Source organism: Pasteurella sp. XG20 (assembly GCF_018968665.1).
Classification (GTDB): Bacteria; Pseudomonadota; Gammaproteobacteria; order Enterobacterales; family Pasteurellaceae; genus Pasteurella; species Pasteurella multocida.
Window position 1 is genome coordinate 2191517 of sequence record NZ_CP076656.1, and the last position, 57671, is coordinate 2249187.

Genomic DNA, 57671 nt, shown 5'->3' on the forward strand with positions numbered 1-57671 from the left:
GAAATTAATATTTTTATATTGCGATGTTAGAGATAAATTTTTTACTTCTAAAACTGTAGGTTGATTTGAAAAGTTTATTTCAGCGAGCTTTTTAGGAGTAATTTCTAATCCTGTCATTAGAAAACCTAGTTTTTTTTCATCAACCTCAGTGATAGGATATTTCCCTACTATATTACCGTCTTTAAGAACAAGTATATTATCTGAAACTTTCATTACTTCCGCTAACTTATGACTAACAAAGATAATACTAATTCCTTTATTTTTAAGTTTGATGACGACATTGAGCAGATCTTTAACTTCTTTTGCTGTGAGAGAAGCTGTGGGTTCATCCATAATAAGTAATTTGGCATTTTGAGCGAGGGCTCGGCAGATAGCAACAAGTTGTTGTTGAGCAATAGGCAGAGTTTCTACTACAGCATCAAGATCTAAGTTTGCATTAATACTTTTAATAGCTAATTTTGCTTCTTCTTTTAACTTATGACGATTGATAAAGCCTAATTTCCGGTAAGCATTGATAGTGATATTTTCACTTACAGTTAAGTTGGGGAATAGAGCCAGATCCTGATAAATTACTTGTATTCCTTTACTTATTGATTGTTCTGGAGTAAGTTCATTGTATTGGCTTGCTCCAATCTGAATTTGAGCACCATCATCAGGTTGATAAACACCAGATAATATTTTAATTAATGTAGATTTTCCACATCCATTTTGTCCAGCTAAACAAAGCGCTTCACCATAATTTAGATCGAGAGTTACATTATTTAATGCTTTCACTCCATGGAAAGTTTTGCTAATACTATTCATTCTAATAAAAACCATACTGCCTCCTAAAAATAAAAGAGCTCACTACATGAGTAGTGAACTCTCCAACCTTTTATTAATAAAGACTATCAATGTTTTCTTTTGTTACTCTTAACACGTCATGAAATTGAAGTAATTTTTTCTCAGTATTTACTTTAGCTTTACCTACAGTTGGAATTTCTATTCCATCTTCAATTTTTTCTCCTTTTAGGAGTTTGGCTGCAACAGTGACGAGTGCATAGCCTGCACTGGCAGGATCATATGTAATTCCCATAGTGATATTGCCAGATTTGATTAAGGATGCTGCCTGTGATGGTATCATCATACCAAATACGTTTAATTTACCTTTTAAACGTTTTTCTTTTACAGCTAAGCCCGCTCCAATTGGACCTTGAGAACCAAATGAAATTACAGCTTTTAGATCAGGGTGAGCTTTGATGAGATCAATTGTTGTTCTGCGTGCATCATCAATATTTTCAGCAACAGGCATACGGCTTGTTACTTCATACATATCAGGGTAGTGTTTCTTTTGATATTGAATAAATAAATCTGACCATAGATTATGTTGAGGTACAGTCAAACCACCAACATAGATAACGTATCCTCCTTTACCATTGATGGCTTTTGCTACTTCTTCAACATAGTCAGCAGCAAATTGGGCATTATCAATAATTTCAATATCCCAATCTGCACTTGGTTGACCTACAGACTCATTGGTTAAAATTAAGATGCCGTTTTGTTTTGCTTTTTTGAGTACTGGCTCTAACGCATTCGCGTCATTTGGCACGATAGAAATTGCATCAACTTTTTTAGCAATTAAATCTTCAATAAGCTTGACCTGTTGTGGAGCATCAGTATTAGAAGGTCCCACTTGATAGGCATTCACATTATTATCTTTTCCGGCCTGAACAACACCTTCTCCCATTCGGTTAAACCAAGGCATTCCATCAATTTTAGAAATATTGACAATGTTTGTTGCTAATACGACAGAGGAACAGCTTAAAGCGAGAATTGTAGATAGGAGTAATCGTCTGAAAATTTGTGTTTTCATAATCTAATCCTTAGTTAAAGAGGTTATAATGTAAGGGCGTAAGCAGTTAATAGTACCTTACCTTAATAAGGTGTTTTTATCTTATTAACTGAATTTAAAAAAGAAAAGGTAGATTTTGGCTATTAAATATGGATAATTCTGCTATCGAATTAAAACTGAGAGATATATCACATTATACTAATTTGATATTTTTGCACTGTTGTCTAAATTTAGATGGGGATAAGCCAGTATGTTTTTTGAATACTTTAGAAAAATATAGAGGATCATTATAACCGAAACTCTTTGCTAAGGCAGTAATTGATCTATCAGAAAAATATAATAATCTCTTAATTTCTAATACACGTTGACGTTCTATCCACTGAATGATACTCATCCCTGTTGAATGAAAAAATAAATGAGATAATCTCGAAGCAGACAAATAAACCTGTTGAGCTAATTCAGTAATCGTCCAATTTTTAGATAAGTCCTGAGTAATGAGATTTTGAATAGCGATAATTCTGCTATCTATAGAAAATGTGTTTTGTTGTTTTTCAGCAGATATGCACTTAATTAGTAGGAATTCTAATAAGCTAAGAGCCATTTCCTCTTTGAATGTGTTAGCTGATTGAGATTCAGCTTCAATTTGAGAGAATAATTTGCTAATTTCATTAAAATATTTTTGGTCTTGAATCTTAATTTTTCCAATATGATGTCGAGTATCTGACCAGGTTAACCATTTCCCCCATCTAGAGTTAGGATAAAAATAAACCCACTTGTGAGTCCAAAATTTACTTTCTTTACTTCTGTGGTAGTGATGAATGGCTTGAGGGGAGAAAAGTAAGAGTTGCCCCTTAGTTGCATAAAAAAAGTCTTGACCATCAAATATCGTTCCTTTTCCTAAAGTAGTCAAATGAAGAATGTATCCGTTCATACCATGTGGTCGATTGATAGTAAAATCTAAATAATTTCCTTCTTCAATTTGCGTAATCCCTGCGACCAACTCAAGATTAAATGGATAATTTGGAAGAAGAGGATTTGTATTCTCTGACATTCTTTGTTAATTCTCTTTTTAGCCTATATAAACAATAGCACAATTTTTGTGCCTACCAATCCAATAAGGCATAGCAAATGCTTATGTATAATCACAATTGTTCTAGAACAGTTGTAATCCGTAGATATGATATAGTCTAATTTTGTCTTGGTCAAAATAAAGCTAATGATGGGGGATATGATGTCACTAAAGTGCGGTAATTTTTTAGAAAAAAAGTTTTATTAATTTTTGCCGCAGATTGGAATCTTGGTACGAGTAAACAGTTTTGGAGTAATGAGTTATAGTTGTATAAACCCCATTTCCTAAAAGTTGCACCCAAAAGAATGGCTCTTATAGTTGATTTTTAATATTGAGTTTGATAGACTCCGTCAGCTATTTACATCAAAGTGAATAGATTCGTCCCGAAAGGGTTTTATTAATTTTAGCGGAGTACTAAGATGATCCAAGAACAGACTATGCTGGACGTTGCTGATAACTCAGGCGCTCGCAGTGTAATGTGTATCAAGGTTCTAGGTGGATCGCACCGTCGTTACGCTGCTATTGGTGATATCATCAAAATTACTGTGAAAGAAGCAATTCCACGCGGTAAAGTGAAAAAAGGTGATGTATTAAAAGCAGTTGTTGTGCGCACCAAGAAGGGTGTTCGTCGCCCAGATGGATCAGTCATTCGCTTCGATGGTAATGCATGTGTCATTTTAAACAATAACACAGAGCAACCAATCGGTACTCGTATTTTTGGACCGGTGACTCGTGAACTTCGTTCAGAGAAGTTTATGAAAATCATCTCTTTGGCGCCAGAAGTACTGTAAGGGAGAAGTGACAAATGGCTGCAAAAATTCGTCAAAACGATGAAGTAATCGTGCTTGCTGGCAAAAGCAAAGGCAAGCGTGGTAAGGTAACTCAAGTGTTACCAAATGGTAAAGTGATTGTTGAAGGTGTAAATATCATCACTAAACATGAAAAACCGGTTCCTGCGTTAGGCAAAGAAGGTGGTTTAGTGAAGAAAGAAGCGGCAATTGATGTATCAAATGTTGCTATTTTTAACCCAAAAACAAATAAAGCTGACCGTGTAGGTTTTAGATTTGAAGACGGCAAAAAAGTCCGTTTCTTTAAATCTAACAATGAAATCATTTAACAAACTGGAGTAATGCGATGGCGAAACTGCATGATTACTACAGAGATCAAGTAGTTAATGAATTGAAAGATAAATTCAACTACAAATCTGTCATGCAAGTCCCACGAATCGAAAAGATAACCCTAAATATGGGTGTGGGTGAAGCATTGACCGATAAGAAATTGCTAGATAATGCAGTAGCAGATTTAGCAGCGATTAGCGGTCAGAAACCTTTGATTACAAAAGCACGCAAATCTGTTGCAGGCTTTAAAATCCGTCAGGGATATCCAATCGGTTGTAAAGTAACACTACGCGGTGAGCGTATGTGGGAGTTCTTTGAACGTTTAATTACAATTGCTGTTCCACGTATCCGTGACTTCCGCGGTTTAAGCGCGAAATCATTCGATGGTCGTGGCAATTACAGCATGGGTGTGCGTGAGCAAATCATCTTCCCTGAAATCGATTATGATAAAGTGGATCGTGTACGTGGTTTAGATATTACTATCACCACGACTGCGAAAAGTGATGAAGAAGGTCAAGCACTACTTGCTGCCTTTAATTTCCCATTCCGTAAATAAGGCAGGTTATCATGGCTAAACAATCAATGAAAGCACGTGATGTAAAACGTGTGAAACTCGCTGAAAAATTCTACGCAAAACGCGCTGAATTAAAACAGATCATTTCTGATGTAAATGCCTCTGACGAAGACCGTTGGAATGCTGTGTTAAAGCTACAAACTTTACCACGTGATTCTAGCCCAAGCCGTCAGCGTAACCGTTGCCGCCAAACTGGACGCCCACATGGTGTGCTTCGTAAGTTTGGTTTAAGCCGTATTAAGGTGCGTGAAGCTGCGATGCGCGGTGAAATCCCAGGCCTTAAGAAAGCTAGTTGGTAATTTACCACTTTATTTTGGAATCGGAGTAAAAATACAATGAGTATGCAAGATCCAATCGCAGATATGTTGACTCGCATTCGCAACGGTCAAGCTGCGAACAAAGTTGCGATCAGTATGCCTTCATCCAAGCTAAAAGTGGCGATTGCCAATGTATTAGCTGAAGAAGGTTATATTGAAAGCGTTAAAGTTTTAGATGGTGTTAAACCAGAGTTGGAAATTACATTAAAATATTTCCAAGGCAAACCAGTTGTAGAAAGCATCCAACGTGTTAGCCGCCCAGGTCTACGTATTTATAAACGTAAAGACGAGTTACCAAAAGTAATGGGTGGTTTAGGTGTTGCAGTAGTATCTACATCTAAAGGTGTGATGACTGACCGTGCAGCTCGCCAAGCGGGTTTAGGCGGTGAGATTATCTGTTACGTAGCTTAATAGAGAGGTAGGAAAATGTCTCGTGTTGCAAAAGCACCTGTTAGTATTCCTGCCGGCGTTGAGGTAAAACTTGACGGACAGCTACTAACAGTTAAAGGAAAAAATGGCGAGTTATCTCGTACCATTCATAACGCAGTCGAAGTTAAACAAGATAATAACGAATTAACTTTTTCTCCACGTGAAGGTATTGTTGGAGCAGATGCGCAAGCAGGAACTGCACGTGCATTAGTTAACGCAATGGTTATCGGTGTTACTGAAGGCTTCACTAAGAAGTTACAATTGGTGGGTGTAGGTTACAGAGCACAAATTAAAGGCAATGCAGTTGCTTTAAGCTTAGGCTTCTCTCACCCTGTGGAGCACGCTTTACCAGCAGGTATTACAGCTGAATGTCCATCTCAAACCGAAATCGTGTTGAAAGGTGCAGACAAGCAGTTAATCGGTCAAGTTGCTGCAGATATTCGTGCTTATCGCCGTCCTGAGCCTTATAAAGGTAAAGGGGTACGTTACGCTGATGAAGTGGTACGTATCAAAGAGGCTAAGAAAAAATAATTAAGGTAACACTATGGATAAGAAATCAGCTCGTATCCGTCGTGCAGCTCGTGCACGTCATATGATGAGAGAGCAAGGTGTAACGCGTTTAGTTATTCACCGTACTCCACGTCATATCTACGCACAAGTGATTGCACCGAACGGTTCAGAAGTTCTTGCCGCTGCTTCAACTGTTGAAAAAGTAATTAGTGAGCAAGTGAAATATACCGGAAATAAAGATGCAGCAGCAGTAGTTGGTAAAGTTGTTGCAGAAAGAGCATTAGCAAAAGGCGTTAAAGACGTTGCTTTTGATCGTTCTGGTTTTAAATATCATGGTCGTGTCCAAACGTTAGCGGACGCTGCCCGTGAAGCTGGTCTACAGTTCTAATAGAGGTAATTTGAGATGGCAAACATCGAAAAACAAGCTGGTGAACTGCAAGAGAAGCTAATCGCGGTAAACCGTGTATCAAAAACTGTTAAAGGTGGTCGTATTATGAGCTTTACTGCATTAACTGTAGTAGGTGATGGTAACGGTCGCGTAGGTTTTGGTTATGGTAAAGCGCGCGAAGTTCCGGCAGCGATCCAAAAGGCGATGGAAAAAGCACGTCGCAATATGATCAATGTAGCTTTAAATGAAGGTACATTACAACATCCAATTAAAGGGGCTCATACGGGTTCTCGCGTATTTATGCAACCAGCTAGTGAAGGTACAGGTATCATCGCGGGTGGTGCAATGCGTGCAGTATTAGAAGTCGCGGGTGTTCGTAACGTTCTTTCTAAAGCTTATGGTTCAACCAACCCAATTAACGTTGTTCGTGCAACTATTGATGCACTAGCAAATATGAAATCACCAGAAATGGTTGCTGCAAAACGTGGCAAAACCGTTGATGAAATCTTGGGGTAATTGATAATGGCTAAAACTATTAAAGTAACTCAAGTTCGTAGTTCTATTGCTCGTTTACCGAAGCATAAGGCTACATTGCGTGGTCTTGGTCTTCGCCATATGCATCATACTGTTGAGTTAATCGATACTCCAGCAGTACGTGGTATGATTAACCAAGTTTCATACATGGTTAAAGTGGAGGAGTAATCGAATGCGTTTAAATACTCTATCACCAGCTGAAGGCGCTAAGCATAGTGCTAAACGTTTAGGTCGCGGTATTGGTTCTGGTTTAGGTAAAACAGGTGGTCGTGGTCACAAAGGTCAAAAATCTCGTACTGGCGGTGGTGTTCGTCGTGGTTTCGAGGGTGGTCAGATGCCTTTATATCGTCGTTTACCAAAATTTGGTTTTACTTCAATGAAAGCTGCAGTAACTGCAGAAGTTCGTTTGAATGATTTGGCCAAAGTAGAAGGTGGCGTAGTAACTTTAGAATCATTAAAAGCAGCGAATGTCATCACCAAAGATATTCAATTTGTTAAAATCATTTTAGCAGGTGAAGTGAAAGGTGCAGTGGTTGTTCGTGGTTTACGCGTAACTAAAGGTGCGAAAGCAGCAATTGAAGCTGCTGGCGGTTCAGTTGAGGAATAATAAATAAATGGCTAAGCAACCAGGTTATCAAAGTAGAAGTACTCAAAGCGGTACAGGTGAACTTAAAAGCAGATTGTTATTTGTATTAGGCGCACTTATTGTGTTCCGCATTGGTTCTTTCATTCCGGTTCCTGGTATTGATGCGGCCGTGTTAGCTCAATTAATTGAACAACAAAAAGGCACCATCATTGATATGTTTAACATGTTCTCTGGTGGTGCATTGAGTCGTGCGTCAATTTTTGCGTTAGGTATTATGCCATATATCTCGGCATCGATTATCATCCAACTATTGACTACGGTTCATCCTGCACTTGCAGAATTAAAAAAAGAGGGTGAGGCTGGTCGTCGTAAAATCAGCAAATACACGCGTTATTCAACGTTAGTCCTTGCGACATTACAGGCGGTTGGTATTTCAACAGGCTTACCTAATATGCTACCTGGACTTGTCCCTAACGTAGGATTTAGTTTTTATCTTGCTGCAGTTATTAGCTTGGTCACAGGAACAATGTTCTTAATGTGGTTAGGTGAGCAAATAACAGAACGTGGTATTGGTAATGGTATCTCTTTAATTATTTTTGCGGGTATTGTTGCAGGGTTACCATCCGCGATTGGTCAAACGATTGAGCAAACTCGCCAAGGTCAAATGCATCTATTAGTTCTCTTATTGATCGCCGTTATTGTATTTGCTGTAACCTACTTTGTTGTCTTTGTTGAAAGAGGACAAAGAAGAATTAAAGTTGAATATGCTAAGCGTCAGCAAGGTCGTCAGATTCTAGGTGGACACTCAACGCACTTACCATTAAAAGTCAATATGGCAGGCGTTATTCCAGCAATTTTCGCATCAAGTATTATTTTATTCCCTGCGACATTAGCGCAGTGGCTTGGTGAGGGATCGAGCTTAGAATGGTTAACAGATTTATCAATGTTATTGCATCCAGGTCAACCACTCTATTTGCTTGTTTATGCCGTAGCGATCATCTTCTTTAGTTTTTTCTATACCGCAATGCAATATAATCCTCGTGATACAGCGGATAATTTGAAAAAATCTGGTGCATTTATACCAGGAATTAGACCAGGTGAACAAACATCACGTTATATTGACAAAATTATGACTCGCTTAACCTTAATTGGTGGCTTGTATATTACGTTCGTATGTTTGGTTCCTTACGTGATGACATCAGCATGGAATGTACAGTTCTACTTTGGTGGAACCTCTCTTCTGATTGTTGTCGTAGTAATTATGGATTTCATCGCTCAGGTTCAAAGTCATTTGATGTCGACGAAATATGAATCTGCGCTGAAGAAAGCAAACCTTAAAGGTTTCGGACAGTAATCTGTCCATTAAATAAAAGGGATAAGCAATGAAAGTTCGTGCTTCCGTGAAGAAATTATGTCGTAACTGTAAAATTGTTAAACGTGAAGGTGTCGTTCGTGTACTTTGTAGCGACCCTAAACATAAACAACGTCAAGGTTAATTGATATTTTTTCTTGCAAAGAACCAGTTGAGCAGTTATACTGCTCAGCTCATTTATGTCCTTGACACTTTGTTTGAGTATCCTGAAAACGGGCTTTTCAAGATCAAAGTGTCAACTTAGTTAAATAATAGGAGTGCATAGTGGCCCGTATTGCAGGCATTAACATTCCTGATCATAAACACACTGTAATCGCTTTAACTGCAATTTATGGTATCGGTAAGACTCGTGCACAAGAGATTTGTGCTGCAACAGGGATTGCCGAAGATGTTAAGATCAGCGAATTGTCTGAAGAGCAGATTGATAAACTGCGTGACGAAGTTGGTAAATTTACCGTTGAAGGTGACTTACGTCGTGAAGTAACACTAAACATCAAACGTCTATTAGACTTAGGTTGTTATCGTGGTTTACGTCATCGTCGTGGTTTACCGGTACGTGGTCAACGTACTAAAACTAATGCGCGTACCCGTAAGGGTCCTCGTAAGCCGATCAAGAAATAAGTCGGGGTAAGGTAAAATGGCTAAAACACCAGTTCGTGCACGTAAACGTGTAAAAAAACAAGTTGTAGATGGCGTAGCACATATCCACGCATCTTTCAATAATACAATCGTTACTATTACTGACCGCCAAGGCAATGCTCTCGCGTGGGCAACAGCAGGTGGTTCAGGTTTCCGTGGTTCTCGTAAATCTACCCCGTTTGCGGCGCAGGTTGCTGCTGAACGTTGTGCTGAAGTTGTTAAAGAATTCGGCTTAAAGAACTTGGAAGTTATGGTGAAAGGACCTGGTCCTGGTCGTGAGTCTACTATTCGTGCGTTAAACGCAGCGGGTTTCCGTATTACGAATATTACTGATGTGACTCCGATTCCTCATAACGGTTGTCGTCCACCGAAAAAACGTCGTGTTTAATGGCGTCATAGGATAGTTGGAGAAAGAAAATGGCAAGATATTTGGGTCCTAAGCTCAAGCTAAGCCGTCGTGAAGGCACTGACTTATTCCTTAAGTCAGGTGTGCGCGCGATTGAATCAAAATGTAAAATTGATACCGCCCCAGGTCAACACGGTGCTCGTAAGCCGCGTTTATCTGACTATGGTAGTCAATTACGTGAAAAACAAAAAGTTCGTCGTATTTACGGTATCTTAGAACGTCAATTCCGTAATTATTATAAAGAAGCAAACCGCTTAAAAGGTAATACTGGTGAAAACTTACTAGTATTATTGGAAGGTAGATTGGATAACGTTGTTTATCGCATGGGCTTTGCTGCAACTCGTGCTGAAGCTCGCCAATTGGTGAGTCACAAAGCGATTGTTGTAAATGGTCGTGTTGTTAATATCCCATCATTCCAAGTTTCAGTTAATGATGTAGTTGCTGTTCGTGAGAAATCTAAAAAACAAGCACGTATTAAAGCATCATTAGAATTAGCAGAACAAAGAGAAAAACCAACTTGGTTAGAAGTTGATGCTGCTAAAATGGAAGGTGTGTTCAAACGTGTTCCTGAACGTTCTGATTTATCAGCAGACATTAACGAACATCTGATCGTTGAGCTTTACTCTAAATAATAGTTAAAGCTTAGAAGCAAAGAGAGGATAAAATGCAGGGTTCTGTTACAGAATTTTTAAAGCCACGCTTAGTTGATATTGAGCAAATTAGCTCAACTCATGCTAAAGTGATCTTAGAACCGTTAGAGCGTGGATTCGGCCACACTTTAGGTAATGCATTGCGTCGTATTCTTCTATCTTCAATGCCAGGTTGTGCTGTAACTGAAGTAGAAATTGATGGCGTATTGCACGAATACAGCAGTAAAGAAGGGGTTCAGGAAGATATTCTTGAAGTACTTCTAAACTTAAAAGGCCTAGCGGTTAAAGTTCAGAATAAAGATGATGTATTTCTGACATTAAACAAATCTGGAATTGGCCCTGTTGTTGCAGCTGACATCACCCATGATGGAGATGTTGAGATCGTAAATCCTGAGCACGTTATCTGTCATTTGACTGACGAAAGCGCATCAATTAATATGCGCATTCGCGTTCAACGTGGTAGAGGTTATGTACCCGCATCAGCGCGTGTGCATGCTCAAGATGAAGAAAGACCAATTGGTCGTCTATTAGTAGATGCTTGTTACAGTCCAGTAGACCGTATTGCTTACAATGTGGAAGCAGCACGTGTTGAACAACGTACTGACTTAGATAAATTAGTTATTGAGTTGGAAACTAACGGCACTATTGATCCAGAAGAAGCAATTCGTCGTGCAGCAACAATTTTAGCAGAGCAACTAGATGCGTTCGTTGATTTGCGTGATGTTCGTCAACCAGAAGTTAAGGAAGAAAAACCAGAATTCGATCCAATTCTGTTGCGTCCTGTTGATGACTTAGAGTTGACAGTTCGTTCTGCTAACTGTTTGAAAGCAGAAACAATTCACTATATCGGTGATTTAGTACAGCGTACTGAAGTTGAATTATTAAAAACACCTAATCTTGGTAAGAAATCACTTACTGAAATTAAGGACGTTCTTGCTTCACGCGGCTTATCACTAGGTATGCGCCTTGAAAATTGGCCACCAGCAAGTATTGCTGAAGACTAGTTTGGTCATAGGTTAAAGATTTTTCTGAGAAGGATAAGGTCATGCGCCATCGTAAGAGTGGTCGTCAACTAAACCGTAATAGCAGCCATCGCCAAGCGATGTTCCGTAATATGGCAAGCTCTTTAGTTAGTCACGAAATTATCAAGACTACGTTGCCAAAAGCTAAAGAATTACGTCGTGTAGTTGAGCCGTTAATTACATTAGCAAAAGTAGATAGCGTTGCAAATCGTCGTTTAGCTTTTGCTCGTACTCGCAACATTGAAACTGTTGCTAAATTATTCAATGAATTAGGTCCACGTTTTGCTCAACGTGCAGGTGGTTACACTCGCATCTTGAAATGTGGTTTCCGTACTGGTGATAACGCGCCAATGGCATACATTGAGTTAGTTGATCGCCCAGAAGTTGCAGCTGAAGAAGCAACTGCGGAGTAATAACTTAAATTAAGTTAGATTGTTCTAACTTATACTCGAGATAAAACCCACTGATATGTATCAGTGGGTTTTCTTTTTTCTCCTCTTTTTATGAAACAGGGGTTTTACTTTTCCTTGAAGATAATCCTAATACTGGAATACTGCTGAGTTAGCTAGAAAAGAGAAAAAAGAAACCGCACTTTTCTCTTTTAATTCTCAGAGGCATAAGTGCGGTCTGTTTCTTTGATGTTTAATAGGGGAATGCAGCTCTTGTCATTTTACCGATCATCAACACCTAGCAGTAAATATTCTCCCTCAATGTTACATAAGCTACGAAAGCCAACATTCGTAATTTTAAACGCCTCTTCACTTAGCGTGTCATAATCAAAATTTTCATGATGATGGCCATGGAAAATATGTTTAACTTGCATTTTTTGTGCCAATGTATTGATCACAGCAAAACCACTAGGATGGGGTTTTGGTGCTTCATGGCAAATCAAAATATCGGCTTTTTGTTGTTCTAATGCTTCAATATCAGAGGGAAAAATAGAGGTCCTGTGGCGTAATGGTACACCACCTCGCCATATTTTTTCTTGTGAACAGTATTGGCAATAGTGAATAGGATCAAAAAATAAAGGTTTGTTTGGTGGCATCCAAATTTGTCCACGGAAAACGCCCCCTAGCCCTGCAATTTTTTTTCCTTGGATTTCTGTCACTTTGCCATGCAAGTTACGCGATTGCCATTCACTTTCCCAAATGGATTCAAAGGCATCGATTGTTTTACTGTCGTGGTTGCCATGAATAAACCAGAGATCGCAATATTGAGCGAGTTTTTCTAATTCACTGGCGGTAGTAAGTTGTAAGTCCCCTAAAATAATTAAAGCAACATCCTGTTTATCTTTGATGAAAGGATAAAGGTGATCAAAACTTCCATGCGGATCACCAGCAAATAAAATCATTCTTCTTCCTCAAAAATGGATGTTGTCCCATGATCATGCATTAAATTAGGAATTTCTTCTTCATTTAGGATTTTCTCGACAATCTGTTTGACCTGATTATAACGCTCTAAATAACTTGGCGATTCAATTTCAATATAAGGTACATTGTATTTATCGAGTAATTTTTTTAGTAAGAGTTGAAAACGTTGGCGTTGTTTATGATTACCTAAACTACGTAAACCATCATCCACCCATTTAGTGTTGTTATTTAATAAAATTGTGACATCGAATGGATATTCTTTGATCATGGAATCTAAGAAAGGATGTGCTTTTCCTTCGTATTGAATACAAAAAGCTTGTGTGGTGATGAAGTCTGTATCAATAATCGCCACTTTATGTGCATGACGTACTGCATAATCAATATAGCGTTGGTGCCCCAGTGCCATTTGTGGGTAATCAGAATATTGCATCGCTTGTTCATCTCCCCCTAATTTCTCGAAAACAAACTCGCGTCCATATTCCCAGGCGGAAGTAGTATTGAATACCGTAGCTAATTTATTGACCAGTACAGTTTTACCACTGCTTTCCCCACCTAAAATAGCGATAGTTTTGGCAAAGAACGGGCGTACTTCTTTTGGGATAAATTTCCAATAGTGAAATGGGTTATTGCGGATTTTTGTCGCAGAGACATTAAAAAATTGTCGCTCAGGATCGACTAAGGAAACTTCTAAACCAAGGTATTTTTCATAAGGTGCTTTATCTTGCACTTCGCTACTGAAAACCACGGTTGGATTGAAATGTTTTTCTTTAAAGAGGTTCTTGACTTGCAACGCCCACGCTTCCCAACCATTTGGGTAACTTGGAATTCCGTCTTCAACAAGATGATGAATAAAAATCTGGTTTTTTTGGTATTTAAAAATCTGTTGCATCCAACGTAAGCGATCTTGCACTGTCGGCATACGTTTCATTTTGCTGTCATAAAAGAGTTTTAAGTCACGTTCTGTATCACTACAGACAATGACGTGTATTTCATCCACTTTACTAAAGGCTTCATAGATCATATTAATATGACCGGTATGGACAGGATAAAATTTGCCAAAAATCACACCGACTTTCTTATTATTCGGTTCGGTGATCTGCAACACTTTATGTAATGCACTGAGCTTTGTTGCGCTTGGATTTTTGATTTTTCCACTCACGAGTTGATTAAAATACGCACGTGTAATATTGGCTTGTGCACAGATCTCATTAACTTTTAAATTCAGTTGTTTACGCTTTTGTTGTAAGTAGGCAAACGTGGACATGATGCTTTCCTTTTATTCAGAAATAGTAAAGTGAAGACCGCACTTTTCAGCGAGTGGCGCAAGGTTATGCTTGGTTTTGTTGTGCAAGTAATTCATCAACCCGTTTTTCTAACGCCACTAATTTTTCCCGAGTACGCATTAATACTTGTGTTTGTACATCAAACTCTTCACGCGTCACCAAATCAAGTTTTGCTAATTGCGCTTGCAATGTTTGTTTGAGTTTGGCTTCAGCATCTTGTCCCAAGTCTTTAATCCCTTGTGGAAGAGAGTCTTGGATTTGTTGTATAACTTGCTCTATTTTTTTCGGATTTAGCATAATCGCCTCATATTTTTTGAAATTTTATCTATTGTATGTAATCTTGCTACAAATAAAAACATTTTTTCGAGATTAAGTTTGCGTTATACTATTTGCGCATTCTCAGGGCAGGGTGAAATTCCCTACCGGTGGTAAATGTATAACATAAGCCCACGAGCGTTTACTATTTCATGTCACAAGAGATAGTAAAGTCAGCAGATTTGGTGAGAATCCAAAGCCGACAGTATAGTCTGGATGAAAGAGAATAAGCAGGTTTTGTGTGCAAAACCTGTATTTTTTGTTTGTTTAAGATTTTCTTAGCCACATACTTTTCTCATCAGCCCTGATTCTGGTATCTAAATATCTTTATATTTCAAGGAATTTACTATGAATCAGTCTATTTTATCTCCTTTCGGTCAGTCAGAAGAACGTGCTATTGCTGCAATTAGTGCGTTTAAACAGGGAAATGGTGTTTTAGTTCTTGATGATGAAGACCGTGAAAACGAAGGTGATCTCATTTTTCCTGCCGAAACCATTACGGTAGAACAAATGACAATGTTAATTCGTTATGGCAGCGGTATCGTTTGTTTATGTTTAAGCGATGAAATTTGCCAACAACTTGATCTGCCACCGATGGTCACTGAAAATACCAGTGTGAATAAGACGGCCTTTACGGTGACGATTGAGGCAGCCAAAGGCGTATTGACAGGCGTATCTGCCACTGATCGTGTGACAACCATTCGTGCTGCTGTTGCCGATAATGCCAAACCAAGCGATTTAAGCCGTCCGGGACATATTTTTCCATTACGTGCGATGACAGGTGGCGTGTTAAAACGCCGTGGGCATACTGAAGCTTCGGTTGATCTTGCTCGTTTAGCTGGTTATAAAGCCGCTGGTGTGATTTGTGAAATTACCAATGATGATGGTTCAATGGCTCGTGCGCCAGAAATTGTTACGTTTGCTCAGAAATTTGGTTTTCCAGTCGTCACGATTGAAGATTTAGTGGCGTATCGTCAAAAGTATGATGTGTAATATTTAGTGTGTATAAAAAAGTGCGGTCAAAATTTTATCTGACCGCACTTTTTGTATTAGGATAATTAATTCGTTTTCAGCTTGTTCCAATATTTTTCATAAATATCGACCGCTTTACCGACATCGCCTTGCATGATGCCTTTTTCTACTTCCTCTGCCGGTGGGAAAAGAACAGGATTGTTGACCATTTCAGGTGTGAGTAAGTGTTTTACACCTTCGTTTGGCATTGAAAATCCCATTCTTTCGATCACAATTTTGGCATTTTCAGGACGTAATAAAAAGTCGATAAATTGATATGCGCCCTCAACATTTTTTGCTTTTTTCGGGATAGCATAGTTATCCATCCAGAAAATCGCCCCTTCTTTTGGGTAAATAAACTGAATGTTGGAATTTTCTTTATTACCTAAGTAGGCGGAACCATTCCAAATCATGCCTAAAGCGACCTCACCTTGTACATAAGGGACCTCTGGTGAATCAGAATTAAATACCAAAACGTTTGGCATGAGTTTAACCAGTTTTTCATAAGCTTGTTTAATTTCAAGCTCTTTAGTGGTGTTGGGTGATTTGCCATTTAACAGTAAAGCAATATGAAATACTTCGCGTGCATCGCTAGTTAGTAACACTTTACCTTTATATTCTGGTTTCCATAAATCTGCCCAACTAGTAATTTTGCTAGGATCAATCTCTTCTGCATTAATACCAATACCAGTGAGTCCATAAATATAAGGCAGGGAATATTGGTTTTGTGGATCAAATTCTTTATTCAGCAAATGGGTTGGGATTTGATGTAAATTGGTTAATTTTGCGTGATCGAGTTTTTGTAGCATACCATCTTTGACCATTTTATTGATGTAATAACTCGATGGAAAAACCAGGTCATAACCGCTATTTTTAGAAAGTAATTTGAGTTTCGCGTACATCTCTTCATTACTCTCAAAGGTAGAATAGATGACCTCAATGCCCGTTTCTTTCGTAAAATCAGCAATTAAACTTGAAGGAATGTAATCCGTCCAGTTGTAAACGTAAAGCTTTTTGTTCGCCAAGGCGGAATGTGTGAAAAAGAAAAGGGAGGTGAAGACAAGTGATTTGATGACGTTAGCAAAAAGTCTTTTCAATTTTGAGTCCCTCAATGTCTAAAGACAATAAAGTGCGGTTAAAAATGAACGGATTTTGGTGAAGTAATCCGCATGAACGTTAAGTTTAAGAACTTCGGGCTGAGTATAGCAAACTTTATAAACTGATTGAATTAAATTGACATATTTACTCGTCGGGGTAAACTGCCAACTAGTGTTATTAGCGAGCGATTTTATGTTAACGTTTTCTCATCAAGAACATATCAAAACTTATTACTCCGACTCCCGTCATCTTCATTTCACTCTTCCGCCTTTACAACAACGAAAATCTGCTGATGTGTGTATCATCGGTGCGGGATTTTTTGGTCTATCGACCGCACTTGAATTAGCGGAACAAGGCAAAAAAGTGATTGTATTAGAAGGCGCTCGTGTAGGCTTTGGCGCCTCGGGGCGAAATGGTGGGCAGGCGATAAACGGTTTTGAAGAAGACATTGGTGATTATATTGAGGCCGTGGGATTTGATACTGCGCAGAAATTATGGCAAATGTCACTAGAAGCGTTAGCGATTATCGAAGAGCGGATTAAAAAATATCATATTCAATGTGATTGGCGTAGAGGTTACGCGACGTTAGCATTAAATTCACGTCGTATGGATGATTTAATTGCGATTGAGAAATCTTGTCGCGAATTTTTTGCTTATCCCCATATGCAATTATGGGATAAAGCCAAATTAGCTGAGAATCTAGGCAGTGAGATTTATACGGGCGCACTCTTTGATGCCAATTCTGGTCATTTACACCCTCTGAATTATTGTTTAGGTTTAGCGAAAGCCTGTTTAGCGTTAGGGGTGGAAATTTATGAACAGTCGCCAGCGGTTGATTTACGTATCGGTAAAGCAAAAGTCAAAGTGAAAACCGATCAAAGTTCGGTGATTGCAAAAGACTTGGTATTGGCCACCAATGCGTATATTCGGGTACTCCCTAAAAAGCTACATCGTGGCATTGCTCGCAAAATTTTGCCAGTAGAAAGTTTTATGATTGCCACTGAGCCGTTAAGTGATGCAATGGCGGAGAGTTTGATTCGCAACCGTATGTCAGTGTGTGACAATAATTATTTCTTAGATTATTACCGTTTAAGTGCCGACAATCGCTTGTTATTTGGCAGTGATTCGAGTCCGGGCTTGGATATGATGACGGTTATGCGCTGCAATATGTTGCACGTGTTTCCTCAGTTAGAAGATGTCAACATTGACTATGGTTGGGGCGGACCTATTGATATGACCTTGAATTCCAATCCACATTTTGGTCGAATTGCGCCGAATATTTATTTTGCGCAAGGGTATTCTGGGCATGGGGTGGCGTTAACTGGATTAGCGGGGCGTATTGTGGCTGAAGCTATTTTAGGTAACGATGAACGTTTACGCGTATTTGAGCAACTGAAAGTGCCGAGTGTGCATGGCGGTAAGTTACTGCAAAAAGCCACCTTATTTGTGGGCACTAAATACTATCGCTTTTTAGATAAATATCGTTGATATTCTAAGAGGAAAAGTCGTAAGAAAAAACTAGTTATTCCCCTTGTTTTGCTTTATTCTTGCAAACGTTTTTCTGTAATTGCGATGGGACAGAAAAAATAAAATATGGCGCGTTGGCGCTTGAATTTTTGACTCCTTTTAAGAGGTAAACTAAGACATTGGAACAGGTTACTTTAACGTCTGATGGCACTTCATCCGTGTTTGCTGAAAATACCGTACGTGAAGTGTGTAACATCAATTACTGGGGGATGCGTTATTATAACGTAGATGAAAAAGGGGACATTTTTGTTTGTCCTGATCCTGACAAACCACAAAATCGTGTGTCTTTGGCGGCGTTAGCAGAAAAAGTACAGCGAGAACAAGGCGCCCATTTACCGACGCTCTTCTGCTTTCCGCAAATTATTCAACACCGGTTACGCTCGATTAATCAAGCGTTTAAACGTGCCCGTGAAGATTTTGGTTATGAAGGGAATTATTTCCTCGTTTATCCAATCAAAGTGAATCAACATCGACGTATTGTCGAGTCATTAATTAGCTCAGGTCAGCCGCTTGGTTTAGAAGCTGGGTCAAAGGCGGAATTGATGGCGGTACTAGCACATGCAGGGATCACGCAAACGGTAATCGTCTGTAATGGCTATAAAGATCGGGAATATGTTCGTTTTGCCCTGATGGGTGAAAAACTCGGACATAAAGTGTATTTAGTGATTGAAAAGCTCTCTGAAATCCAGCTTGTTTTAGAGGAAGCAGCAAAACTGAATGTGAAGCCACGCTTAGGGGTACGTGCACGTTTAGCCTCACAGGGATCTGGTAAATGGCAATCTTCAGGTGGCGAAAAATCAAAATTTGGTTTATCTGCCTCACAAGTCTTGTCTTTAGTTCAGATGTTAAAAGAACATGACTGTCTCGATTGTTTACAGCTACTACATTTCCACTTGGGATCACAGCTTGGCAACATTCGTGATGTGGCGACAGGTGTGCGAGAAAGTGCTCGTTTTTATGTCGAATTGCATAAATTAGGCGTCAATATTCAGTGCTTTGATGTGGGTGGTGGCTTAGGTGTGGATTACGAAGGTAACCGCACACAATCCGATTGCTCAGTGAACTATGGTCTAAATGAATATGCCGATACGGTTGTGTGGGGCATTGGTCAAGCCTGCCGTGAGCATGGTTTACCACATCCTACCATTATCACCGAATCGGGTCGTGGTGTGACTGCACACCATGCCGTTTTAGTTTCTAATGTGATTGGTGTAGAACGTTATAAATTTGAAACCTTAGCGGCGCCAGCAAAAGACGCACCAAGTGTGTTGCATAGTATGTGGGAAACTTGGGTGGATATTCAGTCTTCACGTGAAAAACGGTCGTTACGCAGTTGGATTCATGAAAGCCAATTTGATTTATCAGATGTACATAATCAATACAATGTTGGGTTGCTGAATTTAGAACAGCGTGCATGGGCTGAGCAACTTTATCTGAATATTTGTCATGAAGTGGGGCAATTATTTAATGAAAAGCACCGTTCTCATCGTACAATTATTGATGAACTGCAAGAACGCTTTGCGGATAAATTGTATGTGAACTTTTCTTTGTTCCAATCCTTGCCTGATGCATGGGGCATTGATCAGCTTTTCCCGGTCTGTCCAATTTCGAATTTAAATCAACCGGTGAGCCGTCGTGCAGTATTATTAGATATTACCTGTGATTCAGATGGCACGATTGATCATTATATTGATGGGGATGGTATTACGACTACCATGCCGATGCCACATTATGAAGAAGACAATCCACCGTTATTAGGCTTTTTTATGGTGGGGGCATATCAAGAAATTTTAGGTAACATGCATAACCTATTTGGTGATACCAGTACAGTGGATGTGTTAGTTCATGAGCAGGATAAGGCTGATATTGTGGACTACGACGAAGGTAATACCGTAGCAGATATGTTGGAATATGTTTATCTCGATCCGAAAAAATTATTGGATCGCTATCGTGAACAAATTGAGCATTCAAACTTACCTGCGTCAGAAGCCATTCAGTTCTTAAATGAACTTGAGGTGGGCTTGAATGGTTATACCTATTTAGAAGATGAATAATCAGCAAAAGTGCGGTATGTTTTTCAGAAAATTGACCGCACTTTAAAATAACGGGATTCACTATGTACAATACCTTAAACAATAAAGAAGATATTTCATTAGTTTCAAATAATTTTGGTTTTCTACGCTTACCTGTTCACTTTAATCCCATCGAAACAGATGCGGAGTGGGTGATTACTGGCGTACCGTTTGATGCGTCGGTATCAGGTCGCGCAGGAACGCGTTTTGGTGCGGAAGCTATTCGTCGTGCGTCGGTGAATTTGGCGTGGGAACACTGCCGCTTTCCATGGGATTTTGATGTGCGTGAGCGTTTGAAGATCGTGGATTGTGGCGATTTGGTTTATTCCTTCGGTGATAACCAAAATTTCGTAGAAGAATTAGAAGCGCACGCAACCGCTTTATTAAAAGCGGGTAAGCGTTGCTTAACTTTTGGTGGTGATCATTTCATTACCTTGCCTTTATTACGTGCCCATGCAAAACATTTTGGTAAGTTGGCGATGATTCACTTTGATGCCCATACGGATACTTATGAAAATGGTAGTCGTTATGATCACGGTACCATGTTTTACCATGCGCCAAACGAAGGATTAATTGATGCAGCCCATTCGGTACAAATTGGTATTCGTACTGAATTTGATCGCAACTTACCATTTACGGTACTTTCTGCGCCACAAGTCAATGATGACTGCGTGGAAACTACGGTTGCAAAAATCAAAGAGGTGATCGGTGATTTACCGGTCTATTTAACCTTTGATATTGACTGTTTAGATCCCGCGTATGCACCGGGTACCGGTACGCCAGTCTGTGGTGGATTAAGTACAGACAAAGCATTGAAAATTTTACGTGCCTTGAAAGAGGTGAATATTGTGGGTATGGATTTGGTTGAAGTGTCTCCTGCCTATGATCAATCAGACATCACTGCCTTAGCAGGGGCAACCTTGGCACTAGAAATGCTGTATATGCAAGGGGCGAAAAAAGGCTAATATTCCTTTTTCTTGAGCAAGAAAAATCCACTTTTGTTAAGAAAGTGGATTTTTTTATGCTTGATAACTCAAAGTGCAGTGAGTTTCTGCTGCAATTCTACTTGTTTAAAGGGTTTGACAAGGACAGGGAATTGTTCTGCTTTTTCTCTTTGCTCAGTATGCCCTGTCATCAACAGGATCTTCACTTGCGGTAAGTGTGTTTTTACCCATTTTGCGACATCTACTCCGGTTAATTTGCCGGATAACATAATATCAGAGAGTAAATAATCAATCGTTAGTCCTTGTTCTAATAAGGCAAGGGCTTGTTCACCTGATTCACATAAAACGGGTTGGTAGCCCATTTCATGTAATTGTTCTGACAGAGTTTCGCGTACACTGGCTTTATCTTCCACTACCAGAATCTGGTATGTTGTATCACAGCTCAGACGAGGTTGGGATGTCAACGCTGATACATCTTGTATTTGTTGTGCGATTGGCAATTGCAAATGAATAGCGGTACCTTGATCAGGTTGGGACTCAATCAGTACACGTCCTTTTGACTGGCGGATAAACCCATAGACCATGGATAAGCCCAAGCCACTTCCGCGCCCATTTTGTTTGGTGGTGAAGAATGGTTCAAATACCCGTTTTTGTGTTTGCTCATCCATCCCACAACCGTCATCAATGATTGAGAGTTGCACCATCTCCTCTTGGCAATGAGTGCGTTGTACTGTTAATTGTGTGCTGCGAATGATGATATTACCTTCGTGATTGAGTGCATCTTTCGCATTGACAATTAAATTCGCTAAAGCGGTTTCGAGCTGGTTTTTATCAATATAGACTAAAGGCAAATATTCGCCCAATTCGAGTTGCACATTAATCGTTGGGGGAATGGTGTGTTTAATCAAATCATTAAACTCAATCACCAGTTGATTAATATCTAAAACTGTAGGGTGTAACGGTTGTTTTCGTGCATAGGCTAACAAGCGTTGTGTCAGCGTTGCACTCTTTTCTGCCGCTTTCAAGGCACGCTGTAGACGTTTGACTTGGCGTTCATCAAGCCCATGCGGATCAATTAAATCCAAATTACCAATAATCACAGCTAAGAAGTTATTGAAATCATGAGCAATTCCACCGGTGAGGTGACCGATGGCTCGCATTTTTTGACTGTGTGCAATTTCGTTTTCTAATTTTTTGCGTTGTGTACGATCAATTAAAAAGATGACTAGTCCATCTTTTAATGGACTAACCCGCCATTCCAGTACTTGCTGTGAATATTCAATTTCAAGGAAATCTTCCGCTTGCCGAATTTGTTTCAGTAAGGCGAGATCAATTGGTTGTTCCCAGCCGCTTACCTTAGCGTGTTTATGATTAAAGTAATCCACCAGTGTGTGTAAGCTTAATGGGGAGGTGTGCGTAAAAAAGTCACCTAGTAGTGTGTTAAATTGTGCGTTGTAAGACACTAAGTTAAGTTGTTGGTCAAAAATGGCGAGACCATCGCGCATGGCTAAAAACGTGTGTTCTAATAATTCACTCTTTTCTTTTAATAATGAGTCAGTTTGCTCTAAGGTCAGCACATTTTGGTGAAAAATATCAAAGGTCCGTGCTAAATCGCCAATTTCATCTTGGGTTTGTTGTTGCGGTACCGTCACGTTTTTATCGCCTTGTGATAAGCGTTTTAACGCATCAGTAATAGAATATAAGCGTTTGCCGATCAAGGAATAAATGTATTGTCCTAGGATAATAATCAATAAAATCGTAAATAACGAAAAGAGCAAAATAGACAAAGTAAGTGTGGATAATCGTTGTTGAATTTGTTCTGAATCAATATCCACGCTGTCCACTTTTTCTTTCGCCAATTGTGTATATTGTTGGCTAATTTGTTGCACCAAAGCATCAATCTGGAAGGTGAGGAATTGCACGCGTAAATTGATCTTTTCAAGGGCTTTAGCATTGTCAATCAACTGTGGGAAAATGGCTTTGAGCTTATCCAGTTCTTGGTTAATGTCGGTTAAGTAATCAACTGCAGGAAAGAGTAAAAAATTGGACTCAATGCTGATAAAAATCCCCGTCGAAAAATTACTTTTGGTGGCATCTTCAATTAATTTTTCCATACGGTTCAGCTGCGATAAAAAAGTGGCAGGGATCTGTTCTGGCAGTGCGGTATTTTTTTCCAGTCTTTTAATATGCTGAATGTGGAGCAACCCTTGGTTTAATTCACTAATGATTGTGGTGTTAAGGATATGACGTTGGTGGGTTTGTAATAATAAGTCCTGTACACTCTTTCCAAGTAAATCAATGTGATAGATGATATTGGCAAAGCGTTGGTCCTCTGGTGTAGACCGCTTCGCTTGAGTTAAGAGCATTTGTAATTGCTCAGCATGATGTGCCAAGGTCTTGGATTCTTCCTGATACTCTAACGCGCGTGTTGTTTGAGTAAGGCGTTTTGCATAAGTAGAAATTTGTGCGGTTTTTACCCCTAGGGTCATCGAGGAAAACATCTGATTTAATGAACTATCACGCAGATTGGATAAGGCGTTATAGGTGCTATTTAAGCCAATAATGGCGGTGCCACTAATAAAAATAATCAGGAAAATGGCGGTGATTAAAAAGATCACGAGCCGAAAGCGAACACTGTAGGGTTTTGGCAAGAAGGCGCTGGTAAAAAAACGTTTCATAAATGGACCGCACTTTATTTGTCATCTTGAATGGTACATCAAACATTGTACGGAGAATCAAGAAAAAATACAGGATAATTATGAAAAGGTTGTTCGAAAAGAAAACGACCTACACGGAGGTAGGTCGTTGGCATGTGATTAAACAGTAACCACACTCATTTTGGGACCAAAGGGTTCGAAAAGAAGATCACTCTCTGACCAACCTTGCTGTTTTAAGAGCGCAATGATGCCTTCCATAAAACCAATGGAACCACAGACATAGATGCTCGCCTCTTTTGGCAGATGCTGAGTGATAAATGTGGCATCAATACGGGGTTGCTCAGCAGTATAAATGAGGTGTTGCTGTGCATTTCCTGCTTGTTTGATTAAGCTCTCTACTTCATCTTTGAAAGCATGGTTATCGGCATGCCGGCAAGAATGTATCCAATGGATTTCACGTTGATGGTCAACATTGATTTGTTGTTCTAACATTGCGAGTAAGGGGGTAATCCCAATGCCACCGCTAATTAAAACTAATGGCTTATCGTCCTGTTTTAGTACAAAATCCCCTGCTGGGGCAGTTAAATCAAGGGTATCGCCAATCTGGATATGGTCATGCAAGTAGTGAGAAACCAAGCCTTTACACTCCCCCACGCCTTCGCGTTTTACAGCAAATTTTAACCCTTCTGTCGTGTTGATTGAGCAGAGGGAATAGTGACGCCAGGCGGTATTTTCTTCCCCTTCTGGTTTTACGCGTACGGTAATGTACTGTCCTGCTTGTAAGTCGGGTAATGAGAAATCAGGTTTGACGGTAAATTCGACGACTTGATCAGAAACAACACGTTTATTGACTACTTTGAACGGTTGGTAGCCCTCCCATGCTGCTTTATCATACATGGTTTGTTCTACCTGAATAAACACATCCGCAATCACACCATAGGCTTTACCCCATGCGTCTATAATCTCTGGTGTTGCGGCATCGCCTAAGACTTCTTTAATCGCTTTTAACAGATTTTCCCCCACAATTGGATAATGTTCCGGCTTGATTTCTAATGCACGGTGTTTATGTCCAATTTGAGTGATATGAGGGAGAATAGCCTCTAGATTATCAATATGTTTGGCAGCGGCCAGGACAGTACTGGCAAGTGCCATCGGTTGGCGACCTTGTTTTTGGTTGGTTTTATTGAACACGTCGAGAAGCTCTGGATGAGCAGTAAACATATTGTGATAAAAGGTTTGTGTAATCGTCGTTCCGTATTGTTCTAAAACGGGAATTGTTGCTTTGATAATATCGCGGGTATGTTGATCTAACATTTTTTCTTCCTTGATTTAGTAATAATAGTTGAGTGTTATACTCGGGTTTGTTCGCGTTTAATTTAGTGAAAACAAAGCAAGCTTTCTATACCTTATTCGAAGTAGAACGAGGAAAATTTTGATTTAAATCAAAGAGTAAAAATAAGTTTTGTGATCAATTTCACAGATTGAGAAAATCTTATCAATTATGACAATTATGAACGGGATTCAACATTTTCCATTCATATTGTTATGGTTAAATGCGATTATGTTTATTTTATCAAGGGATTTTTTCGGATGGAGCACGTTAATTCAACACCACCTGCTCGCCCTCTGTTAGAAATGAAAGGTATTGCCAAGCGCTTTGGTACCTTTTATGCGCTACAAGATGTGGACTTATCCATTTATCGTGGTGAAATCCATGCCTTAATGGGGGAAAATGGGGCGGGTAAAAGTACCTTAATGAAAATTCTCGCTGGAGCATATACCGCCTCTGCAGGTGAAATTTTAATTGATGGAGAACCCTTTTCTATTTCTTCGCCAAAAGATGCGATTAAAGCTGGTATTACCTTGATTTATCAAGAAATCCACCTTTCACCTAATTTAACTGTGGCAGAAAATATTTTTCTCGGTTGTGAGATTAAAACCTTGTTTGGTCTCGATCGTAAAACTATGGCAGAAGAGTCACAGAAAGTACTTGATCGTTTAGGCGCACAGTTTTTAGCCACGCAAAAAGTCTCATCTTTAACGATCGCAGAACAGCAACAAGTAGAAATTGCCCGTGCCTTATACCGAAAAAGTCGCATTCTTGTGATGGATGAGCCGACTGCGGCGTTGTCTTCTCGTGAAACGGAACGACTGTTTGCCTTAGTGAAAAAATTACGTGATGAAGGCATGGCGATCATTTATATCAGCCACCGTATGGCAGAAATTTATGAGCTTGCTGACCGTGTTAGCGTGCTACGCGATGGTAAATATGTCGGTTCTCTAACCCGTGATAATTTGGATTCCGCTACTCTCGTACAGATGATGGTAGGACGCCCGTTAACTGACTTATTTAATAAAGAGAAAGTGCCTGTTGGGGAAGAGGTTCTACGGGTAGAAAACTTATCTGATGGACACAAACTCAAAGATGCCTCTTTGGTTGTGCGTGCTGGTGAGATTGTCGGATTGTCCGGATTAGTGGGCGCGGGACGCTCTGAGCTCGCACATTTACTCTTCGGCGTGAAACGCGCAACGAAAGGCAAAATCTATTTGAGTGGCGGTGAAATCAGTTTTTCTTCACCACGAGAGGCGATCGCTCATCATGTAGCATTATTGCCAGAAAACCGTAAAGAAGAAGGCTTGTTTTTAGATCTCAATATTCTCAAAAATGTCACGATGGCGACTTTAGAGCGTGATGCCACGATGTTGGTGATCGATCAAGGTAAAGGCAAACAAACCACGCAAGCGGCGATTGAAGGATTGAAAATGCGTGTGCCGAGTGCGAATGTCAATGTCAGTGGCTTATCCGGTGGGAATCAACAAAAAGTCTTGTTATCACGCTGGGCGGCAATTGAACCGAAGCTATTCATCATGGACGAGCCAACGCGCGGTGTGGATGTCGGGGCGAAAAGTGAAATTTATCGCATGATGATTGAAATGGCGAAAAAAGGGGTCGCGATTTTAATGATTTCCAGTGAGTTGCCTGAAATTGTGGGTATGAGCGATCGCGTTTATGTCATGCGCGAGGGCTATACTGTGGGTGAATTAGAAGGCGATAACATTAATCAAGAGCGTATCATGGCATTGGCTTGTGGCGCACAATCATAATGAAAATATAAAAAGAACTCAGTTAGGAGAAGTAACCATGGGAACAACACAACCGGTTAAACCGGGTTTTAAAAAACTGGCAATTGCAGATGCGATGCAGGCAATGGGGATTTTGCCCATCTTGATTTTAATTGTGATCGTATTTTCGTTTGTGGCACCAAACTTTATGACCGAAGCCAATATGATGAATATTACGCGTCAGGCATCAATTAATATTGTGTTAGCCGCAGGGATGACATTTGTGATTTTAACGGGTGGGATTGACCTTTCCGTTGGTTCGATTTTAGGGGTGACGGCGGTGATTGGACTGGTTACCTCGCTCAATCCCGCATTGGCAGAATTTGCGGTCCCGTTAGCGTTACTCGCGGGTTTAGGTATGGGGGTATTTAATGGTTTATTGGTTGCGTATGCAGGTCTACCTCCATTTATTGTCACGCTAGGTACATATACTGCATTACGTGGCGCAGCCTATTTAGTAGCCGATGGGACAACGGTGATCAACTCTAAAATCTCATTCAGTTGGATAGGAAATGGTTATCTTGGCTCGGTACCTTGGCTAGTGATTATCGCCTTTGCCGTGATTGCCGTGTGCTGGTTTATTTTACGTCGCACGACGTTAGGCACCCATATTTATGCGGTTGGGGGTAACTTGCAAGCCGCACGTTTAACAGGTATCAAAGTCTCTTTAGTCTTAATCTTCGTTTACGCTGCCAGCGGATTATTATCTGGCTTAGGCGGCGTAATGAGTGCATCGCGTTTGTATAGCGCCAATGGTAATCTTGGTGTAGGCTATGAACTTGATGCAATCGCAGCCGTTATTTTAGGTGGCACGAGTTTCGTGGGCGGTATCGGAACCATTACGGGGACGCTCATCGGTGCATTAATTATTGCGACTTTAAATAATGGTATGACTTTAATGGGAGTGTCATATTTCTGGCAGCTCGTTATTAAAGGTGGGGTAATCATCGTGGCAGTATTGATCGACAAATACCGTACCCGTTCAGCTTAAACAACATCCAATATAGGAGAGGTTATAATGAAATTAAAAACATTAGCAGTATCTTTAATGTTAGCCATGGCACCTTTTGCACAAGCGAAAGAATTAAAATCGATCGGTGTGACCGTTGGTGATCTCGCTAACCCATTCTTCGTACAAATTGCGAAAGGGGCAGAGTTAAAAGCAAAAGAGCTTGCTGGCGACAAAGTAAACGTTGTTTCTGTATCCAGTGGTTACGATTTAGGTCAACAAGTGGCACAAATCGATAACTTCATCGCGGCAAAAACCGACATGATTATCCTTAACGCAGCGGATTCTAAAGGGATTGGACCTGCCGTAGAGCGTGCACGTAAAGCCGGTATTGTGGTGGTGGCAGTGGACGTTGCAGCGGATGGCGCGGACGCAACAGTCACTTCAAATAACTACCAAGCGGGTGAAATTGCCTGTCAAACTATCGTTGAAAAACTCAACGGTAAAGGTAATGTGGTGATCATCAATGGACCACCAGTATCTGCGGTACAAGATCGTGTACAAGGTTGCCAAGATGTATTTGCTAAACACGCTGACATCAAAGTGTTATCACATAACCAAAACGCGAAAGGTAGCCGTGAAGGTGGTTTAGAAGTGATGACTTCATTATTAATTGCACATCCGAAAATTGATGCGGTGTTCGCCATCAATGACCCAACGGCGATTGGTGCAGATTTAGCTGCAAAACAAGCACAACGTAATGAGTTTTTCATTATGGGTGTGGACGGCTCGCCAGATGGTGAAGAAGCCTTGAAATTATCAGATAGCTTATTCCGTGGTACACCAGCACAAGATCCACAAGTGATGGCAGCGGAAGTGGTGAAAATTGGTTACGATATTTTACAAGGCAAACCAGCACCGAAAGACCCCGTGTTAATTCCTGTACATTTAATTACACGTGATAACATTAAAGATTATAAAGGTTGGACTGTGAAGTAATTACCTGATTCCCCCTCCTGAGTTTGGGAGGGGGCTTATTATTTGTGGTTAAACATGCGACATTAACAGCGCTCAACCGCGACGGCAAATAAATAACCCATGCCGCGAACAGTTTGAATATAAGTTGGTGCCTTGGGGTTAGGCTCAATTTTTTTACGTAACCGCATAATGAGCACATCGACAGTGCGGTCAAAAATTTCTAAGCTTTCCGTGTGTGTCAGTTCAAGTAACTTTTCACGAGAAAGAACTTTTTGTGCATGAGAAACTAAGGCGTGTAATAAGGTGTATTCTCCTTGCGTCAGCTCAATATCCACTTTTTGTGGCGAATATAATTTCCGATTTTGTGTATCTAGCACCCAATGATGAAAAGTAAAACCTTGATGTGAGGCGCTAGTTGAAAAAGGTTGTGGCTGATGGCGACGTAACGCGACTTTCGCTCTTGCAACGACCACGCGAGGATAAAAGGGTTTGGAGATGTAGTCATCAGCACCCATTTCTAAGCCAACAACAATATCGGATTCAGAATCTAGCCCACTTAACATAATCACAGGGGCAGTGGTCAGGCTTTTTAAACGCTGTAAGAGAATTAATCCATTTACATCAGGCAGAATTAAATCAAGAAAAATTAATGAAAAGTGCGGAGTCGATTGCAACAAAGCTAACGCTTGCTGACCGGTTTGAGCCGTCATAACAGTATAGCCATGTTCCTCAAAAATATCGGTAAGCAATTCACAAACTTGAACATCATCATCAATGACAAGAAGAGAAGTATTTTGTTGCATTTGTATATCCATGCCTTAAATAGATTATTTTTTAAGTATATATAATTTCTAACAGAAAGAGTATTCATCAATAAACAAAATCTAAAACGATGAGGTAGTTATGCGTATTGGTATCGATCTGGGTGGCACGAAAATTGAAGTGATCGCCCTTTCTAATGAAGGCAAAGAGTTATTCAGAAAACGAGTACCTACACCAAGAGGGTCTTATGAAGCAACATTAGCTGCAATTAAAGGGCTGGTAGATGATGCGGAACAAGCAACGGGACAAACAGGTACGGTGGGTATTGGTATTCCGGGGACGATTTCGCCGTTTAGCCATAAAGTGAAAAATGCTAATTCCGTGTGGTTAAATGGTCAACCATTAGACAAAGATCTTTGTCGCTTATTGGGTCGCGAAGTCCGTATTGCCAATGACGCAAATTGCATGACAGTATCTGAAGCCACAGACGGTGCAGGGGCAGGAAGTGCGGTCGTGTTGGCGTTAATTTTAGGAACAGGATGCGGTTCAGGCATTGTGATTCATGGTAAACCACATCATGGTGGTAACGGTATCGGGGGAGAATGGGGACACAATCCTTTGCCTTGGATGGATGATGAAGAAAAAGCCGTTGCGCAACAAACACCATGTTATTGTGGTAAACACGGTTGTATTGAACAATTTGTGTCAGGCACAGGGCTGTGTGATGATTATGAGCGTCGTTCGGGAAAACGTTTGAAAGGAGATGAGATTCTTGCTTTAGCTGAGCAAGGCGATGCGCTAGCCGAACAATCCTTCCAAGCTTATGAACGTCGCTTGGCGAAAGCGTTGTCCTCTTATGTCAATATGCTCGATCCTGATGTGATTGTCTTCGCAGGCGGTGTATGTAATGTTGATAGACTTTACACCAATGTGCCTAAGCTGATGCCACAGTATATTTTTGGTCATGAGTTCCATACTCCTATTCGCAAAGCATTACATGGTGATTCCAGTGGCGTGCGTGGTGCGGCATGGCTATGGCCACTGGAAAAATAAAATTTCGTTAAATTGACCGCACTTTGATGGGGTTTCTTTAAGGGGGATAAGCGATGAAACGTTCTGAAATTAACCAAGTATTAGGCGAATTTAAGGCATTGATGCAACGTCATTGTTTTTATTTGCCCGAATTTGCAGATTACCGTTTGGCAGATTGGAAGCTCGCCGATTTAGTAAGCCAACAAGAAGTATTAGATGCGCGTCTTGGTTGGGATGTCACGGATTTCAATTTGAATGATTTTGCGAAATATGGTTTAACGTTATTTACCATTCGTAATCAATCCTCCACTAATCAGAAACCCTATGCGGAAAAAATTATGATGGTAAAAGAGGGGCAAGTCACTCCGATGCATTATCATTGGAAAAAAATGGAAGATATTATTAATCGAGGTGGTGGTACCTTGGTGATTCGTTTGTATCGACGTGATGAGCAAACGGATTTGTTAGATGAAAAATCGACTATTCAAGTGGCGGTGGATGGCAAACAGGTCACGGTCAATGCAGGTGGTTTAGTCAAACTTAAACCAGGACAAAGTATTTGTTTAACCCCTTTCTTGTATCATAGCTTTTGGGCTGAGGATGGTGTGGTATTAGCAGGGGAAGTGTCTATGGCAAATGACGATTTAACCGATAATCGTTTTTTAGCACCGTTGGGTCGTTTTTCACACATTGAGGAAGATGAACCCCCTCTTCATTTACTTTGTAGTGATTACCCTCAGTATTTAGCAGGAGCATAACATGGGATTATTGAACTTAAAGTCAATGCTTTCCGTCGCAAATCAACATCAATTTGCGGTCGGGGCATTTAATGCGATTGACTCAAATTTTATTGATGCAGTGTTTACTGCAGCACAACAAAATCAGTCACCGGTAATTATTAATGTGGCTGAAGTGCATTTAACGTATATTGATTTAGAATCCACCGCTGAATATATCAAGAAAAAAGCTATGTTAGCAGGCGTTCCCGTGTGCTTAAATTTAGATCATGGATTGACGTTTTCCACCGTTGAGCGTGCAATTAAATGTGGTTTTTCTTCCATTATGTTTGATGGCTCCTCACTTACTTACGCAGAAAATATTGCGCAAACTCGTAAAGTTGTCGAACTTTGTCAAAATTATGGCATTTCTGTTGAAGGTGAACTTGGTGCAGTGGGGGGAGATGAACATGGCGCGTTAGAAAGTTGTGCTGATGTGGCGCTTTATACCAATGTTGAACAGGCTGTGGAGTTTGTGCGCGAAACAGGCATTGATGCCCTCGCTGTTGTGATTGGGAATACCCATGGTAAATATAAAGGTGTGCCTAAGTTAGATTTTGAACGTCTGGCGCAAATTCACCAAGCGGTTTCTGTCCCGTTAGTATTACACGGAGGTTCGGGATTAAGCGCTGACGATTTCCGCAAAACGATTCAACGTGGCATTTGCAAAATTAATTTCTTTACAGGCATGTCACAAGCGGCGTTACAGTCACTTGAAAAAGATATGCAACACGCCGATCTCGAAACAAAATATCATTATTACCTCATTATGATGAACCGTATGCAACAGGCGATTTCTGACACGGTTGCAGAACAGATGAATATCTTTAACAGCATTAATAAGGCGCATTTATATGCAACAACGTAATGGCATTCTCGCCATCGGTAATTTATTAGTGGATCGTGCCCTACTGATTTCGGATTATCCACAAGAGTCCATGTTAGCCACGATTTCTAACATGGAGCTCCATTGTGGCGGCGGTTGTACCAATGTGTTATTTAATTTGGCAAAACTTGATCCACATTTACCGCTTTTTCTTGCCGGTGCCATTGGTCAAGATGGCGAAGGACAGTTGATTTTACAACAAGCTAAGCAGCATCATATTAATGTTGACAATGTAGTCCAGTTAGCTCTACCAACCTCATTTACTGATGTGATGATCAATTCACAGACTGGTGATCGTACGTTTTTCCATTACGTTGGCGCAATGGCGGAATATCAAGCTGCACATATTTTGCAAATTGATCATCCCGCGAAAATTGCCCACATCGCTTATTTACCGCTATTGCCTAAATTGCTTGATGTAGAGGTGTTAAAACACACGCTGACCAGTCTGCAACAAAAAGGCTTTCTCATTTCCATTGATTTAGTTTCCGTAGCGAATAAACAGATCTTTACTCAACAAATCCTACCAATTTTGCCTTATGTGGATTATGTGATTATTAATGATATTGAAGCCAAATGGTTGACCAATTCAGAGGCATTCGCATCGAGCAAAACTATGTTACAGCGCATGGCGGAGCAAATGATGGTATTGGGCGTGCGTGATACGGTGATCATTCATGAGCCTAAATGGGCTGTTGCAATGAATCAACAAGGTGAACAGGTTGCGATACCTTCGTACTGGGTAGAAAAACAAAATATCGTGAGTACCTTAGGGGCAGGTGATGCTTTCTGTACAGGGGTGCTTTATGGTTTACATCATGGCTTACCTTTAGTTGAGGTACTTAAACTCGGTCACGGGTTAGCGTACTTCAATTTATTCTCCATGTCCGCAACGGGCGGTGCAGTGAGTTATGGCGAACTGCAAACGTTTATCAAACAACAGCAATAAGCACTGAGGAGCAAGCAATGTATATTGGCATTGATTGTGGTACACAAGGTACTAAAGTCATCGTGGTAGATAGCCAGCAGAGACAGGTGATTGGTGTGGGCTATGCGTCGCATACGATCATTGAAAATAGTGAAGGTCGCCGTGAACAACAGCCTCAATGGTGGACGGACGCCTTAGTCAGCGCATATCAACAAGCGATAAAACTCGCCCAAATCGAACCGCACTTGATTAAAGGGATTGGGGTATCGGGGCAACAGCATGGTTTGGTGCTGTTAGATGACAATGATCAACCGTTATACAATGCAAAACTTTGGTGTGATACCGAAACTACGGCTGAAAATGCGGAATTTATCCGATTGTTGGGCGGTCAAGAAAAAGCGTTCTCACAGTTAGGTATCATGCCCCAAACAGGCTATACCGCCTCAAAAATTTTATGGTTTAGAAAGCAGTATCCTGAACAATATCGTCGTATAGCCAAAATCATGCTCCCACATGATTATTTGAATTATTGGCTAACGGGACATTTTTGTATGGAATATGGTGATGCCTCAGGGACAGGTTATTTTGATGTGGTGCAACGTCAGTGGCATCTCGAGGCGTTTAAATTACTGGCGCCAGAATTAGACCCACATCAAGTTTTACCGCCATTACGTTCTGCCCAACAAAAGATTGGTCAGGTACGTGCTGAAATTGCCGCCCTATTAGGCTTATCAGAAAATGTTATTGTGTCCACGGGTGGTGGCGATAATATGATGGGGGCGATTGGGACGGGCAATATTCAGCAAGGTATTGTAACGATGAGTTTAGGCACCTCTGGCACACTCTATTCTTATACCGATAAACCACTCACGGATTTACCGATGGAAATTGCCAATTTCTGTTCAAGTACAGACGGTTGGTTACCCTTGGTTTGTGTGATGAACATGACCTCTGCCAATAAAAATCTGATGGATTTATTACAGATTGATGTGGCTAAATTTAACGAACTCATTCAACAAAGCCCAATTGGCGCAGAAGGTATAACGATTCTGCCTTTCTTCAACGGTGAGCGTGTGCCTCCACTACCCCAAGCGAAAGCCAGTATCTTAGGTTTAGATGCTGCTAATTTTACCCAACCGAATTTATGCCGAGCGATGATGGAAGCTGCCAGTTTTACTTTACGTTACGGCTTAGATTTATTCCGTCAAGCCGGCTTATCGACTTCACAAATCCGTTTAATTGGCGGGGGAGCGAAAAGTGCGGTATGGCGTCAAATGATTGCGGATATCATGAATACTGAAGTGGTTTGTTTGAAAGAAGACGAAGCCGCTGCACTCGGTGGCGCAATCCAAGCCATGTGGGCGAATGGTGAAGGGGATTTAGCTGATTTATGTCACGCCTTTGTGCATCTTGATACGACATCTCTTGTACAACCTAATCCAAAAAGTGCGGTAGAATATGAGCGAGTTTATCAGCGTTATTTAGTACTTTTACAACAACATTATTAATTGTCTCGTAAAATCAAGTAATAGGTTAAGTGATACCTCTCATTTAACCTATTTTTATTGCCTTCTTTTTATCTGTTGAAAACAGAGTTATCCAAGGAGAAAAAAGTCGTATTCACAGGCGATTTCATTCTACATTTTTATGTGCAAATTTGCGTATAACTCTTTGTGCAAACCCCACACAGTGATAAACTAACGCACAATTTTTTCGATTTATAAACCGTTTTTCATTTATAGGTATCTCAATGCGTACAAGTCAATATTTATTCTCAACCTTAAAAGAAACGCCTGCTGAGGCGAGTATTGTTAGCCATCAATTAATGTTACGTGCGGGTATGATTCGTCCGTTAGCATCGGGGCTCTATACTTGGTTGCCGACCGGGTTGCGTGTCTTAAATAAAGTAGAAAAGATTATCCGTGAAGAAATGGATAAAAGCGGTGCGTTAGAAGTGAAAATGGCGGTCACGCAACCAGCAGAATTATGGCAAGAGTCTGGTCGTTGGGAAGAATATGGTCCTGAGTTATTGCGCTTTAAAGATCGTGGCGAGCGTGATTTTGTGATTGGACCAACCAATGAAGAAGTGATTACCGATTTAGTGCGCCGTGAATTGAGTTCTTATAAGCAGTTACCATTGAATTTATATCATATTCAAACCAAATTCCGTGATGAAGTTCGTCCACGTTTCGGCGTAATGCGTTCGCGTGAGTTTGTGATGAAAGATGCATACTCTTTCCATACTACTCATGAGTGTTTGCAAAAAACCTATGATGTGATGTATGAAACCTATTCGAATATTTTTAACCGCTTAGGGTTAGATTTTCGCGCAGTGCAAGCGGATACAGGTTCAATTGGTGGGAGTGCATCTCATGAATTCCAAGTGTTAGCACAAAGTGGTGAAGATGATGTAGTGTTTTCCACCGAGTCAGATTTTGCCGCAAACATTGAACTTGCCGAAGCGGTGGCATTAGGTGAACGTGGTGCGGCAACAGAAGAATTACGTGTCGTGGATACGCCTAATGCAAAAACCATTGCGGAATTGGTAGAACAATTCAATCAACCGATTGAAAAAACCGTCAAAACCTTAGTCGTCCACGCGACGGAAGAAAGTGGTCACAAGTTAGTGGCCTTGTTAGTACGTGGTGATCACGAACTGAATGAAATTAAAGCGGAAAAAGTCGATATTGTGGCAAGCCCATTACAATTCGCCACAGACGAAGAAATTCGTGCAGTAGTTGGCGCGGGGACGGGGTCATTAGGTCCAATCAATTTACCAATGCCGATTGTGATTGATCGCACGGTGGCAAATATGGATAACTTCTCAGCCGGTGCGAATCAAGATGGCAAACATTATTTTGGTATTAACTGGGAACGTGATTTACCTGTGCCACACATTGCCGATTTGCGTAATGTAGTGGAAGGCGATCCAAGTCCAGATGGTAAAGGTGTGCTACAAATCAAACGTGGTATCGAGGTTGGGCATATTTTCCAATTAGGCACCAAATATTCTGCGGCAATGAACGCCACTGTACAGGGTGAAGATGGTCGCCCGCAAACCATGATTATGGGCTGTTATGGGATTGGTGTCACCCGTGTGATTGCGGCTGCGATTGAACAGCATCATGATGAGCGTGGCATTATTTGGCCAGACAATATTGCCCCATTCAAAGTGGCGATTGTGCCGATGAATATGCATAAATCCGAAAGCGTGCAACAATTTGCGGAAGAATTATACCGCACGTTAACTGCCCAAGGCGTGGAAGTGATTTTTGATGATCGTAAAGAGCGTCCCGGAGTGATGTTTGCGGATATGGAATTGATCGGCGTGCCACATATGATCGTGATTGGTGAGAAAAATCTCGAGAAAGGCGAAATTGAATATAAATATCGTCGTTCTGGTGAAAAAGAAATGATTGCCAAAGATCAATTATTAGACGTCTTAAAGGCGAAATTCGCTAGCTAAGTCGAATAACAGACAACAAAAAATGCGAGTTAATTACTCGCATTTTTATTTGATAGGGTCATTACTTAATTTTGTCTAAAACTTCACGAACTAAACGTCCAATTTCTTCCCAATTTTTCTCTTGAATTAATTTTTTCTCTACAAACCAAGAACCACCACAAGCGACAACATTTGGGATTGCTAAATACTCTTGAATGTTATGTAAACCAATTCCCCCTGTTGGCATGATTTGTAATTGTGCATAAGGACCCAGTAAGGCTTTAATCATTCTTACGCCACCAGAAGCTTCGGCTGGAAAGAATTTTACTGCTGTAATGCCCATTTCAAGCGCTGCTTCAATCGACATTGGATTGTTTATACCTGGCGTAATAGGAAGTTGTAATGCTTGACAAAGTTTGACAATGTTAGGATTAAAACCTGGTGTAACAATAAAATCAGCACCTGCATTTTTAGCTTGGATGACTTGTTCTGATGTGAGTACCGTACCTGCCGCAATTAATATATCTGGGTAATGTTGACGAACTAAACGGATCGCTTGTTCTGCTGCTGCAGAGCGAAAAGTGATCTCTGCAACAGGTAAGCCATTTTTTGCTAAAGTCTCTACTAAGGGTAAAATTGCCTCTGCTTCTTCTACTGCAATAACTGGCACAATTTTAATCGTTCTTAACTTTTCAATAATTTGAGCAGTCTTATATTTCATAGAAATCCTTAAATATGATTAGTTGAATTTGTTTATTAGATGAGATGTCACAGATTTGTCGATAATTGCACCTCGGTGCTGGATGACGAGCCTTGCTAATTGATGACCTTGTTCACAGCAAGTATATAATGGTTTACCTTGTAAATAGCCATTAAGGAAACCTGCATTAAACGCATCGCCAGCGGAAGTTGTATCAACAATATTTTTGACTTCTTGTGTAGGCACTACGCATTGATTGCCATGGTGATCACTGAAAATTGCCCCAGATTTTCCTTGTTTGACGACGACGTCTTTGACTCCCATTTGTTTTAAACGATGGATAGTATCAATAGCATTTTTATCTTGCCAAATTGCGTGTTCGTCCTCGAATGTGACTAATGCTAGATCAACGATAGGTAAAAGTGCGGTATAAATTTCTTGTGTTTTTTCTCGTGATTCCCAAAGTGCAGGACGGTAATTACTATCAAAAGCAATTTTTACGCCTTGTTTTGCAAGTACAGTTAATTCTGCAAGCAATGATATTCTGTCATTATCAGGTAAAATGGCTAACGAAATGCCACTTAAGTAAATCATATCTACAGTTATTAGTGCTTCAAATACTTTTTTAATATCAATATGTTGTAACAAATAACGGGCAGCAGATTGATTACGCCAATATAAAAACGTTCGCTCACCTTGTGTATCTAGTTGAATTAAATAGAGACCTGCGTGCCGTTTCGGGTCACGCAGTACCCAATTGGTATTGATACCATCAGTTTGCCAATGCTCAATCATTTGTTGGCTAAGTTTATCTGTTCCCATTACTGAGATATACTGTACTTCAAGTGCTGTTGATGGTGTAATACGCGTTAAATAAGTTGCTGTATTTAGTGTATCTCCACCATAGGTTTGGTACATGTGACCAAATGCATCACCATTTAGCTCAATCATACATTCACCAATAATTGCTATTTTTTTCATGGATGTTCCTTATTTAAAATAGCGTTTTGCATTATTGAAGCAAATATTTTGAACCATATTACCTAACAATGTTAGGTCATTTGGCGCCTCTCCATTTTCAACCCAACATCCTAATTTTTCACATAAGATACGACGGAAATATTCATGGCGAGTATAAGAAAGAAAACTACGAGAATCCGTCAACATACCAACAAATTGACTTAATAATCCCAGTTGAGATAGTTGTTCTAATTGACGCTCCATGCCATCTTTTTGATCGTTAAACCACCAACCTGAGCCAAATTGAATTTTGCCGGCAATGCCATCACCTTGGAAATTACCTATCATACTACCAATTACTTCATTATCACGAGGATTTAAACAATATAAAATTGTTTTAGGTAATTGATTGGTTTTATCCATTGCATCTAATAGTTTTGAAAGTGGTTCTGCAAACATACGATCACCAATAGAATCAAAACCACTATCAGCACCTAATAGTCTAAACATTCTGCTGTTATTATTACGAATCGCACCAATATGAAATTGCATCACCCACTGACGTTTATGATATTCTTGTCCTAACCAAACTAAGATTGCGGTACTAAATTGCGCAATTTGTAGTTCTGTCAATGGTTGGTGTTGGCGACGGTGATGTAGGATTTTGTCTAGTTCTTGTTCTGTGGGGATGTCAGCAAAACGGACAATTTCAATACCATGATCGGCAGATTTACAACCATGTTGTTCAAAATGATCAAGCCTTTTTAAAATAGCTTGTTGTAATGTTGAAAAATTAGTAATTTCAATATCAGCGACTTCAGCAAGTTGTTGTATATAATCATTAAATGTTGGGAGTTCGATTTTAAAAATTTTGTCTGGTCGCCAACTTGGTACCACATCAATATCAAATGTTTTATCTTCAGCAATTACTTTATGGTAGTGTAAAGAATCAATGGGATCATCCGTCGTTCCTGCGAGTTTGACATTCATCTGCTGCATAATACCTCGTGCAGAAAACGCGGGTTGTTGCAACATTTCATTACATTCATGCCAAATTGTTACCGCATTTTCAGGATTAAAGAGCTTATTATGAATGCCAAACGGACGACGTAGTTCTAAATGTGTCCAGTGATAAATGGGGTTACCAATACAAAGGGGGACCGTTTTTGCCCAAGCTAAATATTTTTCATAATGAGTAGCTGAACCTGTAATGAAGTGTTCTTCAATGCCTGCAGTTCGCATTGCACGCCATTTATAGTGATCGCCTTCTAACCAAATTTCTGATAAATCTTTAAATTGTCGATTTTCAGCAATTTCTTTGGGATTGAGATGGCAATGATAATCAAAAATAGGCATATTTTCTGCATAGTCATGATACAGTTTTTCTGCAGTTCTTGTTGAAAGTAAGAAGTTTTCGCATAGAAAGGATTTCATCTTATTTCCTCCTTAAAATAACTTATTACACACCGCTATAAGCTGAGAAACCACCATCAATAGGCAAGACAACGCCGTTCACAAAGCTTGAATAGCGTTCATCAATTAAGAATAAAATGCCTCCCACTAACTCTTCTGCTTCTCCAAAACGCCCCATTGGCGTGTTGGTTAAAATTTTATGTGCTCGTGCTGTTGGACTGCCATCAGTATTAAATAACAAAGTACGATTTTGATTGCTTACTAAAAAACCTGGTGCGATCGCATTGCAACGAATACCAACATGAGAGAAATGTACAGCAAGCCATTGTGTAAAATTACTGATAGCAGCTTTCGCTCCTGAATAGGCAGGAATTTTAGTGAGTGGGGTAAATGCATTCATGCTAGAAATATTGATAATGCAACAGCCTTGTTTTCCTATCATTTCCTTCACAAAAACTTGAGTCGGAAGAAGTGTGCCAAGGTAATTGAGGTTGAAAACAAACTCGACACCACTTTTGTCTAAGTCAAAAAAAGATTTGGTTTTTTCAGGTAATTCAAATTCATGAAATTCATTATCTGTTGTGGCTTTAGGATTATTACCGCCAGCACCATTAATGAGGATATCGCAGGAACCAAAGTCCTGTTTAATTTGCTCATTTGTTGCTTGAATGCTACTGAGTTCTAACACATTAGTTTGATAACCTTTAGCAATACCTCCCGATTGATTGATCTCTTCTGCAAAATAGTTTGCCATTTCCAGGTTAATATCTAATAAGGCGATTTTAGCACCTGTTTTGGCGAGTTGCTTAGATAAGAAACCACATAATACGCCGCCAGCGCCAGTAATGACGATAACTTTGTCTTTAAATTGATGATTAAATGGAATTTGCATAATTTTTCCTTATTAATAATAGTATTCGATGTTTACCTAAACGATTTAATTACATTGGTGAATAATTAAGGAATAATTTAGGTAGCAATAAGCTGATATCAGGGATAAATGTCACCATTAATAAAGTAACAATGAGCGCAATGAAAAATGGCAGCATCGGTTTTAATACGCGATCAATGCTCACATGCCCTACTGAACAGCCAATAAATAAAGCGCTACCAACAGGTGGTGTACAGATACCAATACAGAGGTTAAATGTCATGATGATCCCGAAATGGACGGGATCGATACCTAATTCCATAGCAATAGGTAAGAAAATAGGTGTAAAAATCAACACCGCTGGCGTCATATCCATAAACGTACCCACGATTAGTAGGAGTACTGTGATAAATAACATAATAACGATTGGATTAGCAGAAACAGCGAGTAAAGCATCTTGAATCAAATAAGGAATATCCGCATTTGCCATTGCCCAAGACATACCAGATGAAGCGCCTATGAGTAATAGAACAATTGCCGTTGTTACACTTGATTCCAAGATTATCGCAGGGAGTTCTTTAATTTTTACTTCTTTATAGAATCCAACAGCAAGCACTAAAGTATAGATTACAGCAATCGCAGAAGCCTCTGTTGCAGTAAATATTCCAGCGATAATACCGCCAATGACAATGAAAATAAGTAATAAAGAAGGTAGCGCATCAATAGTTTTTAACATGACGTCTTTGCAACTTGGTCTTGGTTCAAGTGGATATTTTTTCTTTTTGGCAATAAAACCAGCTACAAGCATAATGCCTAATCCCATCAATATTCCTGGTAAATAGCCAGCTAGAAAGAGTGCTGAAATGGATGTACCACCTGAAACGAGAGAATAAACAATTAATGTGTTACTTGGTGGGATAAGTAATCCCGTTGGGCAAGATGCAATATTGACTGCGGCTGAAATTTCAGGATCATAACCTTCTTTCTTTTGTAAAGGTGACATAATCCCACCCATTGCAGCAGCTGAAGCAACAGCGGAGCCAGAAATTGAGCCAAATAACATATTCGCAAGTACATTACTGTGGAATAATGATCCCGGTAATCTAGCACCTAATGCTTTTGCTAATGCAATTAAACGGATGGCAATGCCACCACGATTCATGATATTGCCTGCTAAAATAAAAAAAGGAATTGCTAACAACGCAAAATTATCCAAACCAGATGCCATTTTTTGAGTGACAACAGTTAGGGCACTATCTAATGGTAAACTAATCATAATTGTAATTAATGTTGAAATCGCAATCGCAAAAGAAATTGGTACGGAAAGCACTAACATTAAAATGAAAGAACCAAAAAGGGCGAGAATACTTGTCCATTCCATAAGTAAATTGCTCCTTAATTAAGTTGTTGACCCGTTTTATCAAATTTTGAAACGAGGTCTATAAGAATATAGAACACCATAATTGCTCCAGAAACAGGTAAACAAAGGTAAATAATTCCCATGTCTATACCAAGTGATGGCGAAATTTGTCCAGATATATGCGTATCCCATGCAAGATTAGCGCCACCATAAACGAGAATAAATCCTGCAAAAAAGAGCATCACACAAGAAATGAAGATTTCAAGAATAGTCTTATTTTTCCCTTTACTTTTCATGAGTAATAAGTCAATCGCAAGGTGTCTTTTTAGCCCCGTTGCATAAGCTGCCCCGATAAGACCTACCCACATAAAGAGAAAACGAGCTAGTTCATCAGTCACAATACTTGCTGCATTGAGAATATAGCGAGAGATAACTTGCCAAATGACACAGGCTACGAGAACGGAGGAAAGCGATACTAAGAAATAGATTAATATTTGGTTCACCAATTTTAAAAATCTTTCCATAAAAAACCCCTTGAGTCTATAACATGAAACGAATTCTATAATGATTTTCTCATTTTAAATGAGATCATTGTCACATTTTTATAATTGGAATTCCAATTTTGTGTTTTTTTGTGATCTTTATCTCATTTTTTAATAAATTGTTTTGACTGAAATGCGAAAAAATACAAATATTGGTGTGCCAAATATTATTTTTTGGTCTGATGTGAATTTAATGATAAAGGGGATGAAGATGAAAAGATTCTTATTAAATACAGTGATTACGACAGTTGTTCTAGGATTGTCTTTTAATGCGTTAGCGAGCACTACGTTAAAATTAAGCCATAATCAAAATAGATCCCATCCAGTTCATGAAGCATTGCAATACATGGCTAAGCGTACTGAAACATTAACAGATGGAGCACTAAAAATCCGAGTCTACCCGGATGCTCAACTTGGTTCACAACGTGAATCTTTGGAACTTGTACAAAAAGGAGCTTTAGCATTAGCAAAATCGAATGCCGCTGAGCTAGAAGCGTTTAGTAAGCCATATGGCGTATATAATTTGCCTTATTTATTTAATAGTAAGGAACATTATTATAAAGTGATGGAAAGTCCGATTGGACAAAATATTTTACAGTCTTCAAAAGAAAATGGCTTTATTGGTTTAGCTTACTTAGATGCTGGCGCAAGAAGTTTTTATACATCAAAACCAATTAAAACACCTGAGGATTTAAAAGGTTTGAAAGTACGAGTCCAGCCTAGTCCGACAGCCGTAAATATGGTGCAATTCTTGGGGGGAAACCCAACACCATTAGCCTATGGTGAACTTTATACTGCGCTTCAGCAAGGAGTAGTTGATGCTGCTGAAAATAATATTCCATCTTATACATTGAGCCGTCATAGTGAAGTATCTAAATATTTTAGTTTAGATGAACACACAATGGTGCCTGATGTGTTAGTCATCTCAACAAAAATATGGGATGCTTTGAGTGAAAATGAACAACGAGCATTGAAACAAGCTGCTGATGAGGCTACTGCTAAAATGCAAGAGCTTTGGGTTGCTTCTGAAAATAAAGAAAGAGAATCTGCGATTAAGCAAGGCTCAACATTTGTAGAAGTAGATAAGTCGACATTCAAAGCTGCGGTTATCCCAATGTATGAAGAATTACAAAAAACAGATCCTGACACATATAAAATTGTAGAAGAGATCCGTAAACTGCAGTAGGTATGTTATATTAAATTATAATTTGTTATACCAATATTTAGATTGGTACTGTTATTGTTGGAATATTTGAGGCTTTTTAATTATGAGTGAAAACTATTCATTACGATCTTATAAGAAAATTGGTGAATTATTGAAAGATGAGCTCCGCAAAGGAATCTATACAATTGGCGAGCGATTACCTCCAGAACGTGATATTGCAGAACGTTTTGATGTCAGCCGTACTGTCGTCAGAGAAGCATTAATTATGTTGGAGCTAGAAAACTTAATTTCTGTTAGAAAGGGTTCTGGTGTCTATATCATTAATTTACCAAGCAGTAATGATAGTTTTGATTATTTAGATGTAGGACCATTTGAATTGTTGCAAGCTCGACAATTATTAGAAAGCAGTATTGCCGAATTTGCAGCAATTCAAGCGAACCGTAATGATATTGTACGATTGAAAGAAATTTTAAAGCGTGAATATGTTACGTTAGAGCAAGGTGGTAATGATGATTATTCTGAAGATGAAGAATTTCATACTGCGATTGCTGAAATAACGCAGAATGAAGTTTTAATTCAGATGCAAAAAGATCTATGGAAATATCGTTCGAATCCAATGTGGAAAGGGCTTCATTCGCATATTAAAGTGCATCATTATCGTCGCTTATGGTTAAAAGATCATGAGGCAATTCTCAATAGTATCCAACGAAAAGATCCTGCGCTTGCTAAAAAAGCCATGTGGCAGCATCTTGAAAATGTAAAACAGAAATTATTTGAATTATCTGATCTTGATGATCCTGATTTTGATGGTTATTTATTTAATCGGAATCCTGTTGTTGTTGGAATATGAACTTAAATCATCAAAGAACGTTTTTACAAAAGAATAATATTTACTACGTTAATCTAGTACGGTCTAGTAAATAATGAATTTATCGTTACTGCTTTTTCAAAAACTAATATTGATTGTTTTATTTATGATGAACTTAAATAGGGTGTGTTTAAGTGACACCAATTAAGTTATTAAGATTTCCATTTAATGGATATATAAGCCTCTGGAAAGTAATTAGCTATTTTCATATTACATCATATATAACTCTGTTAAGAATAATTTAAGGATTATTGTATTAATATGGAATGTACCCAGAATATATCATCAATAAATCTTATAAATCATAATCAATAAAATAGTTAGAAGAACTGATAAAAGTAAACTCACCTTAAAAAGGTAGCGAAAGAAAAGTATCAATGTTGATGGATGAGTGAGCATTATTTACAGGCCAAATAATCTTAAATGGAGAATTTTATGGAACAAACATGGCGTTGGTATGGCCCCCAAGATCCGGTTTCATTGGCAGACATTCGTCAAGCAGGTGCAACAGGAATCGTTACTGCGCTTCACCATATTCCAAATGGGCAAATTTGGTCAGTGGAAGAGATTGAGAAGCGTAAAGCAGATATTGAAAAAGCTGGTTTGGTTTGGTCAGTCGTGGAGAGTGTGCCTGTTCATGAAGAAATTAAAACACAAACAGGGCAATATCAACAATGGATCGAAAATTATAAACAGACGCTACGTCATCTTGCCAAATGTGGTATTGATACGGTGTGTTATAATTTTATGCCTGTATTAGATTGGACTCGGACAGATTTGGCATACCAAATGCCAGATGGTTCAAAAGCTTTACGATTCGACCATATCGCCTTTGCTGCCTTTGAATTATATATTTTAAAACGCCCAAATGCAGAGCAAAGTTATTCTGCTGAAGAGTGCTCGCAAGCAAAAACCTATTTTGAAAAAATGAGTAAGCAGGATATTCAACAATTGACGAATAATATTATTGCGGGTTTGCCTGGCGCGGAAGAAGGTTATACTTTAAGTGAATTTCAAGGGCAGCTAGATCGTTATCAAAATATCACGCCAGAGAAATTTCGTACGCATTTGGCGTATTTCTTAAATGAGATTATTCCTGTTGCAGAGGAAGTGGGGATTAAAATGGCAATTCATCCTGATGATCCTCCTCGTCCAATTTTAGGTCTCCCACGTATTGTTTCGACAATTGAGGATATGCAGTGGTTTGTCAAAACTCAACCATTAGCGGCGAATGGTTTTACAATGTGTACGGGATCTTATGGAGTTCGTTCAGATAATGACTTAGTGAAAATGACGGAACAATTCTCTGATCGCATTTACTTTGCACATTTACGTTCTACTTGTCGTGAAGAAAATCCACTGAGTTTTCACGAAGCGGCACATTTAGAAGGCGATGTGGATATGTTTAATGTTGTCAAAGCGCTCTTAACGGAAGAATACAGACGAAAAGCTAATGGAAATAGTCGTTTAATTCCAATGCGTCCTGATCATGGTCATCAAATGCTTGATGATTTGAATAAAAAAACAAATCCAGGTTATTCAGCAATTGGTCGGCTAAAAGGTTTAGCAGAATTTAGAGGCTTGGAGTTAGCTCTCAAAAAAGTTTATTTTGAAAGATAATAAACGCGTAAAACAAAAAATGCGAGTTAATTACTCGCATTTTTTATGTTTGAAAAGCGAAAATAACGACGTAATTATTTTCTGGCTAATGGTGGTACGAAGGTTAAACCTAAATCCCAAGGCTGTTCAATCCAAGTATTTTGTGGAATATCGATCACATAATCGTCAACTAATGCCGCACCGGCGGGTTTTGCGAATACTGTCACAAATTTAGCTTTTGGATACATGTCACGGATAGCACGTGCTGTATTGCCTGTATCCACTAAGTCATCCACTACGATGAAACCTTCGCCATCACCTTCGGCACGATGTAATACTTTTAATTCGCCTTGTTCAACATGATCGTGATAGCTGGCGATACAGACGGTTTCGATATGACGAATGCCCAGTTCACGTGCAAGTACTGCCGCAGGAAATAATCCACCACGGCTGACAGCAATAATGCCTTTCCATTGTGAAGCAGGAAGTAAGCGCTCCGATAATTTACGCGCGTGCATTTGGAACATGTCCCAGGTCACTACATATTTTTCGCTCATAAATACACCTTTTGACAAAGAGGGGGTAAAATTTACCCATAAATTAAAAAATTGCGTTAGGATAACGCGAAATCGCCTTTTATGCTATAATTTTACTGATTTTTTTCGTATTTTTTATGAGCAGAACAGGCGTACATATTTCTGAAGAGGAGACCACAATGTCAGAAATCAAAACACTACAACCAACATTATTATGGAAATGGTTTAGCCAAATTTGCGCTATTCCACATCCGTCTTATCATGAAGAGCAAATTGCACAATTCATTGTGCATTGGGCAAAAGGCAAAGGGTTTTATGCTGAGCGTGATGAAGTCGGCAATATTTTGATTCGTAAACCTGCCAGTGCGGGTATGGAAAACCATGTGCCGGTGGCATTACAAGCGCACTTAGACATGGTGCCTCAAGCGAATGAAGGTACCGTGCATGATTTTACCAAAGATCCTATTCAACCTTATATTGATGGTGAGTGGGTAAAAGCAAAAGGGACAACACTTGGTGCGGATAATGGAATTGGTATGGCGTCTGCGTTAGCGGTGTTAGATAGTGATGATTTGGTACATCCCCCTTTAGAAGTCTTATTGACTATGACAGAAGAGTCTGGCATGGAAGGTGCGATTGGGTTACGTCCAAATTGGTTACAAAGTGAAATCATGATCAACACCGATACGGAAGAAAACGGTGAAATCTACATTGGGTGTGCAGGCGGTGAAAATGCCAATATTACGTTGGAAATTGAGCGTAAACTGAATACTTTTGAACAAAGTTATCAGCTTATTTTAAAAGGGCTTGCTGGTGGACATTCTGGCGGAGATATTCATACTGGACGGGCAAATGCGATTAAAGTGCTTGCTCGCTTCTTAGCCAAACTCACTCAAGATAAGCCAGACTTCCAATTTGCGTTAAGTGATATTCGCGGTGGTTCAGTACGTAATGCGATTCCTCGCGAAGCCTTTGCAACACTTGCTTTTAATGAGGATTTAGCCACTTTACAACAAGCAGTCAGTGAGTTTGAGGGGATATTAAAACATGAGTTAGTGAAAGTTGAACCTAATCTGTCATTGACGCTGAAACCTGTTGAGAATGCGGATACGGTGTTTTCACAAAACACGACGCAAAAAGTCATTCATTTACTTAATGTACTGCCAAATGGGGTGATCCGTAATAGTGATGCGTTAGAGAATGTTGTGGAAAGTTCGTTAAGTATTGGTGTATTACGTACCGAAGAAAATGAAATTAAAGGGACGATTTTGATTCGTTCACTCATTCATAGTGGTAATCGCTATATTGGCAGTTTATTAAAATCATTGGCCGCGTTAACAGGCGCAGAAATGACGCTGAGTGGCTATTATCCTGGTTGGGAGCCACATAATGATGCGCCTATTGTCGGATTAACGGAAAAGGTCTATGCTGACGTCTTGGGCTATGCTCCGGTTGTAAAAGTGATCCATGCAGGCTTAGAATGTGGTTTACTGAAAAAGATTTATCCGGATATGGATATGGTATCAATTGGACCGACGATCCGTAATGCGCATTCGCCAGATGAAAAAGTGCATATTCCCGCGGTACAAACGTATTGGGCGCTACTGACGAAGTTGTTAGCTGCGATTCCAGCAAAATAAGCATTAAACGAGCATAACAATGCAGTGAATATGTCAACATATTCACTGCATTTTTTCTTACACTAACAAAAGTTCAATATCCATTTCTTTAATCTTTTCTTGCGCGTTGATGAGCAAAGCTTTATCGCAAATAATTTGATCTAATGTATCCAGAGCATAGAGTAAAAACGTCGCGACTTTGCCGTATTTTGAGGAATCTGTGACAAGGATATTCCGTCTGCTAGCTTGTACAATGGCACGTTTAACCGGTAATTTATTTTCATCTGGTGTCGTCAATCCTTGTAAATTCCATGAGGAAGTCGAAATAAAAGCGATATCAATAGAAATGTTCCGCAAAAATTGGGCAGATAATTCCCCCACAGAAGAACGATTTTCTTTACATACTCGCCCCCCAGTATGAATTAAGTCACAACGTCCATTGCTAATTAAATAATCCACAATGCCAAAATCATTGGTGATTACCAATAAGTCATCACGATCTGTAATCTGTTTGGCGATTTCTAAAGTGGTGGTGCCTGCATCTAAATAGATCGTTGCATTGGCAGGAATCAGATTTGCGGCGACTAAACCAATCGCTGATTTTTGTTGATGAAATAACAGCGATTTATCATCGCGAGTAGGCTCGGAAATTAACCTTTCTAATAGCTGTACTCCCCCCGAAACAGAAACGACTTTGCCCTTTTCTTCCAATTTTTGAATATCGCGACGAATGGTCATGTGGGAAACACCCATTAATTCGACCAGATTCGTAATGCGGACAATGCCTTGTTGATGAATTAAATTAAGGATTTTCTTTTGACGTTCTGCGGGGATTAACATGCTTTTACATCCATTTAACCAAAATTAAGGCAAATTATACGCTGATTTTTTTTATTCTGTGTAAGTTTTCTATTTTAAGGCTTAAAAATAAACGCATTTAACAAAATTTAACATTGATTTGTTAAATTTTGAGATCTCGATCGCAGATTTATTTTATAAAAGGAGGCAATATAGTGTTAGTCGAACACCCGTTAAAATCTGAGTGGAGGAACTTATGAATCAAAATATTTCAGTCGCCGTGATTGGCTTAGGTGCAATGGGAATGGGCGCCGCGCAATCTTGTATTCGAGCAGGATTAACAACTTACGGTGCAGATTTGAACCCGCTTGCCTTGGAGAAACTTAAAGCCGAGGGAGCAAAAGGCGTATCACAAAGTGCGGTGGATTTTGCACAAGAATTAGATGCGGTGTTGTTGTTAGTTGTCAATGCTAGCCAAGTGAATACAGTGCTATTTGGCGAGAAAGGCTTGGCAAGTCATTTAAAACCAGGTACTGCGGTGATGGTCTCTTCTACCATTTCTGCACAAGATGCGCAGCAGATTTCACAAAAATTAACAGAACTAGGGTTGGTGATGTTAGATGCGCCTGTTTCTGGAGGGGCAGCAAAAGCGGCGGCAGGCGAGATGACCGTGATGGCATCTGGTTCTCAACAAGCTTTTACGAAATTGCAACCAGTCTTAGATGCGGTGGCGGGTAAAGTGTATAACATCGGTGAAGAAATTGGCTTAGGGGCAACCGTGAAAATTATTCACCAATTACTCGCGGGGGTACATATTGCCGCGGGTGCAGAAGCCATGGCATTAGCGACTAGAGCTGGTATTCCACTCGATTTAATGTATGACGTGGTGACTCATGCTGCAGGGAATTCTTGGATGTTTGAAAATCGTATGAAGCACGTTGTAGAGGGTGACTATACCCCACTGTCTATGGTAGATATTTTTGTGAAAGATTTAGGTCTTGTCACGGATACTGCAAAAGCCTTGAAGTTCCCGTTACCGCTAGCAAGCACGGCGTTTAATATGTTTACGTCAGCCAGCAATGCGGGGTATGGCAAAGAAGATGATAGTGCGGTGATTAAGATTTTTAGTGGCATTGAATTACCACAGAAAAAAGGAGCGTGATTATGTTAGGTGTCATTGCAGATGATTTTACTGGTGCGAGTGATATTGCCAGTTTTCTAGTGGAAAATGGGCTTGCTACCGTACAGATGAATGGGGTGCCTAAGCAGTCGTTGACAGCGCCTGTGGATGCGATTGTGATCAGTTTAAAGTCACGTTCTAATCCCGTTGATGAAGCCATCGCTCAATCTTTACAAGCACTACATTGGTTACAACAACAGGGCTGTACTCAGTTCTATTTTAAATATTGTTCTACCTTTGATAGTACAGCAAAAGGCAATATTGGTCCTGTGACGGATGCATTATTGGATGCGTTAAACGCGGACTTCACGATTATTTGCCCAGCTTTACCGGTTAATGGTCGCACTATTTTTAATGGTTATCTGTTTGTTGGTGAGGTGCTGTTGAATGAATCCGGTATGCAAAATCACCCGATTACGCCGATGAAAGATGCCAATTTAGTGCGCTTGATGGATCAACAAGCGCGCGGGAAAACAGGACTTGTGCGCTATGCGGATCTGTTGAAAGGCAGTGACTATGTGAAATCGTGTTTTCGTACTTTACAACAACAAGGCTTCCGTTATGCAGTCGTGGATTCTGTCGATAATGATCAATTAGCTGTTTTGGCAGAAGCCATTACAGACTTGAAATTGGTGACGGGTGGATCGGGATTAGCTGCTTATATGGCGGCGCGTGCCAGTGGTGGTCAGCATGGCGACAATGCGTTATTGCCACCAAAAGGTAAAACGGTGGTGCTGTCAGGGTCTTGTTCTGTGATGACCAATAAACAAGTGGCGAAATATGCAGAAAAAGCACCGCACTTTTATTTGGATGTTGAACAGAGCCTATCAAATCTTGCGTATGCCGATGTGCTAGCAAAATGGGTTATTGCTCATTTAGATCACGATTTGGCGCCTATGGTGTATGCCACGGTATCACCCGATAAGCTCAAACAAATTCAAGCGGAATTTGGTGTGGAGAAAGCTAGCCAAGCGATCGAAAACACATTTGCACAGCTTGCGCAAAAACTGAAAGCCGCTGGGGTAGTGAACTTCATTACTGCGGGTGGAGAAACGTCAAGCATTGTGGTTCAGCAACTTGGTTTTACAGGCTTCGAAATCGGTAAACAAATTGCTCCCGGAGTGCCTTGGTTAAAAGCATTAGATGAAGATATTTATCTTGCTTTGAAATCAGGGAATTTCGGGACAGAAGACTTTTTTGCTTTCGCACAAGGAATGTTGATATGACAGAACTCGAACAAAAAAAAGAAATGGTGAATCTTGCGCGCTCATTATTTGAACGAGGCTATAGTGTGGGGGGCGCAGGAAATTTGTCTGTACGTTTAGATGAGAAACGTATTTTAGTCACGCCAACGGGCTCTTCTTTGGGGCGTTTAGAGGCGGACAGTCTCTCTGTATTGGATATGGAAGGCAACTTGTTATCGGGTAAGAAGCCCTCTAAGGAGTCTGTCTTTCATTTGGCGATGTATCACAAAAATCCGGCATGTCATGCCATTGTTCATTTACATTCAACTTATCTCACAGCCCTTTCGTGTTTAGAGGGGCTCAATCCAGATAATGCGATGAAAGCATTCACACCCTACTATGTGATGCGTGTCGGCAAGCTTCCGGTGATTCCTTATTATCGCCCCGGTGATACGAATATTGCGCGTGAACTGAGTGAGCGCGCATTACTGAGCAAAGCGTTTTTATTGGCCAATCACGGTGTGGTTGTAACGGGAACCGATTTGGTTGATGCCGTGGACAATACCGAAGAATTAGAGGAAACCGCAAAATTGTATTTCCTCTTAAAAGGCCAACAAGTTCGTTATCTGACCGATGACGAAGTGAAAGATCTCGAAAAGAGGGGAAAATAGTATGCCAAAATTTGCTGCAAATTTAACCATGATGTTTACTGAAGTGCCTTTTTTAGATCGTTTTGAAGCGGCGTCGAAAGCGGGCTTTAAATATGTGGAATATTTATGGCCTTATGACTATCCCGCCTCAGTGTTAAAAGAAAAATTGGTGCAATATGGGCTGAAGCAAGTGTTATTTAATACGGCTGCGGGAAATATTGAACAAGGGGAGTGGGGCGTGTCAGCGATTCCGGGACGCGAACAAGACAGTCATCGTGATATTGATTTAGCCCTGGAATATGCGTTAGCACTCGATTGCCCGAATGTTCATATTATGGCAGCGGTTGTACCAGAAGGTGCGGATCGTGAGCTGTATAAACGTACCTTTGTGCAGAATCTTCGTTACGCGGCAGAAAAATTCAAACCGCATGGTATTAAGATTCTACTCGAAGCCTTAAGTCCACAGGTGAAACCAAATTATTTGCTAAAAAGTCAATTTGATACATTAGACATTGTGAATTTAGTTGATCGGGATAATGTCTTTATCCAGCTTGATTATTTTCATGCCCAAAATGTCGATGGCAAGTTGTCACAGCTGACAGATTTGTTGAAAGACAAAGTGGCACATATTCAAATTGCCTCGGTACCAGATCGTCATGAGCCGAATGAAGGAGAAATTAACTACACTTATTTATTTGATAAGTTAGATCAAATTGGCTATCGCGGCTTTATTGGCTGTGAATATAAGCCAAAAATCGAAACTGTCGTCGGATTAGATTGGTTTGCGCTTTATAAAGACGCGTAAGTCAGGAGCGCTAAGATGAATTATCAATTACTGTCTTATCCGTTAGATATCAAGGATCCCGGGTTTCCCGGGGAGCCGACACTGACTTTCGAAAGTAGCACGAGCATTGCCGAAGGGGATGTTTATAACAGTGCCATTATTCATTTATTTAATCATTTTGGTACACATTTTGATGCGCCAAAACATTTCAATCCAAATGGCTTATCTATTTCAGAACTGCCATTGAGTACATTTATTTATGAAAAACCGTTGTTAGTCGATATTCCCAAAGCACCCGGTACATTAATTGAACCTGAAGATCTGGCGCCTTATTTGACACAAATGCAACAAGCGGACTCTCTTTTCATTCGTACGGGGTTAGAGCAGTTACGCCAAACCGACCCGCAACAATATGCTGCAAATGGCGGCGCTGTCAGTATCCAAGCCGCGAAATATTTGATTGATCATGCGAGCCATTTAAAAGCGATTGGTTTTGATTTTATTTCCTTGGCATCGCCGGCAAATCCCGAACATGGTGTGGAAGCACATCAAGTGATGCTTGGGATGTATAAGCCAGCCTTTATTTGCATTATTGAAGATATGAAATTATCTCAAGTGAACAGTGAAACGTTAATGCGGGTATTAGCGATGCCTTTATTAGTCAAAGGAATTGATAGCGCACAAGTGACTGTGCTTGCAGAGGAGAGATAAGATGCATTCAAGTAAACCTTATTTTTGGGGAAGTGTGTTTCTTTTGTTCACGTTTTTAGGTGCCTATCTTGCTTCGGCAATAGATCGCGATTTTGGTCGAATTGAGGTGAGCCATGTGAGTTTTATGACAGAAGAAATGCAACCGATGGTCGCGAAGCTATATCGTCCAGTTTCTGCTACGGCAGACACACCGAAGCCAGGACTTTTGGCATTGCATGGCTATCAAAGTGATAAAGAAGCAACCAGTACATTTGGTGCGTTGGAGCTGGCTAAGCGCGGTTTTGTGGTGCTAGCGATCGATCATTTTGGACATGGCTATTCTACTAAGTTACCCGCTTCAAATAAAAATATGAGTGGAGCGAATAATGGTTATCAATATTTAAAAACGTTGCCGTTTGTAGATAACACACGGTTAGGTCTCTTTGGTCACTCTACTGGCGCGTTAAATGCAATTCGCGTGGCAAAACTCAATCCAGATCACAAAGCTGTCAATGGATTAAGTAGCAATGGTGGTGAGATGACATTGAATAACTACTTATTGACACAAGGATTGTACGAAGAAATCGGTGGCTATCGTGAAAGAACCTTCCCTGTAAAAAGTTTGATTCATCATCCTAACCGCCTGAAAGCATTTGGGTTAGGCGAAAATGAAACTTTGCAGTGGGATCATACCTATGGTGACTTTAACACCGGTTCTGCACGTCGTGCGGCAATGGTCGATGGTACCCATCTTGGGGTGATGATTGCTGCCCAGAGTAATAAAGAAGCCATTCTTTGGTTTAATCAAGCATTGCAACATGGCGAAAAAGGTGCGGATTGGATTGATCCTGACCAACAAACCTATTGGTATAAAGAACTTACGGGGTTATTTGCCTTAGCTTGTGCTTTGCTTGCCACATTATGTTTTGCTAGCGGACTTTTAAAAACGACTTATTTTGGCGTGATGAATCAAGCCGTCACAGAAAAGACAGCAATTTCGAGCAAACAATGGTGGGGCTTTACGCTGATTAATATTGTGCTGACATTACTGCTCTATCCGCTATTTACCCAGTGGGGCGGTGCGAATGAACCGATTGCCGCGAAATTGAGTTTTATGCCACTTGAAATGGGAAATGGCATTATTTTATGGCTCGTTGTGAGTGGGCTTGTCGGTAGTCTTTTATTTGGCGTGTGGCAAAGAAAAGCACAGTTTTGTTGGGCGGAGTTTGGTGTGTTGAGCCAATCTGCTTCCTTGACAACGGCGCAACTGATTGGACGTTATTTATTACTCAGCTTATTGTTATTTGCCGGTTTATATTTCCTTGTCAGTCTGATTTATCAATATTTCCATGTTGAGTTACGTTTCTTATGGCCATTATTGAAGCCATTAACGGCAGAGCGGTTTAATTTATTTATCGTGTATTGGTTACCTATTTTGGTCTTTTTCTTCGTGTTCAACGGTTTGATCGTGTCAGTCCAAATGAAACAAAAAGTGGCGAGTTCGTTTACAGCAACATTGTTGATCTGGAGTTTCAAAACCGCACTTTTTGCTACTGGTGGTTTAATCATTTTATGGTTATTCCATTTTGTTCCCGGTTTTATGCAAATCGGTCCGGGATTTGATGTGGTGGGACTGCCACAATTTGGTGGACGTTGGATGATGATGTTAGCCGTTATTATTCCACAGTTTATTGTCTTCACCGTGATCAATCACTGGTGCTATTTAAAAACAGGCTATATTTATTTAGGGGTATTTTTCACCTCTCTGTTAATGACTTGGGTGTTAGTCGGAGGTCAAGTCATTGGGCGATTCTTAGCCTAAACCTTTATTTCGTCACAGTCGTATTGTTATTCATTCGGAAAATGCCCTGTTGTCAGTGGGTAGGGCATTTCTTACATAACAACCCTTAAACTGCATGAAATTTGAACAAAAGTGCGGTGAATTTTTGAGGAGAAAAAGATGAAAATTATCATTACGGGCGGGCAAGGATTCCTTGGACAGCGTTTAGCAAAAACCTTGTTATCCCATCCACATGTACAAGTCGATGAGCTGATTTTAATTGATGTGATTAAGCCTATCGCACCCAACCATGATCCCAGAGTACGTTGTATAGAAATGGACTTACGCCAACCAGAAGGATTGGATGAGATTATTGATCAGCAGACAGATGCCATTTTCCATTTAGCCGCGATTGTCAGTAGCCATGCGGAACAAGATCCTGATTTAGGCTATGAGATTAATTTCTTAGCAACGCGTCATTTACTCGAATGCTGCCGTCGTCGCAATCCGAAAATTCGTTTTATTTTTACCAGCTCATTAGCTGTCTATGGAGGAAAGCTACCTGACGTTATTGAGGATCATACTGCCGTCACACCACAATCCACATATGGTACACAAAAAGCCATGTGTGAGTTATTGATTAATGATTATAGCCGCAAAGGGTTTGTGGATGGCATTGTGCTTCGCTTGCCGACCATTTGTATTCGTCCGGGTAAACCGAATAAAGCCGCTTCTTCATTTGTGAGCAGTATTATTCGTGAGCCGTTGCATAACGAAATGGCGATTTGCCCGGTGTCTGTGCAATTAAAATTATGGCTATCAAGTCCAAATACAGTTGTGAATAATTTTATTCATGCACTTCAGCTACCTTCTCTCCCTGCAAGAGATTGGCATGTCATCAATTTACCTGGCTTTACTGTGACTGTGGAAAACATGTTGTCTGAGTTAGCTAAGGTAAAAGGGGATGCAATTTTACAGTATGTCAATGTGGCATTTGACGAAGGGATTAACAATATTGTTGCCAGTTGGCCTGCGGCAATTAACTGTTCACACGCACTTGGTTTAGGTTTCCATGCCGATCAACGTTTTGCGGATGTGATTCAACAATTCATTCAATATGATATGTAACGGGAGGCGTTATGTTTAGATTACCTATTCCAATAATCGGCTTATTAGTGGCCGTTTTTGTGCTCGTCTTTTTAGTGTTAAGAACGCGCGTTCATGCTTTTATTGCCATGTTAATTGCGGCAGCGATAGCAGGGCTTATTGGTGGGATGAATGTTGACCAAACACTGGGTGCAATTACCAAAGGCTTTGGAGGCACGTTAGGGGGGATTGGTATTGTAATTGGACTCGGTGTCATGATGGGAAGTATCCTTGAGGTTTCGGGTGCCGCAGAGAAAATGGCTTATAGCTTTATTAAGTTTTTAGGCAAGAAGAAGGAAGAATGGGCATTGGCTATTACTGGCTATATTGTGAGTATTCCAATCTTTGTGGATTCAGCCTTTGTGATTTTGTATCCAGTAGCAAAAGCGTTAGCTAAAAATGGGAAACGTTCTTTATTGACTTTAGGGGTAGCATTAGCAGGTGGCTTAGTCGTTACGCACCATACTGTTCCTCCAACACCCGGTCCATTAGGTGTAGCCGGCTTATTTAATGTTGATATTGGGGCAATGTTATTAGTCGGGATGTCGTTGGCCGTTTTACCTGTAGTTGGGATGGTGCTGTATGCTAAATGGTTAGACAAAAAGTATCCAACCTTTAATCAGGAAGTGTTTAGTCAAGAAGAATTAAAACAAAAGTATGATGATTATATTGAAAGCCGTGAGAAGAAAAACTTACCAAGTTTAGGTTTATCATTATTACCGATTGTTTTACCGATTGCGCTTATTTTCATTAAAGCCATTTTAGGTTTACTGGCTAAAAACACTCCTGAACTTGCACAAAACACCCTATACCAAGTGTTTAACTTTATTGGTCATCCGATGATTGCTCTTGCAATCAGTGTGTTAGTCGCTGTGTACACATTATTGCCTAAAGCCGATAAAACCACGACAGCACTGCATTTAGAAGAAGGGGTAAAAACGGCGGGCATTATTTTATTAGTAACGGGTGCTGGTGGTGCGCTCGGTGCGGTATTACGTGATAGTGGAGCGGGTAAAGAATTGGCAGAACAAGTTGCTGCCTTACCTATTTCACCTATCTTGATTCCGTTTATTGTTTCAACATTAGTACGCTTTATTCAGGGCTCAGGTACGGTAGCCATGATCACCGCAGCTTCGATTTCTGCGCCAATTCTAGCACAGATTCCGGGGGTGAATATGTTACTCGCGGCACAGGCTGCGACTATGGGCTCCTTGTTCTTCGGTTA

At 40.0% G+C, this 57671-nt stretch carries 60 protein-coding genes and 1 riboswitch (2 of these 61 running past the window's edge); of the genes, 42 read left to right on the plus strand and 18 right to left on the minus strand.

Annotated elements, in window-relative coordinates:
• The 3 genes from KPF51_RS10295 to araC form a co-directional block, all read right to left on the minus strand.
• On the minus strand, positions 1–819 hold the 5' portion of the coding sequence (locus KPF51_RS10295) for a sugar ABC transporter ATP-binding protein (RefSeq protein ID WP_061406299.1). It extends 669 nt beyond the left edge of the window; the window shows 819 of its 1488 coding nt (coding positions 1–819); its start codon is at positions 817–819; the stop codon falls past the left edge of the window.
• A 58-nt stretch (positions 820–877) separates the two neighbouring features.
• The gene (locus tag KPF51_RS10300) at positions 878–1852 is read right to left on the minus strand and encodes an autoinducer 2 ABC transporter substrate-binding protein (RefSeq protein ID WP_005754944.1); all 975 of its coding nucleotides are present in this window, start codon (positions 1850–1852) and stop codon (positions 878–880) included.
• A gap of 172 nt (positions 1853–2024) precedes the next feature.
• Entirely contained in the window at positions 2025–2882 is an 858-nt protein-coding gene (gene araC, locus KPF51_RS10305; RefSeq protein ID WP_005754942.1) for an arabinose operon transcriptional regulator AraC, read from the minus strand.
• A 437-nt stretch (positions 2883–3319) separates the two neighbouring features.
• Between araC and rplN the strand changes: the two genes are divergently transcribed.
• The 17 genes from rplN to rplQ all read left to right on the plus strand — a co-directional run bounded on the left by rplN (position 3320) and on the right by rplQ (position 11858).
• Positions 3320–3691, plus strand: a complete 372-nt coding sequence (gene rplN / locus KPF51_RS10310; protein ID WP_005548786.1) for a 50S ribosomal protein L14 — start codon at positions 3320–3322, stop codon at positions 3689–3691.
• A gap of 14 nt (positions 3692–3705) precedes the next feature.
• Positions 3706–4017 (plus strand): 50S ribosomal protein L24, encoded by a 312-nt coding sequence (gene rplX / locus KPF51_RS10315; RefSeq protein ID WP_005717922.1) that lies wholly within the window; start codon positions 3706–3708, stop codon positions 4015–4017.
• 17 nt (positions 4018–4034) lie between these two features.
• Positions 4035–4574 (plus strand): 50S ribosomal protein L5, encoded by a 540-nt coding sequence (rplE, locus tag KPF51_RS10320; protein WP_005717921.1) that lies wholly within the window; start codon positions 4035–4037, stop codon positions 4572–4574.
• An 11-nt stretch (positions 4575–4585) separates the two neighbouring features.
• Positions 4586–4891 (plus strand): 30S ribosomal protein S14, encoded by a 306-nt coding sequence (gene rpsN, locus KPF51_RS10325; RefSeq protein ID WP_005717919.1) that lies wholly within the window; start codon positions 4586–4588, stop codon positions 4889–4891.
• A gap of 36 nt (positions 4892–4927) precedes the next feature.
• A complete protein-coding gene (rpsH, locus tag KPF51_RS10330) occupies positions 4928–5320 on the plus strand; it encodes a 30S ribosomal protein S8 (protein ID WP_005724020.1) in 393 nt (130 codons plus the stop codon).
• 15 nt (positions 5321–5335) lie between these two features.
• Entirely contained in the window at positions 5336–5869 is a 534-nt protein-coding gene (gene rplF, locus KPF51_RS10335) for a 50S ribosomal protein L6 (protein ID WP_005717917.1), read from the plus strand.
• Positions 5870–5882: 13 nt separating this feature from the next.
• A complete protein-coding gene (gene rplR, locus KPF51_RS10340; RefSeq protein WP_005717916.1) occupies positions 5883–6236 on the plus strand; it encodes a 50S ribosomal protein L18 in 354 nt (117 codons plus the stop codon).
• 15 nt (positions 6237–6251) lie between these two features.
• Positions 6252–6752, plus strand: a complete 501-nt coding sequence (gene rpsE / locus KPF51_RS10345; protein ID WP_005717915.1) for a 30S ribosomal protein S5 — start codon at positions 6252–6254, stop codon at positions 6750–6752.
• A 6-nt stretch (positions 6753–6758) separates the two neighbouring features.
• The gene (gene rpmD / locus KPF51_RS10350) at positions 6759–6938 is read left to right on the plus strand and encodes a 50S ribosomal protein L30 (RefSeq protein ID WP_005543631.1); all 180 of its coding nucleotides are present in this window, start codon (positions 6759–6761) and stop codon (positions 6936–6938) included.
• A gap of 4 nt (positions 6939–6942) precedes the next feature.
• Positions 6943–7377 carry a 50S ribosomal protein L15 gene (rplO, locus tag KPF51_RS10355; protein ID WP_005717914.1) on the plus strand — a complete coding sequence of 145 codons (435 nt, stop codon included), beginning with the start codon at positions 6943–6945 and terminating at the stop codon, positions 7375–7377.
• 7 nt (positions 7378–7384) lie between these two features.
• A complete protein-coding gene (gene secY / locus KPF51_RS10360) occupies positions 7385–8710 on the plus strand; it encodes a preprotein translocase subunit SecY (protein ID WP_005717913.1) in 1326 nt (441 codons plus the stop codon).
• A gap of 28 nt (positions 8711–8738) precedes the next feature.
• Positions 8739–8852, plus strand: a complete 114-nt coding sequence (rpmJ, locus tag KPF51_RS10365) for a 50S ribosomal protein L36 (RefSeq protein ID WP_005548767.1) — start codon at positions 8739–8741, stop codon at positions 8850–8852.
• Positions 8853–8992: 140 nt separating this feature from the next.
• A complete protein-coding gene (rpsM, locus tag KPF51_RS10370) occupies positions 8993–9349 on the plus strand; it encodes a 30S ribosomal protein S13 (protein ID WP_005724014.1) in 357 nt (118 codons plus the stop codon).
• Positions 9350–9365: 16 nt separating this feature from the next.
• Entirely contained in the window at positions 9366–9755 is a 390-nt protein-coding gene (rpsK, locus tag KPF51_RS10375) for a 30S ribosomal protein S11 (protein ID WP_005701868.1), read from the plus strand.
• 29 nt (positions 9756–9784) lie between these two features.
• Positions 9785–10405: a 30S ribosomal protein S4 gene (rpsD, locus tag KPF51_RS10380; RefSeq protein ID WP_005717911.1), complete on the plus strand. Its 621-nt coding sequence runs from the start codon at positions 9785–9787 to the stop codon at positions 10403–10405.
• Between the two features lie 32 nt (positions 10406–10437).
• Entirely contained in the window at positions 10438–11427 is a 990-nt protein-coding gene (rpoA, locus tag KPF51_RS10385) for a DNA-directed RNA polymerase subunit alpha (RefSeq protein ID WP_005717909.1), read from the plus strand.
• Positions 11428–11468: 41 nt separating this feature from the next.
• Positions 11469–11858 (plus strand): 50S ribosomal protein L17, encoded by a 390-nt coding sequence (gene rplQ, locus KPF51_RS10390; RefSeq protein WP_005717908.1) that lies wholly within the window; start codon positions 11469–11471, stop codon positions 11856–11858.
• Positions 11859–12115: 257 nt separating this feature from the next.
• Here rplQ and KPF51_RS10395 read toward each other — a convergent pair whose 3' ends face one another.
• The 3 genes from KPF51_RS10395 to KPF51_RS10405 form a co-directional block, all read right to left on the minus strand.
• Entirely contained in the window at positions 12116–12796 is a 681-nt protein-coding gene (locus KPF51_RS10395; protein ID WP_005724010.1) for a metallophosphoesterase, read from the minus strand.
• Positions 12793–14079 (minus strand): multifunctional transcriptional regulator/nicotinamide-nucleotide adenylyltransferase/ribosylnicotinamide kinase NadR, encoded by a 1287-nt coding sequence (nadR, locus tag KPF51_RS10400; RefSeq protein WP_005724008.1) that lies wholly within the window; start codon positions 14077–14079, stop codon positions 12793–12795. The genes KPF51_RS10395 and nadR overlap by 4 nt, the downstream gene beginning before the upstream one ends.
• Positions 14080–14143: 64 nt before the next feature.
• Positions 14144–14395 carry an accessory factor UbiK family protein gene (locus KPF51_RS10405; RefSeq protein WP_005717905.1) on the minus strand — a complete coding sequence of 84 codons (252 nt, stop codon included), beginning with the start codon at positions 14393–14395 and terminating at the stop codon, positions 14144–14146.
• Between the two features lie 94 nt (positions 14396–14489).
• Positions 14490–14645, plus strand: a riboswitch (FMN riboswitch).
• Between the two features lie 116 nt (positions 14646–14761).
• Here KPF51_RS10405 and ribB point away from each other — a divergent pair.
• A complete protein-coding gene (gene ribB, locus KPF51_RS10410) occupies positions 14762–15406 on the plus strand; it encodes a 3,4-dihydroxy-2-butanone-4-phosphate synthase (RefSeq protein ID WP_064661061.1) in 645 nt (214 codons plus the stop codon).
• 65 nt (positions 15407–15471) lie between these two features.
• Here ribB and KPF51_RS10415 read toward each other — a convergent pair whose 3' ends face one another.
• Positions 15472–16521: an extracellular solute-binding protein gene (locus KPF51_RS10415; protein ID WP_061406297.1), complete on the minus strand. Its 1050-nt coding sequence runs from the start codon at positions 16519–16521 to the stop codon at positions 15472–15474.
• 193 nt (positions 16522–16714) lie between these two features.
• Here KPF51_RS10415 and KPF51_RS10420 point away from each other — a divergent pair, with 193 nt between their 5' ends.
• The 3 genes from KPF51_RS10420 to speB all read left to right on the plus strand — a co-directional run bounded on the left by KPF51_RS10420 (position 16715) and on the right by speB (position 21086).
• Positions 16715–18010, plus strand: a complete 1296-nt coding sequence (locus KPF51_RS10420; protein WP_061406296.1) for an FAD-binding oxidoreductase — start codon at positions 16715–16717, stop codon at positions 18008–18010.
• Between the two features lie 158 nt (positions 18011–18168).
• On the plus strand, positions 18169–20103 hold the full coding sequence (gene speA, locus KPF51_RS10425) for a biosynthetic arginine decarboxylase (protein WP_005724003.1): 1935 nt from the start codon (positions 18169–18171) through the stop codon (positions 20101–20103).
• A 62-nt stretch (positions 20104–20165) separates the two neighbouring features.
• Complete coding sequence (speB, locus tag KPF51_RS10430) at positions 20166–21086, plus strand: agmatinase (RefSeq protein ID WP_061406295.1); 921 nt, start codon at positions 20166–20168, stop codon at positions 21084–21086.
• A gap of 68 nt (positions 21087–21154) precedes the next feature.
• Here speB and KPF51_RS10435 read toward each other — a convergent pair whose 3' ends face one another.
• Positions 21155–23743, minus strand: a complete 2589-nt coding sequence (locus tag KPF51_RS10435; protein WP_211599555.1) for an ATP-binding protein — start codon at positions 23741–23743, stop codon at positions 21155–21157.
• A gap of 138 nt (positions 23744–23881) precedes the next feature.
• A complete protein-coding gene (gene hmpA, locus KPF51_RS10440; RefSeq protein WP_061406293.1) occupies positions 23882–25036 on the minus strand; it encodes an NO-inducible flavohemoprotein in 1155 nt (384 codons plus the stop codon).
• A gap of 276 nt (positions 25037–25312) precedes the next feature.
• On the opposite strand from hmpA, the gene KPF51_RS10445 reads away from it, so the two are divergent.
• The 3 genes from KPF51_RS10445 to KPF51_RS10455 are packed head-to-tail and all read left to right on the plus strand — an operon-like array spanning position 25313 to position 28793.
• Positions 25313–26827: a sugar ABC transporter ATP-binding protein gene (locus KPF51_RS10445; RefSeq protein ID WP_061406292.1), complete on the plus strand. Its 1515-nt coding sequence runs from the start codon at positions 25313–25315 to the stop codon at positions 26825–26827.
• 37 nt (positions 26828–26864) lie between these two features.
• Entirely contained in the window at positions 26865–27836 is a 972-nt protein-coding gene (locus tag KPF51_RS10450; protein WP_005723988.1) for a ribose ABC transporter permease, read from the plus strand.
• Between the two features lie 27 nt (positions 27837–27863).
• On the plus strand, positions 27864–28793 hold the full coding sequence (locus KPF51_RS10455) for an ABC transporter substrate-binding protein (RefSeq protein WP_211599554.1): 930 nt from the start codon (positions 27864–27866) through the stop codon (positions 28791–28793).
• A gap of 62 nt (positions 28794–28855) precedes the next feature.
• Here KPF51_RS10455 and KPF51_RS10460 read toward each other — a convergent pair whose 3' ends face one another.
• Complete coding sequence (locus tag KPF51_RS10460) at positions 28856–29575, minus strand: response regulator (protein WP_005717885.1); 720 nt, start codon at positions 29573–29575, stop codon at positions 28856–28858.
• 100 nt (positions 29576–29675) lie between these two features.
• Between KPF51_RS10460 and mak the strand changes: the two genes are divergently transcribed.
• The 6 genes from mak (at position 29676) to proS (ending at position 36622) form a co-directional block, all read left to right on the plus strand.
• Complete coding sequence (mak, locus tag KPF51_RS10465) at positions 29676–30587, plus strand: fructokinase (RefSeq protein WP_005717884.1); 912 nt, start codon at positions 29676–29678, stop codon at positions 30585–30587.
• Positions 30588–30640: 53 nt separating this feature from the next.
• Positions 30641–31324 carry a D-lyxose/D-mannose family sugar isomerase gene (locus KPF51_RS10470; protein ID WP_005723984.1) on the plus strand — a complete coding sequence of 228 codons (684 nt, stop codon included), beginning with the start codon at positions 30641–30643 and terminating at the stop codon, positions 31322–31324.
• A 1-nt stretch (position 31325) separates the two neighbouring features.
• Positions 31326–32210, plus strand: coding sequence for a ketose 1,6-bisphosphate aldolase (locus KPF51_RS10475; protein ID WP_211599553.1), 885 nt, complete (start codon positions 31326–31328; stop codon positions 32208–32210).
• Positions 32197–33177: a carbohydrate kinase family protein gene (locus tag KPF51_RS10480; protein ID WP_005723982.1), complete on the plus strand. Its 981-nt coding sequence runs from the start codon at positions 32197–32199 to the stop codon at positions 33175–33177. The genes KPF51_RS10475 and KPF51_RS10480 overlap by 14 nt, the downstream gene beginning before the upstream one ends.
• 17 nt (positions 33178–33194) lie before the next feature.
• A complete protein-coding gene (gene xylB, locus KPF51_RS10485) occupies positions 33195–34664 on the plus strand; it encodes a xylulokinase (protein ID WP_061406291.1) in 1470 nt (489 codons plus the stop codon).
• A gap of 242 nt (positions 34665–34906) precedes the next feature.
• Positions 34907–36622 (plus strand): proline--tRNA ligase, encoded by a 1716-nt coding sequence (gene proS / locus KPF51_RS10490; protein ID WP_005723980.1) that lies wholly within the window; start codon positions 34907–34909, stop codon positions 36620–36622.
• A gap of 61 nt (positions 36623–36683) precedes the next feature.
• On the opposite strand, the gene KPF51_RS10495 is transcribed toward proS, so the two are convergent.
• From KPF51_RS10495 to KPF51_RS10520, 6 genes are read right to left on the minus strand one after another with little or no spacing between them, the layout of a single operon-like run.
• Positions 36684–37322 (minus strand): bifunctional 4-hydroxy-2-oxoglutarate aldolase/2-dehydro-3-deoxy-phosphogluconate aldolase, encoded by a 639-nt coding sequence (locus tag KPF51_RS10495; RefSeq protein WP_014668378.1) that lies wholly within the window; start codon positions 37320–37322, stop codon positions 36684–36686.
• Between the two features lie 18 nt (positions 37323–37340).
• A complete protein-coding gene (locus tag KPF51_RS10500) occupies positions 37341–38282 on the minus strand; it encodes a sugar kinase (protein WP_014326486.1) in 942 nt (313 codons plus the stop codon).
• A gap of 9 nt (positions 38283–38291) precedes the next feature.
• Positions 38292–39695: a glucuronate isomerase gene (gene uxaC, locus KPF51_RS10505; RefSeq protein ID WP_005754904.1), complete on the minus strand. Its 1404-nt coding sequence runs from the start codon at positions 39693–39695 to the stop codon at positions 38292–38294.
• A 25-nt stretch (positions 39696–39720) separates the two neighbouring features.
• Positions 39721–40566, minus strand: coding sequence for an SDR family oxidoreductase (locus tag KPF51_RS10510; protein ID WP_005719861.1), 846 nt, complete (start codon positions 40564–40566; stop codon positions 39721–39723).
• A gap of 49 nt (positions 40567–40615) precedes the next feature.
• Entirely contained in the window at positions 40616–41926 is a 1311-nt protein-coding gene (locus KPF51_RS10515; protein ID WP_005754902.1) for a TRAP transporter large permease, read from the minus strand.
• Between the two features lie 14 nt (positions 41927–41940).
• Positions 41941–42429, minus strand: coding sequence for a TRAP transporter small permease (locus tag KPF51_RS10520; protein WP_014668376.1), 489 nt, complete (start codon positions 42427–42429; stop codon positions 41941–41943).
• Positions 42430–42658: 229 nt separating this feature from the next.
• Here KPF51_RS10520 and KPF51_RS10525 point away from each other — a divergent pair, with 229 nt between their 5' ends.
• From KPF51_RS10525 to uxuA, 3 genes are all read left to right on the plus strand, one after another.
• Positions 42659–43633 (plus strand): TRAP transporter substrate-binding protein, encoded by a 975-nt coding sequence (locus KPF51_RS10525; protein WP_005754898.1) that lies wholly within the window; start codon positions 42659–42661, stop codon positions 43631–43633.
• 82 nt (positions 43634–43715) lie between these two features.
• Positions 43716–44462: an FCD domain-containing protein gene (locus tag KPF51_RS10530; RefSeq protein ID WP_005752716.1), complete on the plus strand. Its 747-nt coding sequence runs from the start codon at positions 43716–43718 to the stop codon at positions 44460–44462.
• A 453-nt stretch (positions 44463–44915) separates the two neighbouring features.
• Positions 44916–46100 carry a mannonate dehydratase gene (gene uxuA / locus KPF51_RS10535; protein ID WP_061406290.1) on the plus strand — a complete coding sequence of 395 codons (1185 nt, stop codon included), beginning with the start codon at positions 44916–44918 and terminating at the stop codon, positions 46098–46100.
• Positions 46101–46174: 74 nt separating this feature from the next.
• Here uxuA and gpt read toward each other — a convergent pair whose 3' ends face one another.
• Positions 46175–46636, minus strand: coding sequence for a xanthine phosphoribosyltransferase (gpt, locus tag KPF51_RS10540; RefSeq protein ID WP_005717877.1), 462 nt, complete (start codon positions 46634–46636; stop codon positions 46175–46177).
• Positions 46637–46794: 158 nt separating this feature from the next.
• On the opposite strand from gpt, the gene KPF51_RS10545 reads away from it, so the two are divergent.
• Positions 46795–48255 (plus strand): aminoacyl-histidine dipeptidase, encoded by a 1461-nt coding sequence (locus KPF51_RS10545; RefSeq protein ID WP_005723979.1) that lies wholly within the window; start codon positions 46795–46797, stop codon positions 48253–48255.
• Between the two features lie 57 nt (positions 48256–48312).
• Here the strand turns inward: KPF51_RS10545 and KPF51_RS10550 are convergent, their stop codons facing one another.
• Positions 48313–49074: a DeoR/GlpR family DNA-binding transcription regulator gene (locus tag KPF51_RS10550; RefSeq protein WP_005717875.1), complete on the minus strand. Its 762-nt coding sequence runs from the start codon at positions 49072–49074 to the stop codon at positions 48313–48315.
• Between the two features lie 214 nt (positions 49075–49288).
• On the opposite strand from KPF51_RS10550, the gene ltnD reads away from it, so the two are divergent.
• The 8 genes from ltnD to KPF51_RS10590 all read left to right on the plus strand — a co-directional run.
• A complete protein-coding gene (gene ltnD, locus KPF51_RS10555; protein ID WP_005723978.1) occupies positions 49289–50194 on the plus strand; it encodes an L-threonate dehydrogenase in 906 nt (301 codons plus the stop codon).
• 2 nt (positions 50195–50196) lie between these two features.
• Positions 50197–51438: a 3-oxo-tetronate kinase gene (otnK, locus tag KPF51_RS10560; protein ID WP_005723977.1), complete on the plus strand. Its 1242-nt coding sequence runs from the start codon at positions 50197–50199 to the stop codon at positions 51436–51438.
• Positions 51435–52067, plus strand: a complete 633-nt coding sequence (locus tag KPF51_RS10565) for an aldolase (RefSeq protein WP_005751985.1) — start codon at positions 51435–51437, stop codon at positions 52065–52067. The genes otnK and KPF51_RS10565 overlap by 4 nt, the downstream gene beginning before the upstream one ends.
• 1 nt (position 52068) lies before the next feature.
• Positions 52069–52851, plus strand: a complete 783-nt coding sequence (gene otnI, locus KPF51_RS10570; RefSeq protein WP_005723975.1) for a 2-oxo-tetronate isomerase — start codon at positions 52069–52071, stop codon at positions 52849–52851.
• Between the two features lie 15 nt (positions 52852–52866).
• Positions 52867–53541, plus strand: a complete 675-nt coding sequence (locus KPF51_RS10575; RefSeq protein WP_005723974.1) for a cyclase family protein — start codon at positions 52867–52869, stop codon at positions 53539–53541.
• 1 nt (position 53542) lies between these two features.
• Positions 53543–55342, plus strand: coding sequence for an alpha/beta hydrolase (locus KPF51_RS10580; protein WP_005723973.1), 1800 nt, complete (start codon positions 53543–53545; stop codon positions 55340–55342).
• A gap of 138 nt (positions 55343–55480) precedes the next feature.
• Positions 55481–56428, plus strand: coding sequence for a D-erythronate dehydrogenase (gene denD / locus KPF51_RS10585; RefSeq protein WP_005723972.1), 948 nt, complete (start codon positions 55481–55483; stop codon positions 56426–56428).
• An 11-nt stretch (positions 56429–56439) separates the two neighbouring features.
• Positions 56440–57671, plus strand: the 5' portion of a protein-coding gene (locus tag KPF51_RS10590; RefSeq protein WP_130562006.1) for a gluconate:H+ symporter. It continues 235 nt past the right edge of the window; only the first 1232 of its 1467 coding nucleotides appear in the window; it begins with the start codon at positions 56440–56442; its stop codon lies off the right edge, out of view.

Coding starts and splice junctions, on each gene's coding strand:
- KPF51_RS10550 (WP_005717875.1), bottom strand. CDS start 49,074: ATGTTAATCCCCGCAGAACGTCAAAAGAAAATCCTTAATTTAATTCAT.
- rpsK (WP_005701868.1), top strand. CDS start 9,366: ATGGCTAAAACACCAGTTCGTGCACGTAAACGTGTAAAAAAACAAGTT.
- hmpA (WP_061406293.1), bottom strand. CDS start 25,036: ATGTTAGATCAACATACCCGCGATATTATCAAAGCAACAATTCCCGTT.
- nadR (WP_005724008.1), bottom strand. CDS start 14,079: ATGTCCACGTTTGCCTACTTACAACAAAAGCGTAAACAACTGAATTTA.
- KPF51_RS10545 (WP_005723979.1), top strand. CDS start 46,795: ATGTCAGAAATCAAAACACTACAACCAACATTATTATGGAAATGGTTT.
- KPF51_RS10510 (WP_005719861.1), bottom strand. CDS start 40,566: ATGCAAATTCCATTTAATCATCAATTTAAAGACAAAGTTATCGTCATT.
- KPF51_RS10460 (WP_005717885.1), bottom strand. CDS start 29,575: ATGCAACAAAATACTTCTCTTCTTGTCATTGATGATGATGTTCAAGTT.
- denD (WP_005723972.1), top strand. CDS start 55,481: ATGAAAATTATCATTACGGGCGGGCAAGGATTCCTTGGACAGCGTTTA.
- KPF51_RS10565 (WP_005751985.1), top strand. CDS start 51,435: ATGACAGAACTCGAACAAAAAAAAGAAATGGTGAATCTTGCGCGCTCA.
- KPF51_RS10300 (WP_005754944.1), bottom strand. CDS start 1,852: ATGAAAACACAAATTTTCAGACGATTACTCCTATCTACAATTCTCGCT.
- ribB (WP_064661061.1), top strand. CDS start 14,762: ATGAATCAGTCTATTTTATCTCCTTTCGGTCAGTCAGAAGAACGTGCT.
- rpmJ (WP_005548767.1), top strand. CDS start 8,739: ATGAAAGTTCGTGCTTCCGTGAAGAAATTATGTCGTAACTGTAAAATT.
- rplR (WP_005717916.1), top strand. CDS start 5,883: ATGGATAAGAAATCAGCTCGTATCCGTCGTGCAGCTCGTGCACGTCAT.
- KPF51_RS10515 (WP_005754902.1), bottom strand. CDS start 41,926: ATGGAATGGACAAGTATTCTCGCCCTTTTTGGTTCTTTCATTTTAATG.
- rplF (WP_005717917.1), top strand. CDS start 5,336: ATGTCTCGTGTTGCAAAAGCACCTGTTAGTATTCCTGCCGGCGTTGAG.
- uxuA (WP_061406290.1), top strand. CDS start 44,916: ATGGAACAAACATGGCGTTGGTATGGCCCCCAAGATCCGGTTTCATTG.
- uxaC (WP_005754904.1), bottom strand. CDS start 39,695: ATGAAATCCTTTCTATGCGAAAACTTCTTACTTTCAACAAGAACTGCA.
- xylB (WP_061406291.1), top strand. CDS start 33,195: ATGTATATTGGCATTGATTGTGGTACACAAGGTACTAAAGTCATCGTG.
- KPF51_RS10500 (WP_014326486.1), bottom strand. CDS start 38,282: ATGAAAAAAATAGCAATTATTGGTGAATGTATGATTGAGCTAAATGGT.
- rpsE (WP_005717915.1), top strand. CDS start 6,252: ATGGCAAACATCGAAAAACAAGCTGGTGAACTGCAAGAGAAGCTAATC.
- rplO (WP_005717914.1), top strand. CDS start 6,943: ATGCGTTTAAATACTCTATCACCAGCTGAAGGCGCTAAGCATAGTGCT.
- rpsD (WP_005717911.1), top strand. CDS start 9,785: ATGGCAAGATATTTGGGTCCTAAGCTCAAGCTAAGCCGTCGTGAAGGC.
- rplX (WP_005717922.1), top strand. CDS start 3,706: ATGGCTGCAAAAATTCGTCAAAACGATGAAGTAATCGTGCTTGCTGGC.
- rpmD (WP_005543631.1), top strand. CDS start 6,759: ATGGCTAAAACTATTAAAGTAACTCAAGTTCGTAGTTCTATTGCTCGT.
- rpsN (WP_005717919.1), top strand. CDS start 4,586: ATGGCTAAACAATCAATGAAAGCACGTGATGTAAAACGTGTGAAACTC.
- araC (WP_005754942.1), bottom strand. CDS start 2,882: ATGTCAGAGAATACAAATCCTCTTCTTCCAAATTATCCATTTAATCTT.
- KPF51_RS10480 (WP_005723982.1), top strand. CDS start 32,197: ATGCAACAACGTAATGGCATTCTCGCCATCGGTAATTTATTAGTGGAT.
- KPF51_RS10525 (WP_005754898.1), top strand. CDS start 42,659: ATGAAAAGATTCTTATTAAATACAGTGATTACGACAGTTGTTCTAGGA.
- ltnD (WP_005723978.1), top strand. CDS start 49,289: ATGAATCAAAATATTTCAGTCGCCGTGATTGGCTTAGGTGCAATGGGA.
- KPF51_RS10420 (WP_061406296.1), top strand. CDS start 16,715: ATGTTAACGTTTTCTCATCAAGAACATATCAAAACTTATTACTCCGAC.
- KPF51_RS10520 (WP_014668376.1), bottom strand. CDS start 42,429: ATGGAAAGATTTTTAAAATTGGTGAACCAAATATTAATCTATTTCTTA.
- KPF51_RS10450 (WP_005723988.1), top strand. CDS start 26,865: ATGGGAACAACACAACCGGTTAAACCGGGTTTTAAAAAACTGGCAATT.
- KPF51_RS10405 (WP_005717905.1), bottom strand. CDS start 14,395: ATGCTAAATCCGAAAAAAATAGAGCAAGTTATACAACAAATCCAAGAC.
- KPF51_RS10445 (WP_061406292.1), top strand. CDS start 25,313: ATGGAGCACGTTAATTCAACACCACCTGCTCGCCCTCTGTTAGAAATG.
- gpt (WP_005717877.1), bottom strand. CDS start 46,636: ATGAGCGAAAAATATGTAGTGACCTGGGACATGTTCCAAATGCACGCG.
- KPF51_RS10495 (WP_014668378.1), bottom strand. CDS start 37,322: ATGAAATATAAGACTGCTCAAATTATTGAAAAGTTAAGAACGATTAAA.
- KPF51_RS10580 (WP_005723973.1), top strand. CDS start 53,543: ATGCATTCAAGTAAACCTTATTTTTGGGGAAGTGTGTTTCTTTTGTTC.
- KPF51_RS10475 (WP_211599553.1), top strand. CDS start 31,326: ATGGGATTATTGAACTTAAAGTCAATGCTTTCCGTCGCAAATCAACAT.
- KPF51_RS10395 (WP_005724010.1), bottom strand. CDS start 12,796: ATGATTTTATTTGCTGGTGATCCGCATGGAAGTTTTGATCACCTTTAT.
- rplQ (WP_005717908.1), top strand. CDS start 11,469: ATGCGCCATCGTAAGAGTGGTCGTCAACTAAACCGTAATAGCAGCCAT.
- KPF51_RS10435 (WP_211599555.1), bottom strand. CDS start 23,743: ATGAAACGTTTTTTTACCAGCGCCTTCTTGCCAAAACCCTACAGTGTT.
- rplN (WP_005548786.1), top strand. CDS start 3,320: ATGATCCAAGAACAGACTATGCTGGACGTTGCTGATAACTCAGGCGCT.
- secY (WP_005717913.1), top strand. CDS start 7,385: ATGGCTAAGCAACCAGGTTATCAAAGTAGAAGTACTCAAAGCGGTACA.
- otnI (WP_005723975.1), top strand. CDS start 52,069: ATGCCAAAATTTGCTGCAAATTTAACCATGATGTTTACTGAAGTGCCT.
- otnK (WP_005723977.1), top strand. CDS start 50,197: ATGTTAGGTGTCATTGCAGATGATTTTACTGGTGCGAGTGATATTGCC.
- speB (WP_061406295.1), top strand. CDS start 20,166: ATGTACAATACCTTAAACAATAAAGAAGATATTTCATTAGTTTCAAAT.
- KPF51_RS10455 (WP_211599554.1), top strand. CDS start 27,864: ATGAAATTAAAAACATTAGCAGTATCTTTAATGTTAGCCATGGCACCT.
- rpoA (WP_005717909.1), top strand. CDS start 10,438: ATGCAGGGTTCTGTTACAGAATTTTTAAAGCCACGCTTAGTTGATATT.
- KPF51_RS10530 (WP_005752716.1), top strand. CDS start 43,716: ATGAGTGAAAACTATTCATTACGATCTTATAAGAAAATTGGTGAATTA.
- rplE (WP_005717921.1), top strand. CDS start 4,035: ATGGCGAAACTGCATGATTACTACAGAGATCAAGTAGTTAATGAATTG.
- rpsH (WP_005724020.1), top strand. CDS start 4,928: ATGAGTATGCAAGATCCAATCGCAGATATGTTGACTCGCATTCGCAAC.
- mak (WP_005717884.1), top strand. CDS start 29,676: ATGCGTATTGGTATCGATCTGGGTGGCACGAAAATTGAAGTGATCGCC.
- proS (WP_005723980.1), top strand. CDS start 34,907: ATGCGTACAAGTCAATATTTATTCTCAACCTTAAAAGAAACGCCTGCT.
- KPF51_RS10470 (WP_005723984.1), top strand. CDS start 30,641: ATGAAACGTTCTGAAATTAACCAAGTATTAGGCGAATTTAAGGCATTG.
- KPF51_RS10575 (WP_005723974.1), top strand. CDS start 52,867: ATGAATTATCAATTACTGTCTTATCCGTTAGATATCAAGGATCCCGGG.